Origin of the sequence: Streptomyces sp. ISL-96, assembly GCF_018614035.1 — a bacterium.
Classification (GTDB): Bacteria; Actinomycetota; Actinomycetes; order Streptomycetales; family Streptomycetaceae; genus Streptomyces.
Genome location: NZ_JAGGPA010000064.1, coordinates 1 through 54,511 on the forward strand (window position 1 = coordinate 1; position 54,511 = coordinate 54,511).

Consider the following 54,511-nt stretch of genomic DNA (forward strand, 5'->3'; position numbering starts at 1 on the left):
CCGCGAAGTACGGGTTCTAGGCCGGACCGACCCGCGGGCGTTTCGTCATGCCCGCGCACAGCAGCGTTTCGACCACTCCAACCGCAGAACTGACAACACGAGGTGCCTTCAACATGACTGCCTTCAAGCGCAGCAGCCACCGCCCACTGGCCCGCCGTCTCGCCCTGGTCGGCACGGTCACGGCCGCCGGACTCTTTCTCGCCGCCTGCGGCGGCAACGGCGACGACATGAACGGGATGGACCACGGGAACAAGTCATCCCCAGCGGCCACCCAGGATCCCGCTGCCAATCCAGCGCCGGGCGCGTTCAACGACACGGACGTGAAGTTCGCTCAGTCGATGATCCCGCACCACCAGCAGGCGCTGGAGATGGCCAAGCTGGCCGGCGGCCGAGCCGCTGACCAGGAGGTCAAGACGCTGGCCACGGCGATCGAAAAGGCCCAGGACCCCGAGATCCAGACCATGAAGTCCTGGCTCAAGGCATGGGGCAAGCCGGAGTCGGCGGACAGCAGCATGCCGGGCATGGACCACGGCACCGGCGACACCGAAGGCTCTGGCATGTCCGGAATGATGTCCGAGAAGGACATGGAGGAGCTCAAGGCCGCCAAGGGCACAGACTTCGACAAGAAGTTCGCGCAGATGATGACCGACCACCACAACGGTGCCATCGAGATGGCGAAGGACGAGCAGAAGAACGGCCGCAACGCGACCGCCAAGAAGCTCGCCGACGATGTGGTCAAGAACCAGTCCGCTGAAGTCCAGCAGCTGCGGAAGATCCTCGACCGACTCTGACGCCCAGCCCGGTCGCCGCTGTGGCCCTGCCAGGGCCACAGCGGCCGGCCCCATAGTCCCGAGCCCGGCAGCTCCCCCGGCTTCGCGCCCGTCCGGTCGCACGCACTGTGGTCACGGTGGCATGGCCAGGCTGTTGCCCAGTTCGGCTACGAAACAGGCACCTTGCCGCGCGACTTCATGCGCTGCTCGTACTGCCTGCGCTGTCCGTACCGGGTCATCCCCCGCGGCTTGTAGACCGCCAGCACCATGGCCACGAGCAGCACCAGCAGGGCGAGTACCGCGTGGAGCCTCGGGGAGGTGTTGCGTACTGCGTCGAGATCGGCACGGGGATCCGCCGCCACGTCGGCCATGAAGCGGAACGTCTCCATGTAGATCAGCAGGACCGCGGTGGACACGACGGTGATCAGCAGCTTGAAGAGGACCCAGTAGTGCCGGAACAGGCCCCACACGGTGCCCAGCGACTGAACGATCCCGGTGACCAGTGAAGCGAAGGCCAGCGGGACGAGGACGTACCAGGCGGCCGGCTCCATGACGAGGTAGGCGCCGCGCACCGTCTGCTCGTCCTGACTCGTCAAGCCGATGACGGCCAACGCCAGGAAGGCGATGACGGCGCCTAGCCAGCCGACCGAGGCCGCCACGTGCACGGTGAGCGCGAGCTTACGGAGACCGGGCGGCATGGTCATCGCCGGATGCCTTCGATGACGCTTGCGGAGATCATCTGGACACCGGACTCACCGATCGACATGTGGCGGCTCGGCCCGTGGCCGCCGGGACCCTTCGTCAGCAGCAGGATGACGAACAGCACGACCACGACGACGGTGATGATCGCGAAGACCTTCACCCAGCGTGGTGCGCCTGTGCCACTACCAGTGTCGGGGGACAGGTTCGACATGTACTTCTCCTTCTGACTCGACACCAGTTTTTCGATACAGGCTGTCTCTGTCAAGCCATGGTGTATTGACAGCGTCGTGCCATACACTGAGGCCGTGCCGAAGCTGTGGAACGAGACAATCGAGGCCCACCGCCGCGAGGTGCGCGACGCGATCCTGCACACCACGTGGGCACTGGTGACCGAGCAGGGGCTGGCGTCGGTGACGATGTCTCAGATCGCGGAGAAGACCGGCATCGGGCGCGCGACGCTGTACAAGTACTTCCCTGACGTCGAGGCCATCCTGGTCGCCTGGCACCAGCGTCACATCGACGGCCACCTCGAGCATCTCGCGCAGCTTCGGGACCGCCCCGGCAGCCCCGGCAAGCGACTCGAAGCCGTGTTGGAGGCCTACGCGTTCATCTCCCAGCACCGAGCGCACCACGGCGCGGAACTGGCCGCGCTTCTGCATCGGGGCGAGCCCGTCCTGCAAGCACAGCAGAAGCTCGTCGACCTGTTCCGAGACCTGCTGACGGAGGTCGCGGAGACCGGCGAACTCAGAGACGACATCGCGGCTGACGAGCTCGCGCGCTACTGCCTCCACGCCCTCACGGCAGCCAGCGGCCTGCCCTCCAAGGCCGCAGTCCACCGTCTCGTCACGGTCACACTGGCCGGCCTGCGCCCACCGCACTGACGCGCTCCGGCTCCGTCGGAACGGTCCTCACCGCGCCGAACCGAGGCGCCGCCGTGACCGGGGCCAGCCGTCACCATGACAGCAGGACCGACCGGGTCAATACCCGCACGCTGACAGCGTGGCCCATGGCAGCGGCCGCGAAGCGCGGACATACTCCCCCCGAAGGGAGATGCCATGACGTTTGGACGGAGCATCAAGCGCGGACCGGCTCTGGCAGCAGTCCTGGCGTCCGCCTGCCTGCTCGTCGTGACAGCATGCGGAAACGGCGACGGGGGAGGCGCTGACTCCACCACGACGGCGCCGACGCGGCCGACGACGCCCACAAGGACTTCCGCCTCGCAGCCGGCCGCCAGGACGGTGGAGGTCAGCGAGACGGACTTCGCATTGCGCCTGTCCGAAACAACGTTCAGCCCAGGTACTTACACGTTCGCCGCGGAGAATGCCGGACAGGTTCCACACTCCCTGGCCATCTCCGGCCCTGGCGTAGCGACTACCGAGACCGACGTGCTCCAGCCGGGCGAGACAGCGCGGCTCACCGTCACCCTGCGCGAGGGTGAGTACGAGTTGTGGTGCCCGGTCGGTAACCACAGGGGACGGGGCATGGACGCGCGCATCCAGGTGGGGACCAAGGGCGGGACAGCGTCTCCCCGGCCGACCGGCGAGGGCGGATACCCGGCTCCTTCGGGATGAGCGAATCAGTCGGCTGGGCGATCCCGGACACCTCGCGCTTGATCATCCTGCCCGCGGACCCACGCCACCAGATCCTCGATCATGGTGGCCACATCTGCGCCGAGGTCCTCCTGGAGTCCGGTCCGGGCACCCGTGGAGCCGACGCCTTGACTGGGCACTCCATGCATGACCTGAAAGGTCAGCCGCAGTTCCTCGTCAGTGAGCTGGGCCATCTCCGCGGTCACGATCGCTCTCATGCGGCGGCCGTCCTCATTGAGCCACTCCCGCTGGACCCACCGAGCCATGGCGCCCTCCACATCCTCGCAGGACAGGACGGCAGACTACGGGCACCACGCCCCTCTTCACCAGAGCGCAGGGCGGCGCGAAACCGACCTCGCGCTTCCGCCGACGCAGGCTCCCCTCCTCTGAACCCCGCGGGCAAGGAAGCTGTAGCCAAGACCAAACGCAGCCCTTTGATTTCGTTCAATGCTCACCAAATATTTATCCAGACCCAACGACAGTGCGACAGAAATCACCTCCCCAATAATCGCGCATGCACCATATATGCGGTTTGCTTTACCGGTACTTCCAGACCGAGTTGCAATTAGGTACGCCCCACCCGTTAGGATCACGGCATGATTACGGCGCGGTCACCCATCGGTGTGCTGCGGGCCCGGGCATCCCGGGGTCCGCTGCACATGCTGTGGCTGACCCTGCTCATGGTGGGCCTGGTGTACGCGCACGGCGTCAGCGCCGAGAGCGCCGCCCACCACCTCCCCAACAGCGGGCCCGTCTCCGCGACCACTTCGGGTCATGCACCCGCCGATCCCGCCAACTCGTCTTTGGGCATGGCCCAGCCCCTCGAAGGGGCGGACGAGGAACACGACGGCGAAGGCTCGTCGCATCCGGCCGAGGAGTGCATGCCGGGACAGCCTCAGCAAAGCGCTCCCCAGCAAGCGCCCTGCTCCGGCGTCCTGGGCGAAAGCCCCCTCGGCAGTCAGGTGCCCCACCGGTCCGTCGTGGCCGTCGGTCGAACGATCGACGCGCCCCTGGCGACCGCGAGAGCGACAGGCATCCTGCGGATCTAGGACTTGAGGTCTCTCCTCAAGCTGATTGACAGCCCCGTTGAACCAGGCGGCCCGAATCGGGCTGCCGCATGCGGTGCGTCCGGTGGAACCGGACCGACCGTACCCGTAGGGTTTACGGACTTTGCACAGGGCTGTCGACGGCACCTTCCGAGTGATCGATCTCTGTCCCTGGTCCTTTCCCGCAATTCTGGGCGAGGAAGGCACCGCACGGAGGAACTGTGTCGTTCCACCCGCTCACAATTCTCGGCACCAAGGGCGCTCGAATGCGCGGTGCCTTTGTTGCCTGCCTTCTTGCTGCGCTGGCGATCGCCGCCGTCGGCTGTGTTTTCCATTCCCAGGCAGCAGGCCACTCTCACGCTGAGACGTCGGCGCTGCCCCGGCATGCGACCACGAGTACCGAATTCACCAGCAATGCGCCCGTGTTGCCCCATTCCGCAGAGGTCTGCGTTCCAGCCACCCGCGCCGGGCAGCAAACCGCGCCGCCCAAGGTGGTGCCGTCCGAGGCCGCTCCCGTCGTGGCGGCCGTGGCCGCGCTGAGCGTGTGGCCTTCGGCTGCTCGCTCGCAGCGCCCCAGACCCCCCGCAGTACGGACGGGCCGCTGCACACTCATGCACGTCTGTTGTTGGCGTATTTAGAACTCACTCGTGCGGCCGTGACCATCGGCCGCCGCCGGATGCTGCCACCAGGAGCAGGAGTCTCCCCTCCTTCGGCCGCAGCAGAAGGCGAGATGCGCAGAGAAACAGCCATCTACGAACGAGAGCCGAAGACATGTCTATTCCCCCCACTGCTGAAACCACACCGCCCGCTCGTACCGCTCTGTCAGGACTGGTCGGCAACACTCCCCTCCTCCGAGTGTCCGAACCCTTCACCCAGGACGACCGCGGTTTCTGGGCGAAGCTCGAAGGCTTCAACCCCGGAGGCATCAAGGACCGGCCTGCTCTGCACATGGTCGAGCGCGCCCGCGCCCGAGGTGACCTCCGGCCGGGCGCCAGGATCATCGAGTCCACGAGTGGAACCCTCGGTCTGGGACTCGCCCTTGCCGGCATGGTGTACGGCCATCCGGTCACCCTGGTCACCGACCCGGGGCTGGAGATGTCCATGACGCGGCTGCTGACGGCATACGGGGCGCAGGTCAACGTCGTGTCCGAGCCGCACCCCACGGGCGGCTGGCAGGAGGCGCGGCGCGAGCGCGTGAAGCAACTGATGGCCCAGCACCCCGGCTCCTGGTGCCCGGACCAGTACAACAACCCGGACAACACCACCGCGTACACCCCGCTCGCCCTGGAACTCGCCACCGAGCTGAACCACATCGATGTGCTGGTGTGCAGCGTGGGCACCGGAGGACACTCCGCCGGCGTGTCCCGCGTCCTGCGCCAGCTGTACCCGGAACTGAAGGTCGTCGGCGTCGACACCATCGGCTCCACCATCTTCGGACAGCCCGCCAGGCCACGGCTGATGCGCGGCCTGGGGTCCAGCATCTACCCACGCAACGTCGCCTACGAGAACTTCAGCGAGGTGCACTGGGTCGCTCCGTCCGAGGCTGTGTGGACCTGCCGACAGCTCGCCTCATCGCACTACGCCACAGGCGGCTGGAGCGTCGGCGCGGTGGCTCTGGTCGCCGGGTGGCTCGCGCGGACCATGCCCGCTGACACCCGCATCGCGGCGGTCTTCCCGGATGGTCCGCAGCGCTATCTGGGCACGGTGTACGACGACGATTACTGCGCCGCGCACGGGCTGCTCGACGGGCCGCCGGCCCTCGAACCGGAGGTCGTCGGCAGGGTGGACGAGAAGGAGGTCACCCGCTGGTCCCGGTGCACGACGGTGGTCGACCCGCTGAAGCTCTGCGAATCGTCGGAGCATGGCGACGAACTCGCCCTGGACGACGCGTCCGTCATCGAGGACGAGGCGGAGGACGAGCGTCGGTGAAGGGCACACTCGCACAAGTCCGTACCTACGAACGGAGCGTCCAGCTCCTGATGGTGAACCAGTTCACCATCAATCTCGGTTTCTACATGCTGATGCCGTACCTCGCCGCGCACCTGTCCGGCACGTTGGGCCTCGCCGGCTGGATCGTCGGACTCGTCCTGGGCGTACGCAACTTCAGCCAGCAGGGCATGTTCCTGGTCGGCGGCACCCTCGCCGACCGCTTCGGCTACAAGCCGCTGATCGTGGCCGGCTGCATTCTGCGAACCCTTGGCTTCGTCACTCTCGGTCTCGTGGATTCGCTCCCGGCGCTTTTGGCCGCATCTGCGGCCATCGGCCTGGCCGGAGCCCTGTTCAATCCGGCGGTTCGCGCCTACCTCGCCGCCGACGCGGGTGACCGGCGGGTGGAGGCGTTCGCGCTGTTCAACGTCTTCTACCAGGCCGGCATCCTGCTCGGCCCGCTGGTGGGCATGGTGCTGACCGGCGTCGACTTCCGCATCACGTGCCTGGTCTCCGCCGGAATCTTCGCTCTGCTCAGCGTCGTGCAGATCCGCAGCCTGCCCTCGCGCAGGGCGGACGACACGAACGAAGCGAAGGCAGGTGAGCGGGAGAGCGTGCTCTCCCAGTGGCGCGGCATCCTGGCCAACCGGCCGTTCCTGCTCTTCTCCGCCGCCATGATCGGTTCGTACGTCCTGTCCTTCCAGGTCTACCTGGCCCTGCCGCTCGAAGTCCGGCGCCTGGGTGGACAGGACACCTTTGGCACGGCCGCGGTCGCGCTGCTCTTCGCCGCCTCTGGGCTGAGCACCATCCTCTTCCAGACCAAGGTGACGGCCTGGTGCAAGGCCCGGATGGAGCCCGGCCGGGCTCTCACCTGGGGACTGCTCACGATGGGCGTGGCCTTCGTCCCGCTGCTGGCGGCCACAGCCGTGCCCGTACCCGACGGCGGGGTGGGACTGTGGCTGCTCGCGGCGATACCGCCGACGCTCGCCGCGCTGCTGCTCGCCCTGGGCACGATGATCGCGTACCCCTTCGAGATGGACACCATCGTCCGGCTCTCCGGTGACCGGCTCGTGGCCACCCACTACGGGCTCTACAACACCATCTGCGGCGTCGGCATCACGCTGGGCAACCTGCTCACCGGGGCCTCGCTGGATGCGGCCCGCGCGGCCGGCATGTCGGCTCTGCCGTGGATCGCGCTGCTCGCACTCGGCCTGGCCTGCGCCGCGGCCCTGTTCGGGCTGCACCGTACCGGCCGCCTCGCGCCGCCGGTGCGCGAAGCGCAGCCCGAGCCCGCGACGGCCTGACGACCCGGCCCCGTGACGAGGGGCGGGCACGCAACCGTGCCCGCCCCTCCCCCGGCCGTGCCCACCCTCTCCAGGAGCTTTCCATGCCCACCTCCGCCTCGCCGACCGCACTCGGCTTGCGGCTGCGGCCCTTTCGAGCCGTGCGCTACGACCCCGCGACCGCCGGGGAACTGTCGAACGTCATCTGCCCGCCCTACGACGACGTCGGCCCGTCCCATGCCCGCGCCCTGCGCCGTCGGCCCTATCACCTGGCCCGACTTCTGTACTCGTCAGAGCCCCAGACCGCCGCTGGGCAGTTGCAGCGCTGGATGCAGCGCGGCGTGCTCGTACGCGACAGCACTCCAGCCCTCTACGTCTATCAACAGCAGCTCGGCGCGGGGGTCCTGCAGCGCGGCGTCATTGGCGAACTCGACCTGCCGTCCGGCGGCTCTGCCAGGGTGCTTCCTCACGAGGACGTACAGGCGCACGTCGTCGGTCAGCGGGCCGCGCACATGGCGGGTCTGCGCGCCCAGCTCGAACCTCTGCTGCTCACGTACCGTGCCGCGGCTTCCTCCGGGCGCGCCGTCATAGAAGACGTCACCAAGCGCCCTCCGCTGGCCGTCGCCCGGGTCGGACGAACCACACACAGCGTGTGGGCCTGCACCGACCGGCGCGAACATGCCGCCATCACCGGCGAACTGGCGGGCGCCAGCGCGCTCATCGCCGACGGACATCACCGCTACGCCGCTGGTCTGCGGCTCGACGCACACCAGCCCCGCGGCCCCTGGGGCCGCAGCCTCGCGCTACTGGTCGACCAGGAGGCCCATCCGCTGCAGCTCACCGCGATCCACCGCGTCATACCCGGTCTGGAGGCCGACAAGGCCGCCGCGGCCGCCGCCGATGTGATGCGCGTACGCCCCCTGCCCGGCGGCCCTCGGCTCCCCCTGCCCGGCGAACTCGTCCTCACCGGAGCCGGGCAGGCATGGGCCCTCACCCATCCCGACCAGTCGTCACTCGACGACGCACTGGCGGGGCGGCCGCCACAATGGCGGGACCTGCCCACAGCCGTCGCCGACCACCTATTGCTGAACCGGGCCTGGTCAGTCCCCGACCTTCCCGGCGCCATACGGCACGTACACGACGCGCACCTCGCGGCCGCCTCCGTAGCCACGTCCGGGCACGGCGTCGCCCTTCTGGTACCCGCCATCAGCGAGGCAACCGTACGAGAGCTGGCGGGTGCCGGCGTGCTGCTGCCCCGCAAGACGACGTCGTTCGGCCCCAAGCCCGCCGCCGGGCTCGCGCTGCGCGTACTCGAAGAGTCCTGACCCCCTGTCAACGCCCCTCGCAAGGAGCAGAGTTCTTGTCCTCGACCCAGCTCATCGAGCGCCCCTACGAGACCGACGACCAGCCCGGCCTCAGACCCAGCGGCCGAGCCGCACTGCGCAAAGCTCGATCACGGCGCGCTCGCAAGCAGGCCCTGCTGGCGCGCTATCTCGGCTATGTCGGGTACTTCGTCGGCGCTGGCCTGATCAGTGGTGCGGTCGTGCACCACCCGCTGGACCCCGCCCGCTATACCCGCATCGCCGGTTACGGCGTGCTGGTCTTCCTCGCCGCCACGCTGCTCAACGAATACATCCTCGCCGAAAAGAAGCCCACACTGCCGAGGATGGCTCAGGTCATGGGCGCCTCCCTGCTGCTCTCGTTCGGCATAGGCATGCTCAGCGGCGGTCTCCAGCACTTCGAGGACTTCCCGGACCGGGCCGCCATACTCATACCGGTCGGCGTCACCCTCTCGTTCGTGGCATACGTCCTCAAGGACGCCGAATCGACGTGGCGCCGCATCTTCAGCGTGGCCGGGCTGTCCGTGCTCGTCGTGGTCGCCATCAGCTTCGTGGGCCTGCGCTATGTGGCGTCGACCATCGAGGTACCGGTAGAGGGCGGAGGGCACAGCCACGGGGGCGCGGCGGAACCAGCGGAGGAGGGACATGACGAGAAGGCCCCGGAAGGGACAACGCCGTCCGCCGGCGCAACGCAGCCGACCTCCGCGCCTGCGGCGCCCGGCGAGGCGGAAGCGCCTGGACACGACGACGGTCACGGCCACTGAGTGCGAGCGCACGAAAGACCCGTCGGGCGCGCCCCCGACGGGTCTTTCGCGATCGGTGTCAGTGGACGGCTGCCGCAGCCCGTCCTTCGGTGCCGGCTGCCGTCTCCCCAGCGGGGTTCGGCTCCAGCACCCGCTCGGCCAGGTGGCCGAAGATCAGCCCGAAACCGGCCCAGAGCACCGCCTGGATCCCGATCGCGGCGACCCGGAACTCCCACATCACCGTGGCGGGGAAGTCCTTGGGGGTCTCACTGATCCCGGGCAGGAAGACCATCGCCACGGTCACCGCGGCCACGAAGGAGGTCCCGGCCGCGACCGAGGCGTTCCAGTTGCCCCAGCGGGAAGCAAGGCGCCGCCCGAGCACCACCGCGCCAATTCCCAACAGCACGCTGAGGGCAATCATCAGGAAGAACAGCGCCGTGCGCTGGTTCAGCGTGCCCGGGTCGCTGGTCGCCGGCGGGTTCGGCGGGTACTTCAGGAACGGCACCAAACAGATGGTGACGAACCCGGCCGCCGCCATCAGGGCGGCGGTGGCCCGTGCCCCGAAACGGCCGATACGGCCGACGGCGAAGCAGTACGCCAGCGCGGCGATGCCGCCCATGGCGATGCCGAAGACCAGCACCCCGGTCGCCAGCCCGACCGTCGACTGCTGCAGCCGGCTGAACAATTCCTCGCCGTGCTCCTGGGAGTGGGCCGACTCGTAGGCGATGGCGTCGTCGACGGATGGGATGCCGACGAAGTACGCCACCACGAAGGCCAGCAGTCCCGCGCCGATCCCGGCGAGCATTCCGCGCACCAACAAGGCGCGCACGTGTACGGAGTTCATAGAGTTGTCCCCTGTCGGAGTGTCAGTGGCAGGGGAAACCGAGGAGGTGCCGGCCGTCGTGCACCCACTCGTGGACGCCCTCGCCGGAGAAGACCGCGAAGGAGCCCTGCTCGGTGCCGACGAAGTACAGCAGGACGAGCGCGAGGATGCCGAAGAACGCGGCCCAGGGCAGGATCGCCCGGACGGGCAGAGGCGCGACAGCGGGCGTCGCGGAGGAAATGGGGACAGGGGCGATGGCGGAGTCAGCCATGGCGAGACCTCCTTGGGAACACGCGTCCCGTGTTGTTGGAGCACGCGACGACGGCGTAAGGGTCTGACTCGCCGACAACCCCTCGGGGTGCCGGGCACACAGTGGCGCGACCGTGCCGGACTTGCACCGGACTTCCATCACACCGTCGTCCTACGTCCAAGAAGGTAGCGGTCCGAAAGGTTTCCGCCAAGGTGGCGCATGTCGCACGTCCCGCACCGGGACGGAACAGGTGTACCTGCCGCTCCGGTTAGCATCACGCGCACCCCCGCCCATCTCGAAAGGACCTCGCCTTCCATGACCATTCGGCTGACTCTGGTGGCAGCGGCGGCTGGTCCGGCCCTGCGGGAGGCGCGCTGCGACGACGACTCTTCACTGGACGAGCGGGGGCGGAAGCAAGCTCGGGCCATCAGCGTGCCGTCGGCCAAGCGGTACTGCGTCGCACCGTCGGTGCGATGCCGGGAGACAGCCGACGTGCTGGGCCTGATCGCCACCGTGGAGCCGCTCCTGCGGGACATGGACATGGGCACCTGGAGCGGCCGTACGCTCGGCGAGCTCGCCGCCGAGGACCCCCGGGCTGTCGCCACCTGGACGACGGACCCTGCTGCGGCCCCGCACGGCGGCGAGTCCGTGACGGACCTGTGCCGCCGGGTCGGCGGCTGGCTCGACCGGCTGCCCGAGGACGCCGGACGCGTCCTGGCCGTCACTGGACCGGCGGCCGTCCGCGCCGCAGTGGTCCACGCCCTCGCGGTACCCCTGACGGTCTTCTGGCGTATCGATGTCCCGCCGCTGTCCTCCATCCAGCTCACCGGCCGGTGCGGCCGATGGAACCTACGGCTCGGCTGACGCTCTACGGCGCGACGAGCGCCGCGTTCCGTTTGCGCGGCGGTCAGGGTGTCACTCCACTGGGAGGAGAGCATGCCGACGGGCAGCCCCGTCGGCCTCATCGAAGGAGACGAAACCATGGCCACTGTCGTGAAGGACATGCTGGGCACCTACCCCGCCGACCTGGGCGGCGTCGACCGCGACGCGATGACCAAGTGCATCGAGGAATGCATCGCCTGTGCCCAGGCATGTACTGCGTGCGCCGACGCGTGTCTGTCGGAGGGCATGGTGGGAGACCTGACCAAGTGCATCCGCACCGACATGGACTGCGCGGACATCTGCACCGCGACCGGCGCGGTCCTCTCCCGCCACACCGGCTACGACGCCAACATCACCCGCGCCATGCTTCAGGCGTGCATGACCGCCTGCAAAGCATGCGCCGAAGAGTGCGAGCGCCACGCGGACATGCACGAACACTGCCGCGTCTGCGCGGAAGCCTGCCGCCGCTGCGAGCAAGCCTGCAACGAACTGCTCGCCACGCTGGGCTGACGCAGGTGGGGCCAGAACCTGGCCTCACCCGCCAGAGGGGCCGTCCGGAGGAATCCGGCCGGCCCCTCTGGTTGCGTCGAGCGAACCGTCGCCCCTCTTCGCCCGGGCGGCCTGCTCGCGCAGATACCCCAGTTCTTCGCGGGTCCGTCGGATTTCCTCATCGACGCTCTCCGCCGAGCGCTTGGAAGGGGGTACGCAGCGGCCGCCCTGCTTCAGCATCGGTCGGATACAGCAGGCGTAGGTGAGGGCGAGGGCGAGCACGGTCACGGCCAGCGGAAGCCACAGTCCGGTCATGCCCGGGGGCCCTTGTGAGGGCTGGGCTTCGTGGCGACCTCGCCGCGCAGGGCGTCGATCTCCTTACGCAGGCGGCGGAGCTCCTGCTCCTGCTCAGGGGTGGCCGTGGTGTGCGGCGGCCGACCGGGGTCCGCGGGGCGCTTGGCGCGCATCATGAACCACATCATCAGGCCCATACCGACAGGGCAGGCGAGTAGGGGGAGTATGTACAGAAGCTGGCCCATTACAGGTCCTTCGGGTTTTCGGGGTGGGTCGCTCGGGAAATGGGGCGGGCTTCGGGGCGCAGCAGCGCGGCTCGACTCAGCGGGCCTTCTCCATGGGGAGCCCGCAGCAACAGGTGGGCGCTTCGTCTCCGCCACGGCCGGGAGCCGCGCCTTTCGTCACGGTGATCTCACAACCGCAGTTTGGGTCCGGGCACCGGTACACCTCGCCCTCAACGAATGCCATGAGGTGGCCTCCTTCCGACTCCGTGCCTGTGAACGACGCTAAAACCTTCCCCCTGGGGCAAGGTCAAGGCCCGTTTAGCCTGGAATATGGCGTTTCTTTTCACCGTACGTCGGAGGGATTCGCGCATGTCCCGCAAGCCTGACAAGAAGGCATCAGCGGTCCGTCGGGCCCGGGCGGCGGCGCTGCGTGAGCAGGCGCAGCGTTCCGAGCGCCGACGCCGCCGGCTCATCGCCCTTGCCGTGAGTGTCGTCGTACTCGCTGTCATCGCGGGGATCACCATTGCCCTCCTCCGGACCTCGGACGAGCCGACCACTTCCCGGACCCCAGCCCAGGAGGGAATTCCCACGACCCCGGTCAAGACTGCTTCGGGCCGTACGACCGAGCCGCCCTGGGACCCGCCGAGTGATCCCTCCGCCCGGGTCGAGGCGGCCGGACTGCCGATGCTCGGCGAGGAGGGCAACGTCGAGCACATCCACGCCCACCTGGACGTCCTCGTGAACGGCAAGCCGGTCTCCGTCTCCGCCGACATCGGCGTCGACGAGCAGGCGCAGCAGATCAGCCCGCTGCACACGCACGAGACGAATGGTGTGATCCACATCGAGTCCCCGGTCAAGGCCGGCTTCTCCCTCGGCCAGTTCATGACCGAGTGGAACGTCGCGCTCACCAAGGATTCCATCGGTGGGCTCAAGACCGCTGATGGCAATGAGTTCCGCGCGTACGTCAACGGCAAGGAGTACCCGGGCAACCCGGCCGCGATTGAGTTCCGGCAGCACGACCAGATCGCCCTCGTGTACGGGCCCAAGGACCAGAAGGTCGAGGTGCCCAGCAGCTACGACTGGCCGGAAGGCGAGTAGTCCAGCCCACCCGGGCGGGGCGTGGCTGTTGCCGGTCATGGCTTAGCATGGCGCGCATGTCGCGACGCGTGCTGCCACCGCTCCGGACGTGGTTCGGGGTGCTGCTGGTGTGCGCGCTGTTCGTGTGCCTGTCGGGGCTGGCGCGGCCGACCATGGCGATGTCGATGCCGATGGCCATGCCCGGGTCGATGAAGACGGCTCCGCACGCCGTGGCCGATGAGCGCGGCAGCCATGCCTCGGCTCCGACCGTGGCCGAGTCGGCACCGGACCCCGGCCCGTACTGCCCGTCGGCCGAAGAGCAGTGCGCGGCCCCGAAGGCCACCCTCGCTCAGGACTGGCCGTCGGGCCATGTGGCTGCGGTTTCGCCCCGCGCGGTGGGGTGCTCGCCGGTACTCCTGGTCGCGCAGCCGGGCGCCCCGCCCCCGGCGGTGGCCCCTCCTGATCTGCACTGGTTGTGCGTGTCACGAACGTGACGGATCGCCGTTCGCGAGGTTGACCCCTTGCGGGACGCCGCTTCATCACGTCCGCCTCGGCACGCCCGGATTCCGTATGCCCACATGTGCGTGCCGTCGTCGCAGAACAGGAGTAACGACGCATGCCGTCGTCCATCGCTTTGCTGATCACCGGTGCGAGCACCGGCCTGCTCGCCGGTGGCGCCTCGTGCGCCGCCGTACAGGGGGGCCTGCTGGCCGGCGCCGTGACCCGCCGCGGTACCCCCGCGCCTGCCTCCGCCAAGAAACCGGCCTCCGCGCCGCAGGCCGCCACGCCACTGGCTCCGGTCGTGGCGTTCCTTGCCGGGAAACTGCTCTCCCACACCCTCCTCGGCGCGCTGCTCGGCATCTTCGGTGACGCGCTCCAGCCGAGCCCTCGTACGCAGGCGGTGCTGCTGCTGGCCGCCGGCGTGCTCATGGTGTTGTTCGCGCTGGATCTGTTCGGCGTCAAGGGGGTGGGGCGGCTGCTGCCCCGGCCTCCGGCGTCGTTCGGTCGCCTGATGCGGCGCAGCGCCAGGACCGATTCGGTCGCCACGCCGGCTCTGATCGGTTTCGCCACCGTGCTGGTGCCCTGCGGGGTGACCCTGTCCATGGAACTGCTGGCGATCACTTCCGGGTCAGCAGTGGCCGGTGCTGCCGTGATGGCCGGATTCGTCATTGGCACCGCGCCGCTGTTCGCAGTGCTTGGCTATGTCTTCCGCCGGAGCAGCCAGGCGCTGTCCGGACGGCTGGCCGCGCTCACGGGTGTGGTGGTACTGGCCGTGGCCGTCTGGACCATGGGGTCCGCCTTGCAGGCCGGCGGCTGGGTCTCCTTCAACACTCCCGACAAGCAGGCTGCGGCCAGCGCGCCGTTCATCGTCGAGGGAGGCGACCAGAGCCGGGCGGCGGGTGATTCCGGTGGTAGTGAAACGGCGGCGGCCGACGTCCCCGTACGGATCGACGCCTCCGGGAAACAGATCCTCACCCTCACCGTGACGGACTTCTATGAGACCACCCAGTTCTCCGCGAAGGCGGGCGTGCCCACCACGCTGGTCCTGCGCGGCAAGGACTCGGGCGGGTGTGCCCGCGCCTTCACCATCCCGGAACTCGGCGTCCAGGAGATCGTCAAGCGCAACGGCGACACCAAGGTGGACCTGGGCACCCGCAAGCCCGGCAGCCTCCCTTTCTCCTGTGCCATGGGCATGCAGACCGGCACCATCGACTTCAAGTAGAGGACATCCGGAAGTGAAGCTGTTCAACCGCAAGGGCAAGACGGAAGCCGACGGCCCCCAAGTGGAGCTACTGATCGAAGGCATGCACTGCAACAGCTGCGGCCTGCTCATCGACGACGAACTGGAGGACCTCCCCGGCGTCCGCTCGGCCACCACGGACGTACGCACGGGACGCAGCGTCGTTCGCCTGGAAGAGGGCGCCGATATGGACACCGCTGCCCTGATCGCAGCGGTCGAAGCGGCCGGCGAATACACGGCACGGCTCGCCGACTGACGCGCACGCGAACACGGACGGCGGCCCGGCCGGGGAGGCGTTCCCGGCCGGGCCGTAGGTCAGAGGTCGACCACGAGAGTCTGGCTGTGGGCCCTGGATACGCAGGGGTAAATGACATCCCTGCGATCTCGTTCGTCGCGGCGCAGCACGGTGTCGCGGTGATCGGGGATGCCGGCCAGGACCCGCAGCTCGCACGTGCCGCAGAACCCTTCCTCGCAGGAGGCGGGAGCGCCGGGGATGACCTGGCGGATCACGTCGAGCAGCGTACGGTCGGAGGCGACGGAAAGTGTGCGTCCGGTGCGTCGCAGTTCGACCGTGAACTCCTGTGCGGGCAGGGGCTTTCTCGCCGTACCCGTGAAGCGTTCAACGTGCACATGCCGGTCGGGAAAGTCGCCCATGGTCTGTTCCAGGGCCGCGATGAGCGGTTCTGGGCCGCAGCAGTAGACCGCGGCTCCCGGCGGGGTCGCGAGCAGCTCGGCGGTGAGGTCGGGCAGGCCGTCGGTATCTTCAGGGACGAGACGGACGCGGTCACCGCCAAGAGCGAGGAGTTCCCCGGCGAACGCCATCGTGGCGCTGGATCGGCCGCCGTACACCAGCTGCCACTCCTGCCCGGCCCTCGCCACCGCGCGGATCATGGGCAGCAGGGGCGTGATGCCGATACCGCCCGCGATGAACAGGTACTGGTCGGCCAGGGCGAGGGGGAAGCTGCTGCGAGGCCGGCTCATCACGATCTGCTCACCCACGCGCAGGGCATGTACCTCCGCCGATCCGCCGCGCCCGTCCGGCGCGTGCCGCACAGCGATGCGGTGTGTGTCCCGGTCGGCCGGGTCCCCGCACAGCGAATACGGCCGTATCCGCCCCGAGGGGAGCGCAACCTCTACATGGGCGCCAAGCTCCCACGCGGGCAGTGAGCCACCGTCAGCGGCGACGAACCCGACCTGTACGACGCCTTCGGCGACCGGGCGCACTTCTTGCACGACAACGGGTCTGGCGCCCGGCAGTTCACGGCGTAGAGGTGGTGCGGAAGAGATGGCGTCCGTACGGCGCACAGCCAGGAGCCGGTAGATGGACAGAAAGGCGACGGCCGGCACGAGGAGGAGGGCCGTCCACCTCACCACCCCTGTGTCGGTTCCGGCCATGAGGGCATGGACCGTGGCCAGTACGAAGACAGCGAACGCGCTGGTGTGCACGTATCGCCACCAGCGTTCCGCGATACGGCCCTTGAGCAGTGATGTCACCTCGATCGCCGCCATGAGCTGAAACGCGATCACACCCCAGGCCACGGCGGCCGGCCGGTACTCGGAAGCGAAAGGCACCAGCAGCTCCACGAGGCCGAAAGCGACCCATGAATCCGCGATCAGCGACAGCAGATGCACCGCCAGGAACGCCAGGGCGATCCCGGAAAGGAAGCGGTGCAGGTCGTACAGCCGTGCCGGCACGGCTCGTCGGCCCATCACCCGACTCGACAGCAACAGCCCCCACACCACCGTGGCCGACAGCAGCCACCAGGCCATCAGCCCGCCGACACGGGCCAGGTACCACCAGAGTTGGGGGTCCACGTCACATACCTTTCCCAGGGGCCGGCAGGGTGTGCCGTCCCCTCTTCGGTCACGAGCAGGCCGGCCACCCCCTGGTCCTCCAACAGGGTGCGTCCGTCGATCGGGCCGGCGATCAGCGCCGCCTTGGCCAGCGCCTCCGCCCAGTGCGCCTCGGCGGCCACGACGGCCACCTGTCCGGCGGCCGGCGCTCCGTTGCCCGGATCGATGAGGTGGTGCATTTCCCGTCCCTGCCGCCGCCACCGGCGGCGCAGCCGCGTGGAGGTGGCGACGGCGCCCTCGGCGAGGGCCAGCCAGGCCAGGTCCGTTCCCGGCTTGGCCTCGTCCTCGACCGCGACCACCCATTCGCCCGCCCCGGGCCGGGAGCCCGCTGTACGTACGTCCCCGCCGAGGTTGACGCAAGCGCCCTCCGCGCCCGACGCCAGCAGCTCACCCGCGACGAGGTCGGCGGCGTACCCCTTGCCGATGCCACCGAGGTCGAGTCGTACGCCCGGCGGGAGTCGGACCCGGTCATCCTCGATCTCGATGCCCGCGCAACCCGGCGCGGGGCCGGGATCGTCGGCGTACGGCACTCCCTCGGCCAGCTCGGCGAAGCTGCGGGAGTATCCGGCGGATTCGAGTGCGGGGAGCACGGTGGGGTCGAACAGCCCGCCGGTCACCTCCCATGCCCGCACGGCCTGGCGTACGAGCGCGACCGTCGGCCGGGAGAGTGGAACCCAGCGGCCCGGCGGCGAGGCGTTGAGGCGGCACAGTTCACTGTCGGCGCGAAACCTGGACCACAGCGACTCCAGCTCTTCCAGCCGCAAGCGCGCATGGGCCACGAGTTCCGGGCGGCCGGCCACCAGGAGGTGACCGGTGCTGCCCATCACCGCGAAGCCCGCCTCGACGTGCTCAGCTCCCACTGCTGCGTGTCATGGGGGCGGACGACGTCGGCTGAGGCGGGGCCTGACCGGCCGCTGCGGTTGCGCTCTGGGATCCGCCGCAGCCGCTGCCGCTGCTGCGCGTCACGGGGGCGGCCGGCGCGGTCTGCGGCGGCGCCGGGGCTGCGGCTGTCGGCGTCGAAGCGCCCGGCGTGGCCGCCGTGGACGGCTGGGCGCTGGAGACCAGGGCTGCGGTGAGCAGCGCGGCACCGGCCAGACCGGCGGTGGCCACGCCCACGCGCACAGCGATACGCCGGTCCCGCTCGTCGGCCTCGTCGTCGTTGAGGTCGGCCACGTCTACATCCCGTCCATGCCCATACCGCCCATGCCATTGCCCCCCATGCCCATACCACCCATGCCCATCCCGCCCATGTTGTTCTGGCCGTTCCCGTTGGCCGCCGGGGGGTTGCCGCCCGGAGCGTTGCCGCTCTTGGAGTCGGGCTTGGTCCCCGGTCCCATTTCCATGCCCTGCTTCATGCCCATATCCATGCCGGCTTCCATGCCCATGCGCATGGCTTCCAGACGCATCCGCATCTCCTCACTCATGTCGCCGGTGCCGCCCATGCCGTTACCCGGCATGCCATTGCCCGGCGCACTGGGTGCCGGGGTGGGCGCCTGGCTGGGCGCCTGGCTGGGCGGAGCCATCGGTGCCGTCGGGCTGGGTGTGGCGGCCGGCACGTCGGGGCCGCCGCCGGTCACCGCCGCGGTGGCGACGACGGACGTGACGCTGACGGTCACGAGTGCTGCGGCGATCGCGAGGGCGGTGCGGTGCTTGATGGGGCTTGCCATGGGTTGGTCTTCCTTGTCTGTTCTGGTGCGTACTCAGTTGCGGCCGGTGCGCCTGGCGGGTTGGAAGCGGCGGAGCCGCAGGCTGTTGGTGACGACGAACACGGAGGAACTGGCCATCGCGGCCCCGGCGATGAGCGGGTTGAGCAGACCGAGCGCGGCCAGAGGGAGGGCGGCGACGTTGTAGGCAAAGGCCCAGAAGAGGTTGCCCTTGATGGTGGTGAGCGTCTTGCGGGCGAGGCGGATCGCGTCGACGGCGCCGCGCAGGTCGCCCTTGACCAGGGTGAGGTCGGCGGCGGCGATGGCCGCGTCCGTGCCAGTGCCCATGGCAAGGCCGAGGTCGGCCTGGGCGAGCGCGGCGGCGTCGTTGACGCCGTCGCCGACCATCGCGACGACCTTCCCCTCGGCTTGCAGCCGCTTGACCTCGGCGACCTTGTCCTCGGGGTGGACCTCGGCGATGACGGTGTCAATGCCGACCTCGGCGGCGACGTGCCGTGCGGCGGCCTCGTTGTCCCCGGTCAGCAGGACGGGGGTGAGTCCCAGTGCCTTGAACTGGCTGACGGCTTCGGCGCTGGTCGGCTTGACGGTGTCGGCCACAACCAGTGCGGCCCGAACCTTCCCCTCCCAGGCGGCGAAGACGACCGTACGCCCGGCCCGCTCGGCCTGCTGCTGGGCCCGGATCAGCGCGGGGAGAACTTCCAGGCCCCACTGGTCGGCGAGCCAGCTCGCCCGGCCAGCGATCACCTGGAGCCCCTCGATGGTGCCCGTGACGCCCCGCCCCGCATGATTGGCAAAAGAGGTGACGGGAGAGAGGTCACCAGTCTCCTCAGCGGCGGCGTCCGCGATCGCCTTGGCGATCGGATGCTCGCTGGCGTGCTCCACGGCCCCGGCCAGTCGAAGGACCTCCGTACGGTCCTCACCCTCAGCGGCGACGACCTCCACCAGCCGCATCCGGCCCTCGGTGACGGTCCCGGTCTTGTCCAGCACGATCGTGTCGATACGACGGGTGGACTCCAGCACCTCGGGGCCGCGGATGAGCAAACCGAGCTGCGCGCCACGTCCCGTACCGACCATCAGGGCGGTCGGCGTGGCGAGCCCGAGCGCACAGGGACAGGCGATGATCAGCACCGCCACCGCCGCGGTGAGAGCGATCGCCGCCGGGTAGCCGAGCCACAGCCAGCCGAACAGCGTCTCCACGGCTAGCAGGATCACGATCGGCACGAAGATCGCCGAGATCTGGTCGGCGAGCCGCTGCACAGCGGCCTTGCCGGTCTGCGCCTCCTCCACCAAGCGGGCGATCTGCGCCAGCTTGGTGTCCGATCCCACCCGCGAGGCCCGTACGACCAACAGGCCCCCGGCGTTGACCGTCGCTCCGGTGACCGCGTCACCGGGACCGACCTCCACTGGCAGCGACTCACCGGTCAGCAGCGACTCGTCCACCGCCGAGGCGCCCTCGACCACCACCCCGTCGGTGGCGATCTTCTCCCCGGGCCGTACGACGAACTCCTCCCCGCCCGCCAACTGGTCGACCGGCACCCGCACCTCACGCCCGTCGCGCAGGACGGTGACGTCCTTGGCGCCCAGATCCATGAGGGCCCGGATCGCGTCGCCGGCACGCCTTCGGGCACGGGCCTCGAAGTAGCGGCCGGCCAGGATGAACGCGGTCAGCGCCGCGGCCACCTCCAGATACACCTCGGCCGACCCGCCGTGCCCGCCCGAACCCGAACGCGGCAGCAGCGAGATCTCCATCCGCATCCCCGGCTCGCCCGCCCCGCCGAAGAAGAGTGCGTACACGCTCCACACCCACGCCGCCAGCACACCCAGCGACACCAGGGTGTCCATGGTCACCGCCCGGTGCCGCAGATTCAGCACGGCAGCGCGGTGGAACGGCCACGCGCCCCACAACGCCACCGGCGAGGCCAGCGCGAACGCCAACCACTGCCAAAACCGGAACTGTGCAGCCGGCACCATCGACATGACCACCACCGGCACCGTCAGAACCGCCGAGGCCAGCAGCCGGTCCCGCAGCGCCCGTACGTGCCGCTCCTCCTCGTTGACCGCCCCGCCGCCGCCCTCCGCAGCGTGGGAAGGGACCACGGGCGGGGCCGGAAGGCTTGCCCCGTACCCGGTGGCCTTGACCACGTCGATCAGATCCTGCGGGGTGAGGTCATCGGCGTGGGAGACGCGTGCACTCGCGGTCGCGAAGTTCACCGACGCGCTCACTCCGGGCAGCTTGTTCAGCTTCCGCTCGATCCGGGCCGCACAGGAAGCGCAGGTCATTCCCGTGATCGCCAGATCCACGGTGCGCATCGGCTCGATCTGCCCCAGCGCCCCGCCGGCTATGTCGGTGGTCGTCATGCCGGAACCGTAGAACCTTGCCCCAAGGGCAAGGTCAAGCGCACAATGACGACATTCCCCCACTGAGGAGGCCAAGATCATGCTGACGGTCGGCCGCGTCGCCAAACAGACCGGACTGAGCGCCAAAGCCGTGCGCCTGTACGAGGCCAACGGACTCATCGACCCGCCGGAGCGCACGCCCGCCGGCTACCGCTCCTACTCCGAGCATGCGTTGCCCGAGCTGCACTTCATCCGCCAGGCCCAGACCCTCGGCCTGAGCCTCAAGGAGATCAAGGGCATCCTCGACCTGCAGCGCCAGGGCCAGCAGCCCTGCGCCCTGGTCACCGGGCTCCTCGATGAGCACCTCGCCGAGATCGACCAGCGCATTGCCGACCTCACGGCCCTGCGCGAAACCCTGCAAACCGCTCGGGACCGCGCCGACCAAGCCGCCGGACGCGGCGAGCCTGGCGTCATCTGCCACATCATCGAAGCTGCCCCAACGACAGCCAAGGGGTGAGCCTCCCGCAGAGCGCCTGAATGCTGACGAGTAACCCAGCACCAGGATGGCGCTTCAGCGTCATTGGGCAGACATTCGCGGGGCAGCGGTTCAGGCGGCAGCAGAGCATCAACCCCGGTACGAGGGTTCACGAGTTACGACAGGAGCCGGGCCGCCTGTCACGTGTCGTCGCACCCGGGGCGGCAACCGCACGCGTCCGGTTCGGCCATCGCCAGGCCGGGGCCCGCTGCGGCGGGGTGGAGGGTGCGCAGCAGTCCACGCCCAGCCAGGGGTCGCGGCCTTCCTTGGCGGCGATGGCGGCGATGACGGCGATGACGATGCCAGGGATGGAGCGTTCGGCCTCGCCGGAGGCGGTCAACGCTCTGACGGCGTAGACGGTTACGTAGGTGGCGAGCGCAAAGAAGGAGACGGCGGTGATCCGCAGGGTGGTCTTCTCCCGCGCCTCACGTACAGCGTGCTCTCGAGCGGAGAACTGCCAGGCCACGGCTGGCGGCGGAGGAAACCTCGATGACGGAGTTCAGGCCCAAGCCAATCAGCGCGGTGGGGGAGGCGAGCACACCGGCCGTGATGGCGACGATCGCCTCGATGATGTTGTAGGTGATCGTCGCCGCAACCAGCAGTCGTATGCGCTTGGTGAGAAGGTCACGGCGAGCCGGCGACGACCCGAGGGATACCGCGGTCATCAGCAGCACCCCTTCTCGTCAGCGTCCACACACATGCGGTCGGCCTCGACGGCCACCACGGCGGTGCGCAGGTCGTCGAGCGCGTGGCCAAGGCGTTCGCCGGCCATCTCGTAGCGGCTGCGGCGCCCGTCAGACACGGACTGCGCGGCCCTTCGCGCTGATCGCGGTGCACCTGCCAGCTCGTCGGCGCTCCGTACTACTGCGGTTTAGGGTCTGTCCGATAGGTCGCCTTGTCTCTGTACTCGCCCTGTAGCTCATGCTGGTCATGGCGTGGCAGGATCAGCCACAGTCCGTCACGGCCCAGTTACAGAGGGGATGGGTGCATGTCTGAGGAAAAGGCACCGTTCGAGATCATCGACGTGAGCGAGGTCAAGCCCGAAGATGCGGGCACGCTGAGCCTGCGCTACGTGGACGGAACGCCCGTGCTCGTCGTCAGCGGAGGAACGGCTATCCCCACCAACCTCGCGGTCGCGAACGCGGAAGGGGCGCTTGTGGCGTCGTACGCCATCAGTCCAGTAGCCGCCGGCGAGCCAGCCATCCAGACCAAACAGAACGCGTTCCAACTCGGTACTGACTGGGCAATCACGGATCCGCTCAACACTCTGCACGCAGTCCAACATGCCAATACTGAGGCGGACGGCTCGTAGAGCCATCTGGTGTAGCACCGCCCCGGTCCGAGCCAATCAAAGCTCGTGTCGGGGGCGGAGCGTTGTGCGGGGCGGACCTAGGGCATGTCTGATGGGTCTCTTCGGCTGGTGGAGGGGATGGCCGCATTCGCGCTCGGACAACAGCGGACGGCCGACTCGTTTGCTGGAAGCGGGCAATCACCCAAAGGCCATCTGCTCGTGTACGGCGTCTGGATCGCGCTCTAGACGTTCGGCGACCCTAGGTGATTGGATCACCACTCGTCGTAGCCTCCGTGTGTCGGTCTGTCGCCCAGGTGCGCCTGCGAGGCGGTGCTGCTCATGCGGTGGGCGAGCCCCTCACGGAGCGAAAAGGGTGGTCACTATGCCGCAGATCCCGGCCGGACGGTCCTACCGGATCAAGAACCAGCGCAGCAACCTCTACATGAACGTCAGCGGCTACAGCGCCAACAACGGCCAGTATCTTGAGTTGTGGCACCTCCAGCCCCAGTCCGACAGCAATCGGCGGAGTCAGATCTGGCATGTCTTCCCGCTCGACTTCGGCAGGTATCTGCTGGCCAACAAGGCCAGCGGTCAGGTGGTGAACGTCGCCGGGAACAGCACCAACGCCGGCCAGTATCTGGAGCAGTACCCGATCCAGCCGCTGAGCAGCCGCCCTGCCCAGCAGTGGATGCTGCATGACGTAGCCGCCGGCGCGGTGCAGATCATCAACGACAGGAGCCAGTTACTGGCGAATCTTCGCGGCTGGAGCACCGCACCGGGAGCCGTGCTCGAACAGTGGATCCCGGCCGACGCCTCGCAAGCCACCGCACAGCACTGGCTCTTCGAGGTCGAGGACGAGTACAAGCGGGTTCTCGACCTGCCCGACATCACCCACCCCGGCGTCGGGGACATCCATCGGATGACCAGCTATCAGCCGACGCCCTCCGCCAAAACCGATCCGGTCGAGGTGGGGGCGATGGCCTACCCCTTCCCGCTGGTCCAGGACCCTGCCTACGACCGGCGTCGCCAGGCACAGGAGAACCCCTACTACATTCTGCGCCGGTACGGCTTCTGGGAGCGGGTCTACTCCTACGAGCACGGGGGAGCCTCGAACTACACCCACACAGAGAAGACGACGGTCGGGCTGACCACCACCAACGCAAAGACCGTCGAGGAAACCACCAGCATCTCGGTATCCGCCGAGGCCAGCTTCGGTTTCAAGGGAGTAGGCGCCTCCTTGAGCTCAACCATCAGCCACGAACTGAAGGTCATCACCACCCATGAGGAGGTCAAGAGCCACTCGAAGGAGGTGACCATCGAGCGGAACTATGAAGCCGGCAGGCGGGTGACCGAGGCCATCTGGTACCGCAGCGACAAGTACGTCCTGGAACGTCTCAACGGGACCACGGTCCTTGACTGGACCACCCGCGACCCCAACACTTCCGTCGCTGATGCCTACCCTCTCCCCGCGCGGGAAGCCGGACCTCACGAGTCCTGAGGACTGCACGGCGAGTCAGGAGCGGAGCCAGAGGCGTACGGCAGCAACGGTCACGGTGCCGTGAAAGACGTACGCCCTCTTGTCGAAGCGCGTGGCCACGGCCCGGTGGACTTTCAACCGGTTGATCAGCCGCTCTACTTCGTTTCTGCGGGCATAGCGTGCCGGGTCAAAGCCGGTGGGCCTGCCGCCATTGCTGCCACGGCGTTGGCGGTGGGCCCGTTGGTCACGGCGTTCGGGGATGGTGTGCTTGATCTGCCGACGCCGCAGGTAACGGCGGTTGCTGCGTGATGAGTACGCTTTGTCGCCGCTCAGATGGTCTGGCCGGGTGCGGGGACGGCCGCTGGCCGAACGGGGCACGCGTATGCGTTCCAGGACCGGGATCATTTGCGGAGCGTCGCCCCATTGTCCCGGAGTGACCAGTATGGCCAACGGCCGTAGTCCGCCCTCACTGGCCAGGTGGATCTTTGTCGTCAGCCCACCACGTGAACGGCCGAGGGCTTCATCCGGGCGGTGCTGGGCGGGCCGGGTGCGCTTTCCGGCCTGTCTCGGCGCCTGCTTGCGTGCGCCAGCGGCGTGCTGGTGAGCACGGCACACGGTGGAGTCCACGCTCACCATCGACCAGTCGACGCGGCCTTCCGCGTCGGCATTGGTCTGGACGGCTCGCAGAATCCTGTCCCATGTTCCGTCCGCCGACCAGCGGCGGTGCCTGTCGTATACCGTCTTCCACTTCCCGAATCTCGTTGGCAGGTCCCGCCATGGGATACCGGTCCTCAGCCGGAACAGGATGCCGTTGATCACCTGACGATGGTTCTTCCAACGCCCGCCACGGCCAACGTTCTTCGGCAGGCAGGGCGCCAGCCGAGCCCACTCTTCGTTCGATAAGTCACCTCGCCCCACGCCGACCGGAACGATCAGCACACTCAGCAGTCACGCGACTCGTCGGACAGGCCCTAGGCGCCTGCTTACTGGGCCGCCCGATGCCGTGTGCACCCTGGGCGGCCGCCGTCGTGTCCGTATGGATGGTGAGGTGGGCGGTGAGGAAGTCCCGGACAGCCGGCGCCATGGTGTGCGCCAGGTCGTCGGCGGTACGCAGGTCGGCCGACACGGCGACCTGCGCCAGGTGGCCGTGCGGCAGGGCGAGGGCGACTTCTCCGGCCAGCGCTGTGGGATGCCGTACGTCGGTGCCCGGGATGATCAGCGTCGGTACAGATATCGAGCGGAGATCGGCCACGCTCCGGAAAGCCCTGTCACGGCCGATAGCGCAGGCGGCGGCGACGCTCGCGGGATCCGAGCGGGGAATGGCGTCACGCACGAGACTCCCGATGACGGGCGCCAGGCTGGGCAGAATGGGCTCCCAGGCCGCGTCGATGCCGTCGGCGATCACGCGTGTGGCGAAGCTCTCGAGGAGAGCCGCCTCGGCCTCCTTGGCCTCGTCGTCCTCGATGTCTTCCACGCCGATGACGACCGCTGCCCGGATGCGCTGTGGGTAGGCCATGGCCGCCCGCAAGGTGATGGTTCCGCCAAGGCCGGTACCGCCGAGTGCAGCCCGGCGCAGGCCAAGGTGGTTCAAGAGCGCGTCGACATCGTCTGCGTACTGCGCCCAGGTGTGGCAGGCCGAGTCGGTGCAGCGCGATCGGCCGTATCCGCGTACGTCGGGCACAACTACGGTGAAGCTGCCCGCGAGCAGGTGAGCCAGGGGTAACAGACTTCGGTGATCAGGACCTCCGCCGTGTAGCAGGATCAGCGTCGGCCCGCTGCCGACGGCGGTGGCGTAGAGGCGACAGCCGTCACTGCCGTCGTAGACGAATTCACGCATGTAGTCCCCCATTTGTAGCTCACGCCGTGCTGACCGGTTTGAAGATTCGGTTGTACCCCCGAGGGGTACCGTAGTGGCATGCCGGTCAAGGAATTCGCCCTCAGTCGTACGGACCGACCGTGCGGAGCCTTGTGCGGGCTCGGTTCGGTGGAAGTGACGCTGCTCAAGCAGGTTTTGGGGCTCTGCTTGCGTTTGCGCGTCACGCTTTCGGGAGACTGCCCGGGGCGGCAGCACGGTAGATGACTGCGGTTCAGGGACTGACGAGGCGAGCAATGGCGCGGGACGCTTCGGTGACCTTGTGCCTGGCCTCCTCGCCACCTTTGTTGGTGGCCTCGGTGACGCAGGAGCTCAGGTGCTCGTCCAGGAGAGCCACCGCGCAGCACTGGAGGGCGGCGGTCGTGCGGAGACCTGGGTGAGCACGTCAATGCAGTAGGTGTCCTCCTCGACAAGCCTCTCCAGTCCTCGGACTTGGCCTTCAATGCGGCGCAGACGGCGGAGGACGTCGTCTTTGTGGTTCTCGTAACGGCGGCGAGGGCGGACCAGTTGGTCCGCCCTCGCCGATCAGTGTGTCCTCTCAGTCCGCGGCTCGGAAGCCACGCAGTCGGAGGCTGTTGCCGACGACGAAGACCGAGGAGAAGGCCATCGCGGCGCCCGCGATCATCGGGTTGAGCAGGCCCGCCGCGGCGAGCGGCAGGGCGGCCACGTTGTAGGCGAAGGCCCAGAACAGGTTCGAGCGGATGGTGCCCAGCGTCTTGCGGGAGAGCCGGATAGCGTCGGCGGCGGCCCGCAGGTCTCCTCGTACGAGGGTCAGGTCGCCGGCCTCGATCGCGGCGTCCGTGCCGGTGCCCATCGCCAGACCCAGGTCGGCCTGGGCGAGCGCGGCCGCGTCGTTGACACCGTCGCCGACCATGGCTACCGAACGGCCCTCCGCCTGGAGTCTCTTGACGACATCGACCTTGTCCTGCGGCATGACCTCGGCGATGACCTCGTCGATGCCGACCTCGGCGGCGACCGACTCGGCGACCGCCTTGTTGTCACCGGTCAGCAGGATGGGCGTCAGCCCCAGCGCGCGCAGCCGCTTGATCGCCTCGGCGCTGGTCACCTTAACCGCGTCCGCGACCTCGAGAACCGCGCGGGCCTCACCGTCCCAGGCCACCACGATGGCGGTCCTGCCGGCCTGCTCGGCCTCGTCCTTCGCCCGCCGCAGCGGCTCGGGCAGTTCCATGGCCCACTCGGTGAGCAGCTTCTCGCGCCCGACGAGGACGGCGTGGCCCTCGACCACGCCCTGGACGCCGAGGCCGGGGATGTTGGCGAAGTCCTCGGGGGTCGGCAGCGTGCCGACCTGGGCTGCGGCGCCGGTGGCGACGGCCTGGGCGATCGGGTGCTCGGAGGAGTGCTCCAACGCGCCCGCCAGACGCAGCACTTCGGTCTCGTCGGTGGAGTCGGCGGTGTGCACCTTCAGCAGGGTCATCTTGCCGGTGGTGACGGTGCCGGTCTTGTCCAGGACGATCGTGTCTACCTTGCGGGTGGTCTCCAGGACCTCAGGCCCCTTGATGAGGATGCCGAGCTGGGCGCCGCGCCCGGTGCCGACCATGAGGGCGGTCGGGGTGGCCAGGCCCAGGGCGCAGGGGCAGGCGATGATCAGGACGGCGACGGCGGCGGTGAACGCGGCCGTCAGACCGGCACCGGAGCCGAGCCAGAAGCCGAGCGTGCCGAGCGCCAGGGCGATGACGATCGGCACGAACACCCCGGAGATCTTGTCGGCCAGGCGCTGGGCGGCGGCCTTGCCGTTCTGGGCGTCCTCGACCAGCTTGGCCATCCGGGCCAGCTGGGTGTCGGCGCCGACGCGGGTTGCCTCGACGACCAGCCGGCCTCCGGCGTTCAGCGTCGCGCCGGTGACGGAGCCCCCGACGGATACCTCGACGGGGACGGACTCGCCGGTGAGCATGGACGCGTCCACGGCAGAGGAGCCCTCCACGACCGTGCCGTCGGTGGCGATCTTCTCGCCGGGGCGCACCAGGAAGCGGTCGCCGACCTGCAAATCAGCTGTGGGAACGGTGACTTCACGGCCACCGCGGAGCACCGTGACCTCCTTTGCGCCGAGCTCCATGAGCGCCTTGAGCGCGGCGCCCGCCTTGCGCTTGGAGCGGGCCTCGAAGTACCGACCGGCCAGGATGAAGGCGGTGACGCCCGCCGCGGCCTCGAGGTAGATGTTCCCCGCACCGTCCGTGCGGGCGATCGTGAACTCGAAGGGGTGCGTCATCCCCGGCGTACCGGCGGTCCCGAAAAACAGCGCCCACAGCGACCAGAGGAACGCAGCGGTCGTGCCGACCGAGATCAGCGTGTCCATCGTGGCCGCGCCGTGCTTGGCGTTGGTCCAGGCGGCGCGGTGGAAGGGCCAGGCCGCATAGGTGACCACGGGCGCGGCCAGGGTGAGCGAGAGCCACTGCCAGTACTCGATCTGGAGCGCCGGGATCATCGCCATCGCGATGACGGGCACGGCGAGGGCAGTGGCGGTGATCAGCCGCTGCCTGAGCGGCCGCAGCTCCTCGTCGCTATTTCCTCGTCGGAAGGGCCACCACCGTCGCCGCTCTCGTCGCGTGGCGGGGTGGGCTCCTGGGCGGTGTAGCCGGTCGCCTCGACGGTGGCGATCAGGTCCTCGACGGCGATGTCGTCGGCGAAGGTGACCTTGGCCTTCTCGGTGGCGTAGTTGACGGTCGCCTCGACACCGTCCATCCGGTTCAGCTTCTTCTCGATACGCGCCGCGCACGAGGCGCAGGTCATGCCGCCGATGGCGAGCTCGACCTGGGCGGCGCCGGAGGTGGTGGTCGTCATTTCCTGCTCCTCGTTCGGGCGGGGTTCGGGGGCCGGGGCCCGGGCTGTACGGACGGGCCCCAGCCGCCGGGGTGGAACTGTTACCACTTGTCAGACGCGGCCAGTGAGCTCGTAGCCGACGTCGTCGACCGCCGCGGCGATCGCGGCGTCGTCCGGCTCGCCGCCCGTGGTCACAGTCACGAGACCGCCGGCGACATCGACGTCTATGGAGAGGACGCCCGCGAGCTCGCCGACCGACTTGGTGATGGCGGTCTTGCAGTGGCCGCACGTCATGCCGGACACGCGGTACGTGGTGGCGGTGGTCTCGGCGACAACGGTGGCGGTCGTGGACTCGCCGGCGTTCGTCGAGCAGCTGCCGTCAGGAGTACAGCAGGAACCCATGTCTTCCTCCTCGGTGGATCAGGCGAGTGTTTATACCCTGGGGGGGTATTAAGTTGTGGTTCATGTATACCCGCCTCACGTATAGGGCGCAAGTGCCGCCCCCACCTGACCTACTACCCCCTAGGGGTATGGTGACGTGCATCGAAAGGTTACCTGTGTACGGAGCAGCCATGAACACTGGAGTGAAAGTCACCGCCTTCGCCGCCGCGCTCGCCGCGACCTTCGGGACCGCGGGTCGGCAATGGCGTGGGTCCCGTGGACGATCCGGGGAAGGCGGAGCATGGGCAGCACGCGGCGGCACAGAAGGGGCGGAAGGAAGCCGACGGTCACGACGGTCACGGCGGCCACGACGAGGGCGCCGCGGCGGCCCCGGCCGCCGGCGGACTACAGGTCTCTGAGGGCGGCTACACGCTGGCGCTCGAAACGCCGAGGCCGGCTGTCGGGCAGAGCGTCCTCAGGCTCTCGATCAAGGATGGCAGTGGCCGGAAGGTCATCGCCTACAAGACCGAGCACGGCAAGAAACTGCATTTCGTCGTGGCCTCTCGCGACCTCGCCGTCTACCGCCACCTGCACCCCGTGCTGGCCGCGGACGGCATCTGGTCGACGCCGGTGGACCTGCCCGCCGCAGCCGGCTACAAGGCGTTCGCCGACTTCCATCCGGCGGCCAAGGACGCCAAGGGCGTCACGCTCGGGGTCGACCTCTCGGTGCCGGGCGCTTACGCGCCGAAGGCGCTGCTGGCCGCCGCGTCCACGGCCACCGTGGACGGCTATCAGGTCGCGCTGGGCGGCACCCATGCCCCGGGCAAGCAGGGCAAGCTGAAGCTGACGGTCAGCAAGGGCGGCAAGCCGGTCACCGATCTGGAGCCGTACCTCGGGGCGTACGGACACCTCGTCGCCCTGCGCGACGGCGACCTCGCCTACCTCCACGTCCACCCCAACGGTGAACCCGGCGACGGCACCACCAAGCCCGGTCCGGCGGTCTCCTTCACCGCGACCGCACCCAGCTCCTCGTCCTACCGCCTCTTCCTCGACTTCAAGCACAACGGCACCGTCCACACCGCGGCCTTCACCGTCCAGGCCGACGAACCCACAGGCACCACTCGGCCTGCCGAGGCTGCGACCGAGCACGAAGCCGACAGCCACCAGCACTGACGGCCACGAGTACGAGTCGGCTGTCGGCTCGTACTCGTGGCCCCTCGCCGAACGACCTGACCGTAGGGCTGCCGCATCCCCCGCAGGATGACCTCGGCCCCCGGGGCCCATCCGACCGGAAGGCCGGGCCGGGTCACTTCGAGCGGCGAGTTGTGACCAGGCGAGCCGGGCTGGGCAGTCGCGGGGCACCACTCGAGGCACCGCACCATGCCCGCGTCGATGCCTGGCTGGACAGGCCAGAACCAAGGCGGTGCGCCGCAGGCGTCGCTGCCGCTGGCGTCAGTGGTAGGCGTGGACGACGGCGTGGCCCTTGCCGCGGCCGATCAACCACTTGTTCACCGGCGTGGTGATGACGAACGCGACGGCGAAGCCGCCGAGGAGCGCGCCCCAGAAGAGCCCGTCGGTCAGGTGGGCGTCCATCGCGCCGGGGGTGAAGGCGATGATCAGGTTGTCCACCAGCTCCATGACTGCGATGGAGATGGTGTCGGCGGCGAGCGCCGTCCGGATGGCGGCCTTCAGGCCGAGACCCGCCTTGCGTATCGCGTACATGGTGAAGGAGTAGCCGAAGAGAAACGCCAGCGTGATTGCCAGCACCATTGTCTGGGCGTTGCCCCAGCCCAGCGCGGTGCCAATGACCATGCCCAGGATCTCGCCGATCGCGCAGCCAGTCAGGCAGTGGGCTGTTGCCTGCGCGGCGGTTCCCCATGAAGCACCACCGGCCTGGTGACCGCTGTGATCATGTCCGGCGTGATCATGCCCGGTGTGGTCGTGTGCGGCATGTGTCTGTTCCTTGTCCTGGGAGCCGGAGGCGCTGGCGTGATGAGCGGTGTGGTCCATGTGATCCATGACGTTCTCCCCTTCGCCTATTCCTGCTGTGCCGGCCGGTGGCGCACGGCACAGCACAGGAGGTGATCACGAATTGTGGAGCTGCGGCTAGTGGTTATCGCCGGACTCGTGGTCGGCGCGGTGCAGCACGTTCCAGCTACGGCCCCCGTCCTTGGACTCGTACACCGTGTCGCCGACGTCGGCGGCCAGCAGATGCATGGGGCTCACGGCGGTAAGCAGGCTGGGCTTCGCCCCGCTGGGGAGGCTGCCTCGGGGTGCCCAAGCACGGCCGTCACGGCTCCCCAGGACCTTCCCACCCGACCCGAGGGCAACCCATGCGTCGGGAGCCGGGCGTTCAATCGCGGCCAGGTCCGGCGCTCCCGGCACCGAACGGAAGGTACGGCCACCGTCACCGCTGAACACCAGGCCGTTCGCTGTGGTGGCCCACACCTTCTGAGGCGCACTCGCGTGGGCGGCCAGATCACCGATGGGCAGACGGGCGCGGCGGTCCCAGGTACGGCCTTGGTCGCTGCTGGCCCACACCTTCGAGGTCTGGCTGTCAAAGCCGTAAAGCACCTGGCCGGCTTGTTGGAGGGAATGGAAGTCGGCCTCGCCCGCGGCTGACACGGTCGTCCAAGTCTTGGCGGCATCGGTGCTGCGGACCAGCCCCAAGTGCGGCGAGGTGGCAGTGCGATCGGCGAGCGAGGGATGTCCGCTGGCGAGGAAAGTGCCAGGGCCGCTGACGGTGAAGCCCATGGTGTCCTGGTAGCGGTCGGCGACGCGTATCGCTTCGGTCCCTGTCAGACGGAAGACGCCCATGTGCCCGGCGGCGTAGACGGTCCCGTCAGCCGGGTCGACACCCAGCCCATGCAGGTGCCCGGTCCCCGGGTCAGGGGCCGCAGAGGTTTCACTGGTCGAGTCGTCGCTGGTAGAGCCGCATGCCGTCAGCAGCAGCACACCGCAGGCGAGGAGGGCCGCGGCTGCCCGCCGAGGCCGGCAAGAAGACAGCACAAAGAAACGTGTGATCATCACGAGGTCCAAGCTGGTCGTCGAAGAGGCCGGGCCACGGAACGCAGCACAGCGTGCCAGAGCCACATCGCGGGGGCGGCTGGTGGCCGCGCCCGCGATGTGACTCGTACGGTCAGCTCTTGCCGAGCAGCTTGTTCATGCGCTCAATCTCCGCGCTCTGCGAGGCGATGATGGTGCCGGCCATGTCCTTGGCGGGCTTGTAGGCACCGTCGGACTGCTCGGTCTTCGCCATCGCGACCGCGCCTTCGTGATGCTTGACCATCAGTTCGAGGAACGCGGTATCGAACGCCTTGCCGGAGGACTTCTCCAGCTTGTCCATCTCCTCGGGCGTCATCATCCCGGACATGGAGTGCCCCGCGTGCTCTCCGGATGCGTCCTCCTTGGGGACTTCCTCGCCCCAGGAAGTCAGCCACCCGGACAGGGTCTTGATCTCCGGGTCCTGCGCCTTCTTGATCTCCGCGGCCAGCTTCTTGACCTCGGCGGACGCGGCCCGCGTCTCCGCCAGCTCGGCCATCTCCACCGCCTGCCGGTGGTGTGGGATCATCCCCTTCGCGAAGGCGACGTCGGCGGCGTTCTGGGCGCCCTCCTTGGCGGAGGCTGAGGCGCTGGGCGAGGAGGTCTTCTCGTGGCCGTCATGGCCTGCCGAGCTGTCATTTCCCCCGCCGCAGGCGGCGAGGACGACGGCAGCGGTGGCCGCGGCTGCCACAGCGGCGGCACGGCGAACAAGGGAACGGTGTGCGGTCATGGTGGTGCAACTCCTGTAAATGCGTGCAATCAGACATGGCTCTCAACGGCGACACGACCAAAGGAGTCGGGCCAACCGGGTTCGCCTATATGCGCAGGAGTTGCAATTCGCTCAAGGCGGGCGGATCCCGCCCGCTCAGCGTCGCCGCAGGGAGGAGCGCGGGTACGTCGTCCGCAGTTGAGCAGGTGCCACTCGCGGTCAGAGCTGGCGCAGGGAGTACGGGCGCTGCGCTCGTACCGCTGGCAGCACACGTGGCGTCGGCATGCTCGGCGTGTCGGCCGACGCCACCCTCGTCATGGCCGATGTGGACGCAGTCCTCACACGTGGCTGCGCCCGCGTGTGACGGGACCGCGACCGTGATCGCATGATGGGCATCCGGGGCGGAGGACGACGCCTCCGGGACAGTAGGACCCAGACCATGCATGGCCACTACACCCGCGAGCACTGCCAGCACGAGCAGCACATACGCCCGCACCCCATGGGGCCGGGTCGCGCGCCACACCTGCTGACTCATGCCCGCATCCTAATCGGCGCCCTGCGGATCCGCTGACGCGCCGGTCACATCCGGCAGGCACGATCAGGCGAAGAGCTCAGCCACGCGACTCCGGCACGGGCCGAGTGCCAGAAGAACGAGGAGCCCTGCCGGTGTTTCCTTGTCCTCGAAGACCCCCCTGAGCCGCTGCGGCGGCACCCCGGATTCGGATGTGCTCGCCCATGACCGAGTCTCCAAGGCAGTCGCTGTCGGCACGGTATGCCGGGCCATGGATGTCCGACCGAGCCGGTGGGTGGAGCTGGCCGCCGCGACCGCGCCCCACTGGCGCGGCTCCCGGACTGGTGAGTTGCGCAGATCCTCGCCCTGATTTCGGCGGTGGCTGTTGGCCTGGTTCTGGCGATGCGGGCCGACCAGCGGGCGTGTCCGGTGACGTTGCTGCTGTAGCCGCTGTCCTTGGTGTAGGGCCCGCCGCAGGTGATCAGCCGCAGCACTGGGGTCGGGCCGTACACCGCGCGGGGGGAAAGTCCCACTTGGCCACGACGGTGACCGCCTCGACGGTGTACCGGGCGACGGCGCCGTCAGCGGGGGTGATGTCCACGTGGTCGCCTCGCTCGTCTTCGCCGAGTCGGTAGAAGACAGCCTTGTTGTCGGGCAGCCGGCTGGAGTCGACATGGCCGGAGGTGACCGCGGGGCCCCTTTTGCCGGAGGCGGCTCCGTTGACATCGGAGGCACGGTGGTGTCTATGCCGAGGGGTGCAGTTCCTTTGAAGGGAAGTGCTGAGCTGGGAGAACGCTGATCGGGGGCCGAGGTCTACCGCTGACAGCGGCCAAGATCGTTTCCCCGCGTACGGCCGGTAACTCCCCGCTGGCGGCCCCCACCGGCGGCCAATTGGTTCCCCGCCTTCGCCATGCCGGACACGGAACGTCACCGCAGCGACCTGGAGTGCGCGCTCTCGACGACCGACAGCCCCTGGGCCGCTGATCTTGTCGTCGCTGCCTTGGCCGCAAGGAGCCGTCTGGAGCAGTCAGAGGCGTCTGGGTTGGCGATGCGTGGTAGGGAACCGGCGCGCGCGCAAGGCGGCCGATGGCCCATGTAGGTAGTCGGTCAAGGGCCGCACCGGCCGCGGTGAGCTGGGGAAGATCACCAGCGAGGAGAGCCTGCTGGAGGAACGCCTCGCCGACTGCGCGCCCGCAAGAGCGCGCCGCGTCCCGAGCCCGCCCACGGCAGGTGCAAGCTCCCTGAGCAGACCGCGGGCCCAGCGTGGTCCACGCCGGGCCCGCGGAGAACGGCTACGAGGGTGACGGACCGGAGTCAGTGGCTGTGGGAATGGCCATCCTGGGCCGGCTCGGTGGGTGCCTTGGCCGGAGGGGCCTGCTTGACGGGATCCTGGTCCGGCTTTGCGGGGGTCCCGGTCGTGGAGCCGTGGTCGTGGCTGTGGCCGTCGGAGCTGATGGTGCCGGCGAGGGCGGTCATGCCCAGCCAGGCGAGGGCCGAGATGACGACGACGGCGGCCGCGAACGGGCTGACGAGGTGCCGCCAGCGGCCCTTGGAGTCCTTGGCGACGAACGCGATGTACGACATGAGCAGGCCGATGGGGGTCATCCAGGCGCTGCGCTCGGGGAACTGCTCGAAGTGCTGGATGCCGCCGCCGACCAGGCCGACCCCGAAGGACAGCAGCAGGGAAAACGCGACCAGCGAGATTGCCTGGCTCAGCGCCGGGCGCTCGTCGGCCAGCACGAACTCGTTGACGATGGTCCCGAGGAGGAACACGAAGGCGCCGACGGCGCAGATGATCGCGTACAGCGGCGGATTGATCGGGTAGTGGACGACGGCGCCGGCGATGAGGGCGGCGCCCAGGAAGTAGAGCATCTGGCCGCTGTAGCGAGCCGGGAGTGACTTCTTGTCGAAGGCGGGGCGGCGGTGTTTCGAGGCGGGAGTCTGGTGGAGTTCGGGCTTGAGAGCGGTGGTCACGCGGGTAAGACCTTTCGGATCTTGGTGGGTGAGAGCAGGCAGAAGCCGCGCGGGCACCAATGGTGCGGCGTCACGCTGGTGCAGCTCTCAGCAGCGCAGGATCGAAAGTCGGTGGAGGCACGGTGGGTCGCCGGTGCGGCTGATCCAGGAGTGCGTGGGTTCTGCGCGTCGGCCGAGGATGCGGTTGCTGCCCCCGCGCCTGAGGGCGAACGTGAACAGAGCAGCGACGATGCACAGCAGCGCCAGGCAGCTCTCTCCGACTCCGCCGTGGTCGCAGGGGGATTCGCCGTCCAGGCTGTCCGGTGTCCTGGTGGCGTCCCCGGAGGCGACGTCAGAGTGAGCGTGGAGTGTCTTGTCCCCTGCGTCGATGAGCGGGAACGCGGCGGCATGCCCGCTATGGGCTGGCTGATGTGAGGCCAGGACGTGCATCGCGAAGAGGGCAAGCACCACCGCGAGGAGCATTGCCCGCAGCAACGCTCCCGTGTGATGGTCGCGACGGACCTTGCCTGAGATCACGCTTCACGACCGTAGGAGGGCTTGGTAGCGGGAATGCCGACAGGGGCGTTCCACTCGGACTGGGAGGAAGATAGCACCAGGTCGGGATGCGTCTGCGAGGCGTCCACAGCGTGGGCTGCACCATGCTGGCCCCGTGGCTCGGAGCCGGGGCGCGGTCGTCTCGAGTTCGGCGGCGCAGAACGAGCGCGGTGACCTGTGCGTCGGCGGGCATGCCTGTGAACCTCATGGGTCGCATGAACCTCATGGGTCGCAGTTTGTCCGCAAGCAGGCCCGTGATCAAACGGTGCGATTGAAGTCCTGCTGGTCGGGGGTGGGGTAGAGGCGCTCGTGCTCGCGGGCGGTGTGGAAGTGCCAGTAGGAGTCGAGGTCACCGTTGGCGACGACCGCGCGGAGCCGTAGAACGGCTTCGGTTCCGTGAAGGCCCCAGCGGGCGCCGGTGATGTCGAGGCGGTCAGCGATCAGATGACGGCAGGCGCCTTCGACCGCCCCCGTGGCGATCGGCCACCCGGTCTCGAGCGCGGTGTCGTAGCGGAGCTGGTCGAGGTGGCCCGTCACGTAGCGGTGGCAGGCGTCGACGGCCCCGCGGCGGGTGGCCGACAGGTGTGCCCGGTCGGCTTGGGCGGTCATCTGGTCGGCGGCGCGGGAGGCGCGGCCTGCGGCCCAGGCTTCGGCCTCGGTGGTGCCGGGCTTGTGAAAGGCGTGGGCGGCGGCCCAGACGTACTCGGCGACGTGCACGAAGTCCAGCAACACGTGCAGCGTGACGCCGCGTCGGCCGACCTCGGCGGTGATCAGGCCGAGCTGGTGACGGGCGCCGTCGACGAGGACGACCCACGGCCGCAGATGCTTCGGGTCGCGGGCCTGGGCCTGGTCGAATGCGTCGGCGATGATCTGCTCGGGCGGGCGGACCAGGGAGGCGGTGCACCACTTGTTCTCGGCCCTCGGCCCCGGGCGAGCAGGGCGTTCGCCGCTTCGGCCGCCGGGCGGATGGATCACGTCATGGGGGCGCCTGGGGGCCGGGCGGGTCTCGAAGACACAGGCCACGGTCGCCATCCGCTTCCGGTTCGGCTTCTCGCCCGGCGCGAGCCGACCACGATGGCCACCGACCACAGCCTTCGCGGCGGCCCGGCGGGTGGCCTCCCGCAGAGCCTCGGGCCGCATGACCACGCCCTTGCCGTCCACCTGGACCACCAGCGGCATCCGCCGGCTGCACGGGACCGGAACCCGGATCTGGTAGAAGTCGTCAGTGTCGACCGCTGCCGCGACCACCAGTTCTTCGAGCCGGCGTTTGCCCAGCACCTTCCCGCAGCGACGCTCGACCGCCTGCTGAGCTTGGTCGAACGAGCCGCGCACGGCTTCGGTGACCGCGAGCCGACGCAGGCCCATCGAGTGCCGGCCCGCCGGCAGCGACAGCGCGGCGTCGGCGGGGTGGACGTTGCTGACGCCCGGGCCCCGGTGGGCGACCCGGGCAACGCGGACCAGCCCGAACATACTGGCCAGCCAGCGTGAGTGTCCCGATTCCCGCCAGGGCCGGGCTCGTCCCTCCGGCCCCACCACGACAGGCCCGCTACCAGCGCGGACCTGTTCCGCTGCGCGCATCGCACGGAGGTCCAGATGGTCCTGCAGCAGCTGCCGTAACAGCTCCCGCCCAGCCGCGTCGAGGTGTTCTTCCAGCTCGGCGTGGGTCCACGCGCTCGCATCCCTGCCCGACAGGGTGCACATCAGCGTCTCGAAGGCGCTGACCGAGCGGGCAAAGGGGTCAGCGGTGACATGAGTGTCGTACGGTTTCATCTCCGGGGCTCTTCCCGTCCTGCATCCGATAAGGGTCGCACCTTCGAATGTAGGCGGAAGAGCCCTGCTGTCAGCGGGAGTTGGGCGAAGCAGCCGTCCATTGGCGGGCCGGGGTGAACATGCCGGGGGTGTCCTCCTCCAGCCAGCCCCGCTCGACCAGGCGCTTCAGCTTCGACCGGGTGCCCTCGATCTTCCCCGTCTCGGCCGGCAGCCCGATCCTCGGCACGATCTGCTTGGCACGGACCGGCCCCGGAGCATCCGCCACCACCTCCACGATGTCGCGGTACACCGACGGCAGCACATCCGACATCATCCCCGGCTGCCAGTTCGGCACGGTCAGCGGCGCGCCGTGATCACTCAACGTGCTGGTCGTACAGCCACAGGAAGAACCGCCCTCCCCATGTCACAGTGCTCGCGGCACTGGCACCTCTGGGGAGAATCTGGGGAGTATTCGAAGGCTTGGGGAGCGCGTGGGGAGAATCGGCTGCATAACGCAGCACGAATCTGAAAGACACTGAAAGACGCATCCACGCAGGTCAGGGGCCCGTAGAATCACAAATCCGCAGGTCAGCGCCACCAGGCAGAGAACTTCATGACGTAAGTACCGAGATCGTCGGCCTCGACAATCCCCGGCAACGAGCCGCCCTCACGCAAGGGCGTGACATAGCGAGTCGCAGTCACTTCTGTCAGCATTTTCCCAGGCCACCCGACTCTTTAGCCTTATAAACCACGGCCAACTCCAAGAATGCTCGCACGGGAGACCCGGCCACGATCAGCCGGCTGTCACGCATGAAGTGAGCATAGTAACTGAGTGTGACAGCCGGCGAGGAGTGCCCGAACGCGCCGGGATGATGCCGGGCGCGGCGAGCGCGGGCTGGGCTCCTGGAGGCGTCCTGGCACGAGGCCGGCGCACACAGCGTCTGCCGGGCCAAGCACAGACCGACCTACTCGCCCGCGTCACAGGCGTCCGCACCCGGAGCCTGCTGAGGCGGCGGACCAGCGCTCAGGCTCTCTTCGAACTCGCCACCAGCCCCGGTCGCATGGCCAATGAGGTGAAATAGACGATGGCGGCGAAGCCGACGCTCACCGCGACCAGGAGCAGCCAGAACTGCTGCCCCGGGGCGCCCTGGTCGGAGGCCAGCCCAGCGGCCAGGCCGTTGGCGCAGGCTCCTCCTCCGGCGATTGCTGTGCCGACGAAGCCGAAGGCCATGCCGCGCCGGTGTGCGGGGACCGTGTTGGCGATCTCGCTGTCGATACGGGGGTCGATCAGTACCTCTGCGGCGGAGAACAGCAGAACGCACACAATCAAGCCGGCCACCGACCCCAGAGAGGCGGCCGCGAAGCTGGTCGCCATCAGTAGGAGCGCGCCGGAGATGACCAGCGCCGAGCTCCTGATTCTGCTGGTGGACTGGTTCAGGGGCACCTGGAGCAGCACCACGGCAATGGCGTTGATGGTGAACAGGACGCCGACGAGGGACGGGCTCTGCACGCTGCCTGTGAACACAGGGAGCGCGTATTCGAGTTGGATGTAGCAGAACCCGAAGGCGATTAGAGGGCGTCTCACGTGGCAAGTTTCGCAAGCTTCTTGTAGCAGGTCAGGGCAGCGGCCAGGCCGAGAAAGGCGAGGAAGTGCGAGCCCTTTCGTTCGTATCGGACGGTCAGGCGGCGGTAGCCGAAGAGCCAAGCGATCGACCGCTCGATCTTCCAGCGGTGCCGACCGAGGCGTTCGCCGGACTCGATGCCTGGCCGCGCGATGCGCGCGACGAGCCCTCGCTCGCGCAGCCAGCTGAGGTGTTTGGGCCTTGTCCGCGCGGAGTTTGACGGGTCGGCGCCGCCGTGGTCCCCGGCGGGACCGGACGGCGGGGATGCCTAGGACGAGCGGCTTGAGGGCGAGACTGTCATGCATGTTCGCGCCGGACACGGCGACGGCGAGCGGGACGCCCTGGGCATCGGACAGCACGTGCAGCTTGCTGCCCTTCTTGCCGCGATCGACCGGGTTCGGCCCCGTGAGCGATCCCCCCTGTTTGGCGCGAACGGAGGCCGCGTCGACGATCGCCGAGGTCCAGTCCACCTCGCCCCGGGCCCCGAGTTCGTCCAGCACCGCCCGATGCAGCCGACGCCACAGGCCGACCTCGGTCCATACCGTGAAGCGGCGATGCGCGGTGGCGGAGGACGTGCCGAACGTCGGCGGCAGATGCCGCCAGGCGCAGCCGCTGGTCAGCACGTACACCACTGCGGTGAACACGGCCCGCTCGTCACGCGGAGCGGTCCCACCACCTTGCGGTCGAGCCGCGAACGACGGCAGTAACGGGGCGACCAGCTCCCAGAGTTCATCAGGAACCAGACACTTCGACAGATCAGCACCCACGGCCGGCATCATGCCGCTCGAACATCAAGTCACGTGGGGCAGCCTCTAAGCCTTGACTGATGCGGCCGATCTGGCGGCCTGCTCGATCTTCGTGCAGTAGGCGGCACGGGCTTCCTCGTCGATCCGCTGCTCGTGTTCGGCGCGCAGCCCGGTCCGGCCGTCGAGGCCCTCGCGCAGGATGTCAGCGTGCCCGGCATGCCGGATGGACTCGCTGAGGACATGGACCATGATGGCGAACAGGTTGGTGTTGGGATAAGGCTCCGGCCACCACGGCACGTGGCCGGGGGCGTCAAGGGGAAGCTCGTTGATCGTCGCGTCCGAGTGTGCCCACGTGCGCCGGTAGGACTCGATGATCTGATCGCGCGTCTCGTCCTCGGTCGCCCACAGATCGCTGCCGTCGTGGTCCTGCCATCGGGGCAGCGGTTCCGGGGAAGGGCGGTCGAAGACCTCGCCGAAGTACCTGGCCTCGACGCTGGCCACGTGTTTGACCAGGCCGAGGAGGTTGGTCCCGGTCGCTGTCAAAGGTCGGCGGGCGTCGTATTCGGATAGGCCGTCGAGTTTCCAGAGCAGCGCCTTGCGGTCCCGCCGCAGTCTCCCGTGCAGGTTGTCTTTTGCGAATTCATCGATCATGCGGCATGAGCCTGCCATGGGCTGCTCGTGGCCTCAAGATCCCGTACGTGGACCGCAACGACCGGCAGAGCCGAGGCCTGGCCATGGCCCCCGCCCTGAGCTGCTACAAGAAGCTCGCGAAACCTGCCACGTGAGACAACCTCTTATGCTGGGCGGAACCGGCGCAGCCGATTTCTGTTTCCTGCGCAGCAGGTTCCATACTGGAGAGCTGGCCTTTGATTCACCCTGCCGTGCGAACATTTCCTTGTACATATTGTATTGGAAAAATGTGCCGTGGTCTTCGTCTCTGGCCTGCGGCATTCGCGCCAAACTCAGGTTATTGAATCCGGAGAACAGTACGATCTCATCCACTTTTGGGAGCAGGTGTCGATACAGGGTGAGCAACAACAGCTCCTGTGTGGAATTGAAGCTGCGGCCGCCGAAGTTGAGCCAGGTTTGATCCCGTTCATCGTGGACATTCAGTCTCGAAGGGAGAGTCCAGGCATCAGAACTGGCCCCTATGCCGAAAACCGTTGAACTACCCGCCAGCAATCGTACTGAATCGGCCGATCCATGGTCAGCTACTGAATAACTGCGATCTCCGTCCGTGGCATACCGAAAACCTACGGAATCAGTGTTCACCACTTCCGATCGATGGGATTGTGGATGGAAATACAGAAGATGCGGAAGCCAACGTATCTCACCCTTGCTTGTGAATTTTTCCTCGTAGCCCCGCAGGTACGGTGCCAGTTCGGTCCGGATACTCACAGGTAGCTCCTCAGGCTGTACGTTCTGACCTTCGTCGAAAATATTTATTCGAGTTCGAGATTGATTGATTTCACAAGTTCGTTGAAAGTCCGAACAAGCCCGTCGCTACTGTCGGCAGTGAAAATGACATGACCAAGTGACTGCCAGACATGCGGGGGAACGTCGACTGTGTCCCCGACCTTGCGATAAAGAGAGAGCTCATGCACATGGGGGTTAAGAGCAGCTTCTTGCACCCCGGTAATCGCGCTGATCCGCCCGGCTCTCTCCGCAAAGAACAGATAGAATCCAGTCGGGGTGGGCTCAGGTCGGGGGCTGAGATCTGGTTTCCGGCCAGAAGCTATGTCCAGTACCGCGGTGACCAGGTCGACGCCGGTACTCAGCAGGACCGACTGGTAGACCGGCCCGCCCCCGATACGCGCCGCCGTCTCCAGGATCTTGGGAGTGCCGTCCTCCTGGATCCGGAATTCTGTGTGGGTTGCGCCCATCTCCATACCGATAGCTCGGTGGGCTGCGGCGACAAGCTCGATGACACGCTGCTGCACTTCTACCGGAAGCCGGCTAGGGGTCGTGTAGTGCACATCTGCGAAGTAGGGGCCGGTCGCGGGGAGCGGCTTGTCATGGATGGCGATTACATGCGCCTGACCATCCACGACGATCGACTCGACACTGATTTCCGCCCCTGGCAAATACTGCTCCAGAATGATCGCGTAATCATATTCATTTATAGCCCACTCATAGAGCGGATTGTGTTCAATTCCGGCCCACGCACCACGTTGAATGGTAGCGAAATGCTCGGTGAGCTCATCGATGTCATCCACTCGGCGCAAGTACCCGGTGTCGTTGTCAACGAGTGGTTTCATCACAAGAGGGAAACCGATACGTGCAGATTGCGTCAATGCCTCTTCGACTGTCCGAGCCAGACCATAAACGGGCTGAGGGATGTTCTCTGAGTCAAATGCTCGACGCATCGCATACTTGTCACGCACAGTATGTGCTGCATGCTCACTTATGAATGGCAATCCCAGCTCGGATGCCACCGCCGCTGCAGCCGGCACGCTGTGTCCGACGAACGCCGCGACGGCTCGAATCGGTTCCGGCTCGGACGCAGCAAGGTCGCGGACTGCGGCAACCGTGGCCTTGATATCTGAGGTGTCCACCGACAGAACAACGTCCGCAAATTCGTTCTCCCAGGTGGGATCCTTCACTAAAAGCAAAAGCCGTTCCCCGTTTTCTTTTGCATACTCTGCAGCTCGTGCCAGGTGCCTGCGGCGGCTCGCGTTCGATTTGTGGAGTACAAGAATGGTCATTCTTTACTTCTTCCATGCATTGCGTGGCACGCTAGTGGTCACTCCCACGCCGAGTTGCGCCTGACTGTCGCGCATAGAGCCTGCGATGGTCCATCCAATCCCGGTGTCCTCGGAGTCCACAGAACTCCATTGGACTGATCGGGTCGCTCAGGATCTCGGGCGTAACGCGAACGGGCTCCAGGCCGAAGAGCCTTCCGATACCTCTGGCAGCCCACAGCCGAGGCAGAAGGTTGAGAAACTCGATGTGACCAACTGTCGGACGTTGCCGACCTGTGTGCAGCCCCGATGACACACAATCAAAACCCTTACCCCCTGCTCCGCTTTCAGCGGCTCCCCCGAGCGATCGCAATCTAACCACACGTCCCGCTAGCTGAACGTGGGGGTGGGGACCGGGCGTTGGGGATGGGGTGTGCCAAGTAAGCCCTGTCTGGGGTAGTTTGAGCACCAAGTAAGTTTCCATCCTGGATTCCACCAACTGGCCATGGGCGCAACGGCGTTCGCGATCGAAGCGAGCGAGCTGGCCACATCGTTAGGCGGCCGGGATCATCCCGGGCGGGCCCGCCGATGAGTGAGGCCGACTGGAACAAGCTGATCAGAGGCTGGTTCCCGGAGCCCGTCAACTCCCGGCCGCGGCGGGTTACCTGGGCAGAGATCGACCGCGCGGCCTTCCGCTGTTTCGGCGGCGCCCCGCGCCGCTTGGTCCCGGACACCCTGAGGACCGGGGTCGAAAGGCCCGACTCTACGACCCGAAAATCAACAAGGTGTATCCCGAACTTGCCGTCCATTACGGCGTGTTGGTGGACCGGCCCGCGCTTTGAAGCCGAAGGACAAGCCCCGGGTTGAGCGGCCGATGCCCTACATTCGCAACTCGGTCTGGCGGAACGGCAGTCCACACGCCGTCAGTGCTGGCTCACTGGTCGCCCTCGACGGTCGTCCCGACCATGGTCCAGGTCTTCCAAGTGGGCGAACTTGTCAGGTCCCACTCGGCACTTGAGCAGGAAAACCACTCCTGACCGACCGCCACAACATCGGCTGCCGCGCTCAGCGGTGGTGCTGCGGTCGTAGTCCACGCCGACCACGGGTCACTCCGACGACCCCGACGCCGAAGTGCGTCGCCTGCTAGATTCCCCGTAAAGGCGCTACCAGCTGTTCCCGCAGAGTTCCCCCACTCGACACCGAATCGGTGAGCTTGTGGTGATGGCCTGAGGAGAGAACTGTCTGGCCGACTCCGATTACCGGTACGAGCGCGGATCGGTAACCGCTGCGGAGGTGAAACTGTGCTCATACCCAACTCATCTCTGTTGTCCAGAGTATGAGATAGCGGTTTGTGGGCTCTAAAGGGCTGGCGGGACAGAGCCGGCGCCATGGGAAGATGTCAACGTCCGAGTCAACGGACATGGCTTTCATGGATGAACTAGACGATATGTCCGAGAAATCTGGACGTACCGACGGCTCCATGGTGCCGATCAGCAATGAAGGAGCATGATGACTGCGATTACCCGAGTTGTCGGACGCGAAGTCTTGGACAGCAGGGGCAACCCGACCGTCGAGGTGGATGTCCTCCTGGAGGACGGGTCGTTGGGCCGTGCCGCGGTTCCCTCCGGTGCGTCGACGGGCGCCAACGAAGCCGTCGAACTCCGTGACGGTGATGCTTCGCGCTTCCACGGCAAGGGCGTTCGCACGGCGGTTGAAGCGGTTAACAGCGTCATAGCGGACTCCTTGGTGGGAGTCGAAGCGGAGAACCAGGCGCTGGTTGACGAGGTGATGATTTCGCTCGACGGCACGCCCAACAAGGGGAAGCTGGGAGCCAACGCGATTCTCGGTGTCTCACTGGCTACGGTGAAAGCCGCAGCTGCGGCGCACCGCGTACCGCTGTACCGCTACGTCGGAGGGTCGAGCGCCCGACTGCTGCCCGTACCGATGATGAACATCATCAACGGTGGTGCACACGCAAACAACGCCCTGGACTTCCAGGAGTTCATGATCGCGCCGATCGGAGCGGAGAACTTCTTCGAGGCCGTGCGCATGGGGTCCGAGGTCTTCCACAACCTGCGCAAGGCGCTGTCGGATGCCGGTCACAGCACCGGTGTGGGCGATGAAGGCGGCTTCGCTCCCAACCTCCGTACCTCCGACGAGGCGCTGCAGTTCGTCGTGGATGCCATCGAGAAGTCCGGGTACACGCCAGGTGAGGAGATCTCCCTGGTCATGGACCCGGCTACGTCCGAGTTCTTCAGGGACGGGGTCTACGACTACGCGGGCGAGGGCAAGAAGCGGTCGATCGAGGAGCACGCGCAGTACCTCTCGGACCTGGTCTCTCGATACCCGATCGCGTCGATCGAAGACGCCATGGCGGAGGATGACTTCGAGGGCTGGAAGCTGCTGATGCAGGTGCTGGGCGACAAGTGCCAGCTCACCGGCGACGATGTGTTCTGCACCAATGTCGACCGGCTCAACGACGGCATCCGGGACGGTATCGCCAACTCGATCCTGGTGAAGGTGAACCAGATCGGTTCGCTCACCGAGACCCTCACCACGGTGGACACCGCACACAAGGCCGGCTACACGGTCGTCATGTCGCACCGTTCCGGCGAGACCGAGGACACCACCATCGCGGATCTGGCGGTCGCCACAGGCTGTGGCCAGATCAAGACTGGCTCGTTGTCCCGTTCGGACCGCACGGCCAAGTACAACCAGCTCATCCGCATCGAGGAGGAGCTGGGCGCGCAAGCTCTGTATGCGGGCCGGTCGGCGTTGTACGTCCGTTCCTGAATCTGCTCAGCAATGCGCCGGGCCCTTCGAAGGGTCCGGCGCGCTTTCGCGTGAAGAACGCTATGCGGATGCTGACCCGCCGGCTGTATCACTGCAGTGCGAGAACGCAGTCTGTAGCTCGCCCGCATACCCATCGGCTTCGGCGTGAAGCGGTATGACCGGTGCGTGATCAGACCCTGGACGATGCAGTTCAGGTGGAAGCGCCGGCCGATCATGGTCCTGATCCGGCCCAGGGTCCGGCGCTGGTCCCCCCCAGCCCGTGCGCGGCCGGGCCCTTGCCGAGCTCCCGTTCGAGCTGCCCGAACTGTGCCTCGCTCAGCCGCGGAAGCAGCCGTTCCCAAAGTTCCTGACGTTCGGCACTCAACCCCGCCTGCTTCTGGATACCGCATCCATCGGTGACACCGGTATCCCCTTCACGGGCACAGGGTGCGCCTCCGCACCCGTCGCGCGATTCCGTATCCGATCACGCCGAATCGATAGACCAGATGGGGGCTACCCCGGCATGCCGGTCTGTTTTTCCTTGACGTCCGGGGCCACACCCTGCTGGTGGGGCGCGTGAATAACCAGGGGCGGAGCCGTTGGGCAAGGAGCACCATCAGCTGCTCATCGATCAGATATCGCGCCCCTAGACCCGGACTTCGCAGGTCACCCGATCGTGAAGATCAAGCGGTCGTAGCCGATCGCTCGCCGATCGGAAGCGTAGCGGCGATAGCTGTCCCGGTCCGGCCCGGTCGAGATCGGACGCTGGGAGGCCGCTGCGGCGAACCTTTTCGGCGACCTGCGAAGTCCGGGCCTAGAGTGCCCGCATGGACGCCCAGGGTTTTCCTCGCCAGTTCGCCCGTACGCGCCGCTTCTCACTCGGGATCCCCCGGCGGTTCACTGTCTCGCCCGACGGCCAACGGGTCCTGTTCGTACGGTCGGACGCGGGCGACGACCCGGTCAGCAGACTCTGGTTGTACGAGGACGGGAGCGAGCGGATACTCGCCGGGCCCGAGGGCGCCGGTGACGTTCCCGAGGCCGAGCGGATCCGGCGGGAGCGGGCCCGTGAGACGTCCTGCGGGGTGGTGGCCTACGCGAGTGACGGGGAGGCCCGCGTGGTGGCGTACGCCTTGGGAGGCGAACTCTGGACCGTACGGACGGACGGGGCCGGGGACGGAGCCGCCCCGCACCGTATCCCCACGGCGGGCCCGGTGGTCGACCCGCGGCCGTCCCCCGACGGAACGCTCGTCGCGTACGTCACCGGCGGCGCCCTGCGCGTCGTGCGAACCGACCGCACCGGGGACCGGCCGCTCGCCGTTCCCGAGAACGCCGACGTGACGTACGGACTCGCGGACCATGTGGCGGCGGAATCGCTCGACCGGATGCGCGGCTACTGGTGGTCGCCGGACAGCGAAGCCCTGCTCGTCGCGCGCGTGGACACGTCGATGGTGCAGCGCCGGTACATCGGCGATCCGGCACATCCCGGGAACGCACCCCGGTCGTTCCCGTATCCGTCCGCCGGAACAGCCAATGCCGAAACTACGATGCACCTCGTACGAGTTGACGGCGAGCGGGTAGCGGTGCGGGTGCCCGCCGAGGCCGACGCGGAACTCCACGCGCAGGACCGGTGGACGGACCGGGCCTTCGAATATCTCGTCACGGCCTGGTGGGACTCCACGGGACCGGCCATGAACGTGCAGACGAGGGACCAGCGCACGGCGTACCTGATGGACATCGACCCCGTGACGGGTGAGACCTCGCTGCTGCACCACCAGGGCGACGCCGCATGGCTGGAGTTCGTTCCCGGAGCGCCCACACGCACGTCCACCGGTTCACCCGTCCTTGCGGTCGTACCGCCGGGCAGTGACGTCCGCGGCCTGAGGACGGCCCGGCACGGAGCCGTCACACCGCCCGGACTGAACGTTCGCGAAGTGCTGTGCACCCTGGGCGAGCGGATCCTGTTCACCGCGAGCGACGAGCCGACGGAGGTCCATGTCTGGTCGTACGAACCGGACTCGGGTTTCGTCCGGCTGAGTGAGGGGCCCGGTGTCCACACGGCCGCCGTCGGCGGTGACACGCTCGTACTCGACAGCATGACACCCGACGGGCACACCGTGACCGTGCTGCGCGACGGCAAGCCCGCCGGGCACATCACCGTACGCGCCGAGGAACCGCTCGTCACGCCACGGCCGGTGCGCCTCTCCCTCGGCGAGCGCGAGCTGCGCAGCCTGCTCTTCCTCCCGTCGTGGCACGAGCCGGGGACGGGCAGCCTCCCGGTCCTGCTCAGCCCGTACGCCGGTCCCGGGATCCAACTGGTGGTGAAGGCCCGGGCATGGTGGACGGCAGTGGGTCAGTGGTGGGCGGAGCAGGGTTTCGCCGTACTGATGACGGACGGGCGCGGTACGCCGGGGCGCGGCGTGGAGTGGGAGAAGAGCATCCACGGCGATCAGCTGACGCCCGTACTCGAAGACCAGGTTGACGCGCTGCACGCGGCGGCCACGTACTGCGCCGACCTGGACCTGGGGCGGGTCGGGATCCGTGGCTGGTCCTTCGGCGGCTATCTGGCGGCCGCCGCCGTGCTGCACCGCCCCGACGTCTTCCACGCCGCTGTCGCGGGCGCGGCACCCACCGATCTGCGGCTCTACGACACGCACTGGAAGGAACGCTACCTCGGCCACCCCGACGTATTTCCGGAGAACTACGAGCGCTGCTCCCTCGTCGAGCACGCCCACAAGCTGACCCGGCCGCTGATGCTGGTGCACGGCACGGCGGACGACAACGTGGTGCCGGCCCACATGCTGCGCTTCTCGGCGGCGCTGCTCGCGGCGGGGCGGCCGCACAGCGTCCTGCCGCTCCCGGGAGCGAGTCACCTCGTTACCCAGGAAGGCGTGGCGGACTCCCTGTTGCTGCTGGAACTCGACTTCCTGAAGAAATCGCTCGGGTGCTGAACACCGGGGCCCGCTCCCGCGTACAACATCACGTAGCCAGTCGTCGAAGAGGAGTGCCGCATGACGGGATCTCAGGAGACAGGGCGGCTGTTCGGCCGCCGTACGGTCGTCGCCGCGGTGGGTGCGGCCGGGGTCGCCGCCGCGCTGACGGCCTGCGGTGGATCGGACAGTGACAGCCCGGCCGGCACCACTGTCGAGAAGCCCGCGGGCGGCAGCGGGGCGGGCGGCAGCGGGGCAGGCGCGGGCGCGGTACTGGCCAAGACGGCCGACATCCCCGAGGGCGGCGGCAAGGTCTTCGCCGACAAGGGGCTGGTCGTCACCCAGCCCACGGCGGGGCAGTTCAAGGCGTTCTCGTCGAAGTGCACCCACCAGGGCTGCGCGGTCAAGGACGTGGCGAACGGGATGATCAACTGCCCCTGCCACGGGAGCATGTTCGACGCGACGGACGGCAGCGTGAAGGGCGGCCCGGCGAAAGCGCCGCTCCCGGCCGCCGCGATCAAGGTCGAGGGCGACTCGATCACCCTTGCCTGACCCGCCGGGGGCGCTTCCAGCAGGCGAGAACCGCGTCGGTCGTGGTGATCGTGGCGACAAGAGCGAGCGTATTGCGGATCATCGCGGGGGTGTAGTCGGAAGGCACTCCCGCGATGGCGTCCGAGGGCACGACGGCCGTGTGGCCGAGGTTGACCGCGTCGAAGACGGCGTTGGGAATCGCCACATTGGCCGAGACACCCGTGATGATCAGACTGCGGCACCCGAGGTTGCGCAGCAGTGCGGGAACGTCCGTACCGGAGAGCGGCGAGAGGCCGTGCAGCCGCCGTACGACGAGGTCTTCCTCCGCGACTTCGATCGGTTCCGCGACGTGCACCGCGGTCGTTCCCGTGAGCTGCTGTACGGGCAGCCGTGCGGCGGCGCGGAACAGCCGTGCGTTGTGGCCGGCGCCGCGCCCGTCGGGACGCCGTTCCGCCACCGCGTGCAGCACCTGCACCCCGGCCTCGTGCGCGCCGGCGACCAGCCGCGCGACGCGTACCAGAGCCCCCGAGGAACGGGCCTCTCCGGCGAGTTCGGGAAGTGCGCTGTCCGGGCCGACGACACCCTGCTGGCATTCCACGGTGAGCAGCACGGTGGTCGCCGGATCGAGCTGCTCCACGAGCTGTTCGTACGACGGCAAGGCTCCTCCTCGGCTCTGAGCGCGCGAGGTTAACGGCCATTGCGCGATGAGGGAAGAGACCCCATGATTTCTGACACTGAGTCAGAAACCGCAAAGGCCATGCACCCATGGAGGGGACGGACGCCCATGACCGCCATTCAGCGCAGAGGCCGCCGCATCATGATGACGGACGCCGAGCGGGACGCCTTCCTCACCGAGCAGCGCACCTGCCGCGTAGCGACGGTCTCGGCGGACGGCACCCCGCACGTCGGCGCCCTGTGGTTCGTCTGGGACGGCGCTTCGCTCTGGCTGTACTCGATCACGCGCAGCCGCCGCTGGGCGCAGCTGCGCAAGGACGCCCGGCTCGCCGTGCTCGTGGACGACGGCGTGGAGTACGGCGAACTGCGCGGCATCGAGCTGTCCGGCACCGCCGCCTTCGTGGGCGAGGCCCCGCGCACGGGCGAGCCGTGCCCCGAACTGGACGTACCGGAGCGGCTGTTCCCCCAGAAGTACTTCGGCATGACGCGGATGCCGCACGACGGGCGGCACGCCTGGCTGCGCCTGACGCCCGACGCGATGACGTCCTGGGACTTCCGCAAACTCGGCGGCGCCTGAGCCCGGGGCCCGAGCCCCATCCGGGCCACCCGGACCGGCCCTCAGCCGACGACGGCCGCGCCTGCCGCGCCCAGCGCGTCGACCGCCGCGCGGATGGAAGGCCGCCGGTCCGCGTCGGCGCGCCAGACGGCGTACACGTGCCGCCGCATCGCATGCCGCACCGGTACGACGCGCACCCGCTCCGGCACAGGACCTCGCCCCAGCCGTGGCGCCACGCACACCCCGAGCCCTTCGGCGATGAGCGCGAGCTGGGTGGCCTGCTCCTCGGCGACATGTGCGATCCGGGGCTCGACACCCTTGCCGCGCAGCGTGAACATCAGCCACTCGTGACAGAACTCCCCCTCCGCCCAGGTGACCCAGTCGTCGTCGGCGAACTCCTCCAGATCCACGGTGGTGCGGCCCGCGAGCGGATGGTCGACATGCATGGCGACATCGGCGGGATCGTGGAGCAGCTCCTGCTTGGCGAGCCCCTCCGGCAGGGGGAGCGGCCTGTTGTACCAGTCGAGTACGACGGCGAGATCGAAGTCGCCCCGCACGACTCCGCGTACCGAATCGGCGGGCTCCATCTCCCGCATCTGCACGCGCAGTTGCGGATGCTCGACACGAAGTGCGGCAAGGGCCGACGGCAGCAGACCGCGCGCGGCCGTGGGGAAGGCGGCAACCGCGAGGTCTCCGACGGCCCGGCCGCTCTGTGCCTCGATGTCGGACTGGGCGAGCTCGACCTGGGAGAGGATGCGCGCGGCGTGGTCGGCGAGCAGCCGTCCCGCGTCGGTGAGGCGGACGCCGCGGCCGTTCTTGGCGAGCAGGGGCTGGCCGACCTCGCGCTCCAGTTTGGCCATCTGCTGCGAAACGGCGGAGGTCGTCACATGCAGTCCCTCGGCGGCGCCGCTGACGGAGCCGTGCCGGGCGAGGGCGTCGAGCGTACGCAGGCGCTCCAAATTCAACATGTAAGCGATGCTAAGCGATCCGCTCCACAAAATCTCGCTTGTGCTACGAGGTTGAGCGGGCCAGGGTAACCACCATGAGCTCGACGTCCACACCCCGCGCCGCACCGCCCGCCGCCCCCGCCCCCGCCACTGTCGCCGGCGATCCTCCCCCTCCCCAGCCCGTCCGCCGCCCGGCCCTGGACTGGCGCATCCGGTTCGCGGTGCTCGCGCTCATCTGGGGCTTCAGTTTCCTGCTCATCAAGGTCGGCACCCAGGCGTACGCACCCTTCCAAGTGACCCTCGGGCGACTGCTCTTCGGTACGGCCGTCCTGGTCGCCGCGATGGCGGTGAAGCGGGTGGGGCTGCCGCGCGGCGCCCGCACGTGGGGCCATCTCGCCGTCGCCGCGTTCTTCCTCAACGCCCTGCCGTTCTCGCTCTTCGCCTACTCCGAGCTGACGATCCCCTCAACGCTCGCCGGCATCTGCAACGCCACCTCGCCGCTGTGGGGCATGGTGCTCTCGGTGGTCGCCTTCTCCGAGGACCGCCCGACCCGCCGCCGCGTCGCGGGACTCGGCCTCGGCTTCATCGGCGTACTGACCGTGCTGGGAGCGTGGCAGGGCTTCTCCGGCCTGGACTTCGGCGGTACGGCGATGGCGCTGCTGGCCGCCCTCAGCTACCCGATCGGCTGGATCTACCTGCGCCGTACGCTCGCGGGCAGCGGCAACTCGGCCCTTTCCATGACGGGCGCGCAGCTTCTCCTGGGTACGGTCCAACTCGCCGTGGTTACCCCGCTGTTCACCACCATGCCGGACTCGTTCCCGGTCGTGCCGCTGCTCGCGGTGGTGGCGCTCGGCGCACTCGGCACCGGCTTGGCCATGCTCCTGCAGTACGACCTGGTGGCGGAGGTCGGCCCCACCACGGCGCAGATGGTCACGTACTTCATCCCGGTCATCGCCACAGTCGCGGGCGTGACCCTGCTGGGTGAACACCTGAGCTGGAACACCCCGGTGGGCGCTCTCATCGTCCTGGCGGGCGCGGCCCTGACCCAGAGCCGCCCCCGAGGCAGCAACTGAACCGTAAAGCCGCACCCCCACCCACCGGGGCGGGGTGGGGAAAGAGCTCCGCAGGACTCCCTCACCCATGGCGCCGCCCACCCGGCGCCGGCCCCGCCGCCGCGGCAATGGTGTCGGCCAGCGGCCCGACGTCGGCCGGCGCGATCGCCGAAACGGTCACCCGGACACCCGGCGGCGCCGCCATCCGGAACCGCGCCCCCGGCGCGACGGCCCACCCCGAGTGCAGCAGCCGCGCCACCACCCCCGTCTCGTCCGCCACCGGCACCCACACATTGAGCCCACTGCGCCCGTGCGCCTCCACCCCCCGTTCCGCCAGTGCCCGCAGCAGCGCGTCCCGCCGCTCGCCATACTCACGCGAGACGGCGCGTACGTCCACGGCCCCCGCTTCCCACAGATCGACAACCGCCCGCTGCAACAGCCGGCTGACCCACCCCGGCCCGAGCCGCTGCCGCCCCAGCACCCGGTCCACCGTGACCGGGTCGCCGGTCATCATGGCGAGCCGCAGATCAGGGCCGTACGCCTTCGCGACGGACCGTACGAACACCCAGTGGTCCGTCACGCCCGCGAGCGGATGCACGGGCAGGTCGACGATGGCGTGCCCGTGATCGTCCTCAATCAGCAGCACACCCGGATACGCCCCCAGAACCCGGCGCAGCTCCTCCGCCCGCGCGGCGCTCACCACCGCACCGGTCGGGTTCTGCGCCCGGTCGGTGACCACGAGCGCCCGCGCCCCGCCACGAAGGGCCCGTTCGACCTCACCGGGCAGCGGCCCGTCGTCGTCGAGCGCGACGGGTACGGCGCTCAGCCCGAGCGCGGGAATCAGATCGAGCAGGCTGCTCCACCCCGGGTCCTCGACCGCGACCGTGTCGCCCGGCTTCAGGTGCGCGGCCAGTACGCGCTCGATCGCGTCGAGCGATCCGGAGGTGACGGCGACAGGCCCGCCCGGCACCCCGTCCGCTTCGAACGCGGCCCGCGCGAGGCGCGCGAAGTCCTGGTCCACGGGCTCCTGTCCGTACAGCCCCGGCCGCCGCGCGTTGTGCCGTGCCGCGGCCGCGAACGCGTCATGCAGCAGCGGCAGCAGCGCGGGATCAGGATTGCCCTGGCTCAAGTCGCGTACGCCGGGCGGTACGTCGACCCTGATCAAATCCCGTGCCGTACTGGCCGGCCGAGGACGCACCCGGCTGCCTCGGCGCCCCGAGGTCTCGATCACCCCGCGTTCCCGCAGGGTGCGGTACGCGGCCGCGACCGTATTCGGATTGACCCCCAGCTGCCCCGCCAACTCCCTCATGGGCGGCAGCAGCTGTCCCGGTTCCAGCTCTCCGGAACCGACCGCACGCTCCACACTCGCGGCGATCTCAGATGCGCGCCGCCCACTGATCCGATAATCTCCTAGCACAAAGCCAACTATGCACTAATACAATGGAGATTCCAATGACAGACACCACCTCCTCCTACGCGCCTTCCGAGCGCACGGTCCCCACCCGCTCCCGGGAACGCGCGTCGTACGACCGCGAGCAGGTGCACGCGATACTCGACGAGGGGTACGTCTGCCATCTCGGCTTCGTACGCGACGGCGCGCCCGTGGTCCTGCCGACCCTCTACGGCCGCGTCGGCGAGCGCCTCTACGTGCACGGCTCCACAGGTTCCCGCCCCCTGCGCATGGCCGGCCAGGCAGACCCCGGCCTCGCGGTCTGCCTGACGGTCACGCACGTCGACGGCCTCGTCCTGGCCCGCTCCGCCTTCCACCACTCCATCAACTACCGCTCCGTAGTGGTCCACGGCATCGCGCACGAGGTCATCGACGAGGAAGAGCGCCGCACCGCCCTCGACGCGCTGGTCGATCACGTGGTCCCCGGCCGCTCGTACGACTCGCGCCCGGCCAACACCAAGGAGCTCGCGGCGACCGCCGTGATCCGCCTTGACCTGGAGGAGGTCTCCGCGAAGGTACGCACCGGCGGCCCCAACGACGAGCCCGAGGACGCCTCCCTCCCGCACTGGACGGGCGTGGTCCCCCTGACGCGCGGCTACGGCGCCCCGATCCCGGCAGCCGGCCTGGACCCGGCCATCACGCTCCCCGACTACCTCGCCACGCT

Annotated in this window: 56 protein-coding genes, 6 pseudogenes and 1 riboswitch (1 of these 63 cut by a window edge); of the genes and pseudogenes, 26 read left to right on the plus strand and 36 right to left on the minus strand. The window is 68.3% G+C overall.

Annotated features, from left to right (window positions below; genetic code table 11):
- The first annotated feature begins 113 nt into the window (after positions 1-113).
- Positions 114-791: a DUF305 domain-containing protein gene (locus tag J7E96_RS31190; protein ID WP_215136280.1), complete on the plus strand. Its 678-nt coding sequence runs from the start codon at positions 114-116 to the stop codon at positions 789-791.
- A 146-nt stretch (positions 792-937) separates the two neighbouring features.
- On the opposite strand, the gene J7E96_RS31195 is transcribed toward J7E96_RS31190, so the two are convergent.
- Positions 938-1,474: a hypothetical protein gene (locus tag J7E96_RS31195; protein WP_251070707.1), complete on the minus strand. Its 537-nt coding sequence runs from the start codon at positions 1,472-1,474 to the stop codon at positions 938-940.
- The gene (locus J7E96_RS31200; RefSeq protein WP_215136282.1) at positions 1,471-1,683 is read right to left on the minus strand and encodes a hypothetical protein; all 213 of its coding nucleotides are present in this window, start codon (positions 1,681-1,683) and stop codon (positions 1,471-1,473) included. The genes J7E96_RS31195 and J7E96_RS31200 overlap by 4 nt, the downstream gene beginning before the upstream one ends.
- A 94-nt stretch (positions 1,684-1,777) precedes the next feature.
- On the opposite strand from J7E96_RS31200, the gene J7E96_RS31205 reads away from it, so the two are divergent.
- Both J7E96_RS31205 and J7E96_RS31210 read left to right on the plus strand, forming a co-directional pair.
- Complete coding sequence (locus J7E96_RS31205; protein ID WP_215136283.1) at positions 1,778-2,353, plus strand: TetR/AcrR family transcriptional regulator; 576 nt, start codon at positions 1,778-1,780, stop codon at positions 2,351-2,353.
- Positions 2,354-2,527: 174 nt separating this feature from the next.
- A complete protein-coding gene (locus J7E96_RS31210) occupies positions 2,528-3,043 on the plus strand; it encodes a copper-binding protein (RefSeq protein WP_215136284.1) in 516 nt (171 codons plus the stop codon).
- Between the two features lie 5 nt (positions 3,044-3,048).
- Here J7E96_RS31210 and J7E96_RS31215 read toward each other — a convergent pair whose 3' ends face one another.
- Positions 3,049-3,327, minus strand: a complete 279-nt coding sequence (locus J7E96_RS31215; RefSeq protein WP_215136287.1) for a hypothetical protein — start codon at positions 3,325-3,327, stop codon at positions 3,049-3,051.
- A 330-nt stretch (positions 3,328-3,657) separates the two neighbouring features.
- On the opposite strand from J7E96_RS31215, the gene J7E96_RS31220 reads away from it, so the two are divergent.
- The 5 genes from J7E96_RS31220 (at position 3,658) to J7E96_RS31240 (ending at position 9,420) form a co-directional block, all read left to right on the plus strand.
- Complete coding sequence (locus J7E96_RS31220; protein ID WP_215136289.1) at positions 3,658-4,110, plus strand: hypothetical protein; 453 nt, start codon at positions 3,658-3,660, stop codon at positions 4,108-4,110.
- A 768-nt stretch (positions 4,111-4,878) separates the two neighbouring features.
- Positions 4,879-6,036: a PLP-dependent cysteine synthase family protein gene (locus J7E96_RS31225; RefSeq protein ID WP_251070708.1), complete on the plus strand. Its 1,158-nt coding sequence runs from the start codon at positions 4,879-4,881 to the stop codon at positions 6,034-6,036.
- Positions 6,033-7,337: an MFS transporter gene (locus J7E96_RS31230; RefSeq protein ID WP_215136291.1), complete on the plus strand. Its 1,305-nt coding sequence runs from the start codon at positions 6,033-6,035 to the stop codon at positions 7,335-7,337. Before J7E96_RS31225 ends, J7E96_RS31230 begins: the two co-directional genes overlap by 4 nt.
- Before the next feature lie 83 nt (positions 7,338-7,420).
- A complete protein-coding gene (locus J7E96_RS31235; protein ID WP_215136293.1) occupies positions 7,421-8,641 on the plus strand; it encodes a DUF1015 family protein in 1,221 nt (406 codons plus the stop codon).
- Positions 8,642-8,676: 35 nt separating this feature from the next.
- On the plus strand, positions 8,677-9,420 hold the full coding sequence (locus J7E96_RS31240; protein WP_215136295.1) for a hypothetical protein: 744 nt from the start codon (positions 8,677-8,679) through the stop codon (positions 9,418-9,420).
- Positions 9,421-9,478: 58 nt separating this feature from the next.
- Here the strand turns inward: J7E96_RS31240 and J7E96_RS31245 are convergent, their stop codons facing one another.
- Entirely contained in the window at positions 9,479-10,243 is a 765-nt protein-coding gene (locus tag J7E96_RS31245) for a CbtA family protein (RefSeq protein WP_215136297.1), read from the minus strand.
- A gap of 22 nt (positions 10,244-10,265) precedes the next feature.
- Positions 10,266-10,493 carry a CbtB-domain containing protein gene (locus J7E96_RS31250; protein ID WP_215136299.1) on the minus strand — a complete coding sequence of 76 codons (228 nt, stop codon included), beginning with the start codon at positions 10,491-10,493 and terminating at the stop codon, positions 10,266-10,268.
- A gap of 46 nt (positions 10,494-10,539) precedes the next feature.
- Positions 10,540-10,643: riboswitch (adenosylcobalamin (AdoCbl) riboswitch) on the minus strand.
- A gap of 144 nt (positions 10,644-10,787) precedes the next feature.
- On the opposite strand from J7E96_RS31250, the gene J7E96_RS31255 reads away from it, so the two are divergent.
- Together J7E96_RS31255 and J7E96_RS31260 are read left to right on the plus strand one after the other, a co-directional pair.
- Positions 10,788-11,336: a histidine phosphatase family protein gene (locus tag J7E96_RS31255; protein ID WP_215136301.1), complete on the plus strand. Its 549-nt coding sequence runs from the start codon at positions 10,788-10,790 to the stop codon at positions 11,334-11,336.
- 117 nt (positions 11,337-11,453) lie between these two features.
- A complete protein-coding gene (locus J7E96_RS31260; RefSeq protein WP_215136303.1) occupies positions 11,454-11,864 on the plus strand; it encodes a four-helix bundle copper-binding protein in 411 nt (136 codons plus the stop codon).
- A 24-nt stretch (positions 11,865-11,888) separates the two neighbouring features.
- Here the strand turns inward: J7E96_RS31260 and J7E96_RS31265 are convergent, their stop codons facing one another.
- Positions 11,889-12,158 carry a hypothetical protein gene (locus tag J7E96_RS31265; RefSeq protein WP_215136305.1) on the minus strand — a complete coding sequence of 90 codons (270 nt, stop codon included), beginning with the start codon at positions 12,156-12,158 and terminating at the stop codon, positions 11,889-11,891.
- Positions 12,155-12,382 (minus strand): hypothetical protein, encoded by a 228-nt coding sequence (locus J7E96_RS31270; protein ID WP_215136307.1) that lies wholly within the window; start codon positions 12,380-12,382, stop codon positions 12,155-12,157. The genes J7E96_RS31265 and J7E96_RS31270 overlap by 4 nt, the downstream gene beginning before the upstream one ends.
- Before the next feature lie 348 nt (positions 12,383-12,730).
- Here J7E96_RS31270 and J7E96_RS31275 point away from each other — a divergent pair, with 348 nt between their 5' ends.
- The 4 genes from J7E96_RS31275 to J7E96_RS31290 all read left to right on the plus strand — a co-directional run bounded on the left by J7E96_RS31275 (position 12,731) and on the right by J7E96_RS31290 (position 15,435).
- On the plus strand, positions 12,731-13,459 hold the full coding sequence (locus J7E96_RS31275) for a hypothetical protein (RefSeq protein ID WP_215136309.1): 729 nt from the start codon (positions 12,731-12,733) through the stop codon (positions 13,457-13,459).
- A gap of 56 nt (positions 13,460-13,515) precedes the next feature.
- Positions 13,516-13,932 (plus strand): hypothetical protein, encoded by a 417-nt coding sequence (locus tag J7E96_RS31280; RefSeq protein ID WP_215136311.1) that lies wholly within the window; start codon positions 13,516-13,518, stop codon positions 13,930-13,932.
- Positions 13,933-14,054: 122 nt separating this feature from the next.
- Positions 14,055-15,161, plus strand: coding sequence for a sulfite exporter TauE/SafE family protein (locus J7E96_RS31285; protein ID WP_215136313.1), 1,107 nt, complete (start codon positions 14,055-14,057; stop codon positions 15,159-15,161).
- 13 nt (positions 15,162-15,174) lie between these two features.
- Positions 15,175-15,435 carry a cation transporter gene (locus J7E96_RS31290; protein ID WP_308296226.1) on the plus strand — a complete coding sequence of 87 codons (261 nt, stop codon included), beginning with the start codon at positions 15,175-15,177 and terminating at the stop codon, positions 15,433-15,435.
- Between the two features lie 59 nt (positions 15,436-15,494).
- Here J7E96_RS31290 and J7E96_RS38600 read toward each other — a convergent pair whose 3' ends face one another.
- From J7E96_RS38600 to J7E96_RS31315, 5 genes are read right to left on the minus strand one after another with little or no spacing between them, the layout of a single operon-like run.
- On the minus strand, positions 15,495-16,994 hold the full coding sequence (locus J7E96_RS38600; protein WP_308296227.1) for a 2Fe-2S iron-sulfur cluster-binding protein: 1,500 nt from the start codon (positions 16,992-16,994) through the stop codon (positions 15,495-15,497).
- A complete protein-coding gene (locus tag J7E96_RS31300) occupies positions 16,949-17,893 on the minus strand; it encodes an FAD:protein FMN transferase (RefSeq protein ID WP_215136315.1) in 945 nt (314 codons plus the stop codon). The genes J7E96_RS38600 and J7E96_RS31300 overlap by 46 nt, the downstream gene beginning before the upstream one ends.
- Entirely contained in the window at positions 17,883-18,206 is a 324-nt protein-coding gene (locus J7E96_RS31305; RefSeq protein ID WP_215136317.1) for a hypothetical protein, read from the minus strand. Before J7E96_RS31305 ends, J7E96_RS31300 begins: the two co-directional genes overlap by 11 nt.
- Before the next feature lie 2 nt (positions 18,207-18,208).
- Complete coding sequence (locus J7E96_RS31310) at positions 18,209-18,700, minus strand: hypothetical protein (RefSeq protein WP_215136319.1); 492 nt, start codon at positions 18,698-18,700, stop codon at positions 18,209-18,211.
- A gap of 33 nt (positions 18,701-18,733) precedes the next feature.
- The gene (locus tag J7E96_RS31315; protein ID WP_251070709.1) at positions 18,734-21,055 is read right to left on the minus strand and encodes a cation-translocating P-type ATPase; all 2,322 of its coding nucleotides are present in this window, start codon (positions 21,053-21,055) and stop codon (positions 18,734-18,736) included.
- A gap of 79 nt (positions 21,056-21,134) precedes the next feature.
- On the opposite strand from J7E96_RS31315, the gene J7E96_RS31320 reads away from it, so the two are divergent.
- Positions 21,135-21,551 (plus strand): heavy metal-responsive transcriptional regulator, encoded by a 417-nt coding sequence (locus J7E96_RS31320; protein ID WP_215136321.1) that lies wholly within the window; start codon positions 21,135-21,137, stop codon positions 21,549-21,551.
- Between the two features lie 158 nt (positions 21,552-21,709).
- Here J7E96_RS31320 and J7E96_RS31325 read toward each other — a convergent pair.
- Positions 21,710-22,234 (minus strand): annotated as a pseudogene (locus tag J7E96_RS31325) (cation transporter).
- Positions 22,234-22,374, minus strand: a pseudogene (locus J7E96_RS31330) (transcriptional regulator); the annotation flags it as partial. The pseudogenes J7E96_RS31325 and J7E96_RS31330, both read right to left, overlap by 1 nt.
- Before the next feature lie 183 nt (positions 22,375-22,557).
- On the opposite strand from J7E96_RS31330, the gene J7E96_RS31335 reads away from it, so the two are divergent.
- On the plus strand, positions 22,558-22,881 hold the full coding sequence (locus tag J7E96_RS31335) for a hypothetical protein (RefSeq protein WP_215136323.1): 324 nt from the start codon (positions 22,558-22,560) through the stop codon (positions 22,879-22,881).
- A gap of 361 nt (positions 22,882-23,242) precedes the next feature.
- Entirely contained in the window at positions 23,243-24,358 is a 1,116-nt protein-coding gene (locus J7E96_RS31340) for an RICIN domain-containing protein (RefSeq protein WP_215136325.1), read from the plus strand.
- 15 nt (positions 24,359-24,373) lie between these two features.
- Here J7E96_RS31340 and J7E96_RS31345 read toward each other — a convergent pair whose 3' ends face one another.
- From J7E96_RS31345 to J7E96_RS31365, 5 genes and pseudogenes are all read right to left on the minus strand, one after another.
- Positions 24,374-25,255 (minus strand): IS5 family transposase, encoded by an 882-nt coding sequence (locus J7E96_RS31345; RefSeq protein WP_215136411.1) that lies wholly within the window; start codon positions 25,253-25,255, stop codon positions 24,374-24,376.
- Positions 25,242-26,174, minus strand: a complete 933-nt coding sequence (locus tag J7E96_RS31350) for an alpha/beta fold hydrolase (RefSeq protein WP_215136327.1) — start codon at positions 26,172-26,174, stop codon at positions 25,242-25,244. Before J7E96_RS31350 ends, J7E96_RS31345 begins: the two co-directional genes overlap by 14 nt.
- A gap of 250 nt (positions 26,175-26,424) precedes the next feature.
- A pseudogene (locus J7E96_RS31355) lies at positions 26,425-26,717 on the minus strand (metal-sensitive transcriptional regulator).
- Positions 26,718-26,748: 31 nt separating this feature from the next.
- Positions 26,749-29,009: pseudogene (locus tag J7E96_RS31360) on the minus strand (heavy metal translocating P-type ATPase).
- A 90-nt stretch (positions 29,010-29,099) separates the two neighbouring features.
- Positions 29,100-29,390 (minus strand): cation transporter, encoded by a 291-nt coding sequence (locus J7E96_RS31365; RefSeq protein ID WP_215136329.1) that lies wholly within the window; start codon positions 29,388-29,390, stop codon positions 29,100-29,102.
- A gap of 170 nt (positions 29,391-29,560) precedes the next feature.
- On the opposite strand from J7E96_RS31365, the pseudogene J7E96_RS31370 reads away from it, so the two are divergent.
- Positions 29,561-30,542 (plus strand): annotated as a pseudogene (locus J7E96_RS31370) (hypothetical protein).
- 279 nt (positions 30,543-30,821) lie between these two features.
- On the opposite strand, the gene J7E96_RS31375 reads toward J7E96_RS31370, so the two are convergent.
- The 13 genes and pseudogenes from J7E96_RS31375 to J7E96_RS31425 all read right to left on the minus strand — a co-directional run bounded on the left by J7E96_RS31375 (position 30,822) and on the right by J7E96_RS31425 (position 40,907).
- The gene (locus J7E96_RS31375; RefSeq protein ID WP_374196737.1) at positions 30,822-31,379 is read right to left on the minus strand and encodes a DUF4396 domain-containing protein; all 558 of its coding nucleotides are present in this window, start codon (positions 31,377-31,379) and stop codon (positions 30,822-30,824) included.
- 96 nt (positions 31,380-31,475) lie between these two features.
- Complete coding sequence (locus tag J7E96_RS31380; RefSeq protein WP_374196738.1) at positions 31,476-32,396, minus strand: F510_1955 family glycosylhydrolase; 921 nt, start codon at positions 32,394-32,396, stop codon at positions 31,476-31,478.
- 112 nt (positions 32,397-32,508) lie between these two features.
- Positions 32,509-33,141, minus strand: coding sequence for a DUF305 domain-containing protein (locus J7E96_RS31385; RefSeq protein WP_215136335.1), 633 nt, complete (start codon positions 33,139-33,141; stop codon positions 32,509-32,511).
- An 85-nt stretch (positions 33,142-33,226) separates the two neighbouring features.
- Positions 33,227-33,655, minus strand: a complete 429-nt coding sequence (locus tag J7E96_RS31390; RefSeq protein ID WP_215136337.1) for a DUF6153 family protein — start codon at positions 33,653-33,655, stop codon at positions 33,227-33,229.
- Positions 33,656-34,112: 457 nt separating this feature from the next.
- Positions 34,113-34,562, minus strand: a complete 450-nt coding sequence (locus tag J7E96_RS38930; RefSeq protein WP_374196735.1) for a sortase domain-bontaining protein — start codon at positions 34,560-34,562, stop codon at positions 34,113-34,115.
- A 383-nt stretch (positions 34,563-34,945) separates the two neighbouring features.
- A complete protein-coding gene (locus tag J7E96_RS31395) occupies positions 34,946-35,605 on the minus strand; it encodes a hypothetical protein (RefSeq protein WP_215136339.1) in 660 nt (219 codons plus the stop codon).
- Between the two features lie 87 nt (positions 35,606-35,692).
- On the minus strand, positions 35,693-36,121 hold the full coding sequence (locus tag J7E96_RS31400) for a DUF6153 family protein (protein WP_215136341.1): 429 nt from the start codon (positions 36,119-36,121) through the stop codon (positions 35,693-35,695).
- Positions 36,122-36,397: 276 nt separating this feature from the next.
- Complete coding sequence (locus J7E96_RS31405) at positions 36,398-37,909, minus strand: ISKra4 family transposase (protein ID WP_215136343.1); 1,512 nt, start codon at positions 37,907-37,909, stop codon at positions 36,398-36,400.
- Positions 37,910-37,979: 70 nt separating this feature from the next.
- Positions 37,980-38,270, minus strand: coding sequence for a hypothetical protein (locus J7E96_RS31410; RefSeq protein ID WP_251070710.1), 291 nt, complete (start codon positions 38,268-38,270; stop codon positions 37,980-37,982).
- 642 nt (positions 38,271-38,912) lie between these two features.
- Positions 38,913-39,473 carry an MFS transporter gene (locus J7E96_RS38935; protein WP_215136345.1) on the minus strand — a complete coding sequence of 187 codons (561 nt, stop codon included), beginning with the start codon at positions 39,471-39,473 and terminating at the stop codon, positions 38,913-38,915.
- Positions 39,470-39,691, minus strand: a complete 222-nt coding sequence (locus tag J7E96_RS38940) for a transposase (protein ID WP_374196739.1) — start codon at positions 39,689-39,691, stop codon at positions 39,470-39,472. Before J7E96_RS38940 ends, J7E96_RS38935 begins: the two co-directional genes overlap by 4 nt.
- Positions 39,666-40,289: pseudogene (locus J7E96_RS38945) on the minus strand (IS5 family transposase); the annotation flags it as partial. The pseudogene J7E96_RS38945 and the gene J7E96_RS38940, both read right to left, overlap by 26 nt.
- A gap of 33 nt (positions 40,290-40,322) precedes the next feature.
- A complete protein-coding gene (locus J7E96_RS31425) occupies positions 40,323-40,907 on the minus strand; it encodes a DinB family protein (RefSeq protein ID WP_215136346.1) in 585 nt (194 codons plus the stop codon).
- A 5-nt stretch (positions 40,908-40,912) separates the two neighbouring features.
- On the opposite strand from J7E96_RS31425, the gene J7E96_RS38310 reads away from it, so the two are divergent.
- Complete coding sequence (locus tag J7E96_RS38310; protein ID WP_285439538.1) at positions 40,913-41,041, plus strand: hypothetical protein; 129 nt, start codon at positions 40,913-40,915, stop codon at positions 41,039-41,041.
- Between the two features lie 139 nt (positions 41,042-41,180).
- Positions 41,181-41,423 carry a hypothetical protein gene (locus tag J7E96_RS31430; RefSeq protein WP_215136348.1) on the plus strand — a complete coding sequence of 81 codons (243 nt, stop codon included), beginning with the start codon at positions 41,181-41,183 and terminating at the stop codon, positions 41,421-41,423.
- Positions 41,424-41,698: 275 nt separating this feature from the next.
- Here the strand turns inward: J7E96_RS31430 and J7E96_RS31435 are convergent, their stop codons facing one another.
- Complete coding sequence (locus J7E96_RS31435; protein WP_251070711.1) at positions 41,699-42,961, minus strand: ATP-grasp domain-containing protein; 1,263 nt, start codon at positions 42,959-42,961, stop codon at positions 41,699-41,701.
- Positions 42,962-44,446: 1,485 nt separating this feature from the next.
- Here J7E96_RS31435 and eno point away from each other — a divergent pair.
- The 3 genes from eno (at position 44,447) to J7E96_RS31450 (ending at position 49,188) form a co-directional block, all read left to right on the plus strand.
- Entirely contained in the window at positions 44,447-45,730 is a 1,284-nt protein-coding gene (gene eno, locus J7E96_RS31440) for a phosphopyruvate hydratase (RefSeq protein WP_215136415.1), read from the plus strand.
- An 806-nt stretch (positions 45,731-46,536) separates the two neighbouring features.
- On the plus strand, positions 46,537-48,657 hold the full coding sequence (locus J7E96_RS31445) for a prolyl oligopeptidase family serine peptidase (protein WP_215136351.1): 2,121 nt from the start codon (positions 46,537-46,539) through the stop codon (positions 48,655-48,657).
- A 60-nt stretch (positions 48,658-48,717) separates the two neighbouring features.
- Positions 48,718-49,188 carry a Rieske (2Fe-2S) protein gene (locus tag J7E96_RS31450; RefSeq protein WP_215136353.1) on the plus strand — a complete coding sequence of 157 codons (471 nt, stop codon included), beginning with the start codon at positions 48,718-48,720 and terminating at the stop codon, positions 49,186-49,188.
- On the opposite strand, the gene J7E96_RS31455 is transcribed toward J7E96_RS31450, so the two are convergent.
- Complete coding sequence (locus J7E96_RS31455) at positions 49,175-49,825, minus strand: isochorismatase family protein (protein ID WP_215136355.1); 651 nt, start codon at positions 49,823-49,825, stop codon at positions 49,175-49,177. The genes J7E96_RS31450 and J7E96_RS31455 overlap by 14 nt on opposite strands.
- 126 nt (positions 49,826-49,951) lie before the next feature.
- On the opposite strand from J7E96_RS31455, the gene J7E96_RS31460 reads away from it, so the two are divergent.
- A complete protein-coding gene (locus J7E96_RS31460) occupies positions 49,952-50,419 on the plus strand; it encodes a pyridoxamine 5'-phosphate oxidase family protein (RefSeq protein WP_215136357.1) in 468 nt (155 codons plus the stop codon).
- A 41-nt stretch (positions 50,420-50,460) separates the two neighbouring features.
- Here the strand turns inward: J7E96_RS31460 and J7E96_RS31465 are convergent, their stop codons facing one another.
- Entirely contained in the window at positions 50,461-51,366 is a 906-nt protein-coding gene (locus J7E96_RS31465; RefSeq protein WP_215136358.1) for a LysR family transcriptional regulator, read from the minus strand.
- Between the two features lie 74 nt (positions 51,367-51,440).
- Here J7E96_RS31465 and J7E96_RS31470 point away from each other — a divergent pair, with 74 nt between their 5' ends.
- The gene (locus J7E96_RS31470; protein ID WP_215136360.1) at positions 51,441-52,418 is read left to right on the plus strand and encodes a DMT family transporter; all 978 of its coding nucleotides are present in this window, start codon (positions 51,441-51,443) and stop codon (positions 52,416-52,418) included.
- A 61-nt stretch (positions 52,419-52,479) separates the two neighbouring features.
- Here J7E96_RS31470 and J7E96_RS31475 read toward each other — a convergent pair whose 3' ends face one another.
- Positions 52,480-53,814, minus strand: coding sequence for an aminotransferase class I/II-fold pyridoxal phosphate-dependent enzyme (locus tag J7E96_RS31475; protein ID WP_215136363.1), 1,335 nt, complete (start codon positions 53,812-53,814; stop codon positions 52,480-52,482).
- A 35-nt stretch (positions 53,815-53,849) separates the two neighbouring features.
- Between J7E96_RS31475 and J7E96_RS31480 the strand changes: the two genes are divergently transcribed.
- Positions 53,850-54,511 carry the 5' portion of a pyridoxamine 5'-phosphate oxidase family protein gene (locus J7E96_RS31480; RefSeq protein WP_251070713.1) on the plus strand. The gene runs 4 nt beyond the window's last position, so the window shows 662 of its 666 coding nt (coding positions 1-662); the start codon lies at positions 53,850-53,852; its stop codon lies off the right edge, out of view.

What these genes read in the sequence shown, in the direction of transcription:
- J7E96_RS31250 (WP_215136299.1), bottom strand. Translation starts at nt 10,493, where the DNA reads ATGGCTGACTCCGCCATCGCCCCTGTCCCCATTTCCTCCGCGACGCCC.
- J7E96_RS31465 (WP_215136358.1), bottom strand. Translation starts at nt 51,366, where the DNA reads ATGTTGAATTTGGAGCGCCTGCGTACGCTCGACGCCCTCGCCCGGCAC.
- J7E96_RS31265 (WP_215136305.1), bottom strand. Translation starts at nt 12,158, where the DNA reads ATGACCGGACTGTGGCTTCCGCTGGCCGTGACCGTGCTCGCCCTCGCC.
- J7E96_RS31200 (WP_215136282.1), bottom strand. Translation starts at nt 1,683, where the DNA reads ATGTCGAACCTGTCCCCCGACACTGGTAGTGGCACAGGCGCACCACGC.
- J7E96_RS38310 (WP_285439538.1), top strand. Translation starts at nt 40,913, where the DNA reads ATGAGCCTGCCATGGGCTGCTCGTGGCCTCAAGATCCCGTACGTGGAC.
- J7E96_RS31285 (WP_215136313.1), top strand. Translation starts at nt 14,055, where the DNA reads ATGCCGTCGTCCATCGCTTTGCTGATCACCGGTGCGAGCACCGGCCTG.
- J7E96_RS31215 (WP_215136287.1), bottom strand. Translation starts at nt 3,327, where the DNA reads ATGGCTCGGTGGGTCCAGCGGGAGTGGCTCAATGAGGACGGCCGCCGC.
- J7E96_RS31460 (WP_215136357.1), top strand. Translation starts at nt 49,952, where the DNA reads ATGACCGCCATTCAGCGCAGAGGCCGCCGCATCATGATGACGGACGCC.
- J7E96_RS31260 (WP_215136303.1), top strand. Translation starts at nt 11,454, where the DNA reads ATGGCCACTGTCGTGAAGGACATGCTGGGCACCTACCCCGCCGACCTG.
- J7E96_RS31390 (WP_215136337.1), bottom strand. Translation starts at nt 33,655, where the DNA reads ATGAGTCAGCAGGTGTGGCGCGCGACCCGGCCCCATGGGGTGCGGGCG.
- J7E96_RS31245 (WP_215136297.1), bottom strand. Translation starts at nt 10,243, where the DNA reads ATGAACTCCGTACACGTGCGCGCCTTGTTGGTGCGCGGAATGCTCGCC.
- J7E96_RS31450 (WP_215136353.1), top strand. Translation starts at nt 48,718, where the DNA reads ATGACGGGATCTCAGGAGACAGGGCGGCTGTTCGGCCGCCGTACGGTC.
- J7E96_RS31315 (WP_251070709.1), bottom strand. Translation starts at nt 21,055, where the DNA reads ATGACGACCACCGACATAGCCGGCGGGGCGCTGGGGCAGATCGAGCCG.
- J7E96_RS31340 (WP_215136325.1), top strand. Translation starts at nt 23,243, where the DNA reads ATGCCGCAGATCCCGGCCGGACGGTCCTACCGGATCAAGAACCAGCGC.
- J7E96_RS31270 (WP_215136307.1), bottom strand. Translation starts at nt 12,382, where the DNA reads ATGGGCCAGCTTCTGTACATACTCCCCCTACTCGCCTGCCCTGTCGGT.
- J7E96_RS31445 (WP_215136351.1), top strand. Translation starts at nt 46,537, where the DNA reads ATGGACGCCCAGGGTTTTCCTCGCCAGTTCGCCCGTACGCGCCGCTTC.
- J7E96_RS31470 (WP_215136360.1), top strand. Translation starts at nt 51,441, where the DNA reads ATGAGCTCGACGTCCACACCCCGCGCCGCACCGCCCGCCGCCCCCGCC.
- J7E96_RS31365 (WP_215136329.1), bottom strand. Translation starts at nt 29,390, where the DNA reads ATGGGTTCCTGCTGTACTCCTGACGGCAGCTGCTCGACGAACGCCGGC.
- J7E96_RS31210 (WP_215136284.1), top strand. Translation starts at nt 2,528, where the DNA reads ATGACGTTTGGACGGAGCATCAAGCGCGGACCGGCTCTGGCAGCAGTC.
- J7E96_RS31235 (WP_215136293.1), top strand. Translation starts at nt 7,421, where the DNA reads ATGCCCACCTCCGCCTCGCCGACCGCACTCGGCTTGCGGCTGCGGCCC.
- J7E96_RS31275 (WP_215136309.1), top strand. Translation starts at nt 12,731, where the DNA reads ATGTCCCGCAAGCCTGACAAGAAGGCATCAGCGGTCCGTCGGGCCCGG.
- J7E96_RS31380 (WP_374196738.1), bottom strand. Translation starts at nt 32,396, where the DNA reads ATGATCACACGTTTCTTTGTGCTGTCTTCTTGCCGGCCTCGGCGGGCA.
- J7E96_RS31195 (WP_251070707.1), bottom strand. Translation starts at nt 1,474, where the DNA reads ATGACCATGCCGCCCGGTCTCCGTAAGCTCGCGCTCACCGTGCACGTG.
- J7E96_RS31350 (WP_215136327.1), bottom strand. Translation starts at nt 26,174, where the DNA reads ATGCGTGAATTCGTCTACGACGGCAGTGACGGCTGTCGCCTCTACGCC.
- J7E96_RS31220 (WP_215136289.1), top strand. Translation starts at nt 3,658, where the DNA reads ATGATTACGGCGCGGTCACCCATCGGTGTGCTGCGGGCCCGGGCATCC.
- J7E96_RS31375 (WP_374196737.1), bottom strand. Translation starts at nt 31,379, where the DNA reads ATGGACCACACCGCTCATCACGCCAGCGCCTCCGGCTCCCAGGACAAG.
- J7E96_RS31225 (WP_251070708.1), top strand. Translation starts at nt 4,879, where the DNA reads ATGTCTATTCCCCCCACTGCTGAAACCACACCGCCCGCTCGTACCGCT.
- J7E96_RS31435 (WP_251070711.1), bottom strand. Translation starts at nt 42,961, where the DNA reads ATGACCATTCTTGTACTCCACAAATCGAACGCGAGCCGCCGCAGGCAC.
- J7E96_RS31280 (WP_215136311.1), top strand. Translation starts at nt 13,516, where the DNA reads ATGTCGCGACGCGTGCTGCCACCGCTCCGGACGTGGTTCGGGGTGCTG.
- J7E96_RS31190 (WP_215136280.1), top strand. Translation starts at nt 114, where the DNA reads ATGACTGCCTTCAAGCGCAGCAGCCACCGCCCACTGGCCCGCCGTCTC.
- J7E96_RS31320 (WP_215136321.1), top strand. Translation starts at nt 21,135, where the DNA reads ATGCTGACGGTCGGCCGCGTCGCCAAACAGACCGGACTGAGCGCCAAA.
- J7E96_RS31385 (WP_215136335.1), bottom strand. Translation starts at nt 33,141, where the DNA reads ATGACCGCACACCGTTCCCTTGTTCGCCGTGCCGCCGCTGTGGCAGCC.
- J7E96_RS31335 (WP_215136323.1), top strand. Translation starts at nt 22,558, where the DNA reads ATGTCTGAGGAAAAGGCACCGTTCGAGATCATCGACGTGAGCGAGGTC.
- J7E96_RS31255 (WP_215136301.1), top strand. Translation starts at nt 10,788, where the DNA reads ATGACCATTCGGCTGACTCTGGTGGCAGCGGCGGCTGGTCCGGCCCTG.
- J7E96_RS31425 (WP_215136346.1), bottom strand. Translation starts at nt 40,907, where the DNA reads ATGATCGATGAATTCGCAAAAGACAACCTGCACGGGAGACTGCGGCGG.
- eno (WP_215136415.1), top strand. Translation starts at nt 44,447, where the DNA reads ATGACTGCGATTACCCGAGTTGTCGGACGCGAAGTCTTGGACAGCAGG.
- J7E96_RS31310 (WP_215136319.1), bottom strand. Translation starts at nt 18,700, where the DNA reads ATGGCAAGCCCCATCAAGCACCGCACCGCCCTCGCGATCGCCGCAGCA.
- J7E96_RS31405 (WP_215136343.1), bottom strand. Translation starts at nt 37,909, where the DNA reads ATGAAACCGTACGACACTCATGTCACCGCTGACCCCTTTGCCCGCTCG.